At 42.6% G+C, this 57,671-nt stretch carries 55 protein-coding genes and 1 tRNA gene (1 of these 56 running past the window's edge); 12 read left to right on the forward strand and 44 right to left on the reverse strand.

The window, feature by feature from the left end; all coding sequences use genetic code 11:
* The 18 genes from GQS54_RS16155 to GQS54_RS16240 form a co-directional block, all read right to left on the reverse strand.
* Positions 1-825, reverse strand: an 825-nt coding sequence (locus GQS54_RS16155; protein ID WP_205967796.1) for a glycosyltransferase family 2 protein, incomplete at its 3' end; no start/stop codon positions are given.
* A 37-nt stretch (positions 826-862) separates the two neighbouring features.
* A complete protein-coding gene (locus GQS54_RS16160; RefSeq protein WP_166424991.1) occupies positions 863-1,321 on the reverse strand; it encodes an adenylyltransferase/cytidyltransferase family protein in 459 nt (152 codons plus the stop codon).
* Positions 1,322-2,227 carry a LicD family protein gene (locus GQS54_RS16165; protein ID WP_166424992.1) on the reverse strand — a complete coding sequence of 302 codons (906 nt, stop codon included), beginning with the start codon at positions 2,225-2,227 and terminating at the stop codon, positions 1,322-1,324.
* Positions 2,228-2,317: 90 nt separating this feature from the next.
* Positions 2,318-3,043 (reverse strand): SDR family oxidoreductase, encoded by a 726-nt coding sequence (locus GQS54_RS16170; RefSeq protein WP_166424993.1) that lies wholly within the window; start codon positions 3,041-3,043, stop codon positions 2,318-2,320.
* Positions 3,036-4,379: an AMP-binding protein gene (locus tag GQS54_RS16175; protein ID WP_166424994.1), complete on the reverse strand. Its 1,344-nt coding sequence runs from the start codon at positions 4,377-4,379 to the stop codon at positions 3,036-3,038. Before GQS54_RS16175 ends, GQS54_RS16170 begins: the two co-directional genes overlap by 8 nt.
* Positions 4,379-4,639 (reverse strand): acyl carrier protein, encoded by a 261-nt coding sequence (locus GQS54_RS16180; RefSeq protein ID WP_166424995.1) that lies wholly within the window; start codon positions 4,637-4,639, stop codon positions 4,379-4,381. Before GQS54_RS16180 ends, GQS54_RS16175 begins: the two co-directional genes overlap by 1 nt.
* On the reverse strand, positions 4,636-5,247 hold the full coding sequence (pseH, locus tag GQS54_RS16185; RefSeq protein ID WP_166424996.1) for a UDP-4-amino-4,6-dideoxy-N-acetyl-beta-L-altrosamine N-acetyltransferase: 612 nt from the start codon (positions 5,245-5,247) through the stop codon (positions 4,636-4,638). The genes GQS54_RS16180 and pseH overlap by 4 nt, the downstream gene beginning before the upstream one ends.
* Complete coding sequence (gene pseG / locus GQS54_RS16190; RefSeq protein WP_166424997.1) at positions 5,240-6,370, reverse strand: UDP-2,4-diacetamido-2,4,6-trideoxy-beta-L-altropyranose hydrolase; 1,131 nt, start codon at positions 6,368-6,370, stop codon at positions 5,240-5,242. The genes pseH and pseG overlap by 8 nt, the downstream gene beginning before the upstream one ends.
* Positions 6,360-7,427: a pseudaminic acid synthase gene (gene pseI / locus GQS54_RS16195; RefSeq protein ID WP_166424998.1), complete on the reverse strand. Its 1,068-nt coding sequence runs from the start codon at positions 7,425-7,427 to the stop codon at positions 6,360-6,362. Before pseI ends, pseG begins: the two co-directional genes overlap by 11 nt.
* 36 nt (positions 7,428-7,463) lie before the next feature.
* Positions 7,464-8,546: a hypothetical protein gene (locus tag GQS54_RS16200; RefSeq protein ID WP_166424999.1), complete on the reverse strand. Its 1,083-nt coding sequence runs from the start codon at positions 8,544-8,546 to the stop codon at positions 7,464-7,466.
* Between the two features lies 1 nt (position 8,547).
* Positions 8,548-9,249, reverse strand: a complete 702-nt coding sequence (pseF, locus tag GQS54_RS16205; RefSeq protein WP_166425000.1) for a pseudaminic acid cytidylyltransferase — start codon at positions 9,247-9,249, stop codon at positions 8,548-8,550.
* 10 nt (positions 9,250-9,259) lie between these two features.
* The gene (gene pseC / locus GQS54_RS16210) at positions 9,260-10,396 is read right to left on the reverse strand and encodes a UDP-4-amino-4,6-dideoxy-N-acetyl-beta-L-altrosamine transaminase (protein WP_166425046.1); all 1,137 of its coding nucleotides are present in this window, start codon (positions 10,394-10,396) and stop codon (positions 9,260-9,262) included.
* An 8-nt stretch (positions 10,397-10,404) separates the two neighbouring features.
* Entirely contained in the window at positions 10,405-11,403 is a 999-nt protein-coding gene (gene pseB / locus GQS54_RS16215) for a UDP-N-acetylglucosamine 4,6-dehydratase (inverting) (RefSeq protein WP_166425001.1), read from the reverse strand.
* 137 nt (positions 11,404-11,540) lie between these two features.
* A complete protein-coding gene (locus GQS54_RS16220; protein ID WP_166425002.1) occupies positions 11,541-11,849 on the reverse strand; it encodes a hypothetical protein in 309 nt (102 codons plus the stop codon).
* Positions 11,846-12,277, reverse strand: coding sequence for a flagellar export chaperone FliS (gene fliS / locus GQS54_RS16225; RefSeq protein WP_166425003.1), 432 nt, complete (start codon positions 12,275-12,277; stop codon positions 11,846-11,848). Before fliS ends, GQS54_RS16220 begins: the two co-directional genes overlap by 4 nt.
* Positions 12,278-12,298: 21 nt before the next feature.
* Complete coding sequence (gene fliD / locus GQS54_RS16230) at positions 12,299-13,780, reverse strand: flagellar filament capping protein FliD (RefSeq protein WP_166425004.1); 1,482 nt, start codon at positions 13,778-13,780, stop codon at positions 12,299-12,301.
* 22 nt (positions 13,781-13,802) lie between these two features.
* Positions 13,803-14,225: a flagellar protein FlaG gene (locus tag GQS54_RS16235; RefSeq protein WP_166425005.1), complete on the reverse strand. Its 423-nt coding sequence runs from the start codon at positions 14,223-14,225 to the stop codon at positions 13,803-13,805.
* Positions 14,226-15,089: 864 nt separating this feature from the next.
* A complete protein-coding gene (locus GQS54_RS16240; RefSeq protein ID WP_166425006.1) occupies positions 15,090-15,923 on the reverse strand; it encodes a flagellin in 834 nt (277 codons plus the stop codon).
* Between the two features lie 257 nt (positions 15,924-16,180).
* Here GQS54_RS16240 and GQS54_RS16245 point away from each other — a divergent pair, with 257 nt between their 5' ends.
* Positions 16,181-17,122: a hypothetical protein gene (locus GQS54_RS16245; RefSeq protein ID WP_166425047.1), complete on the forward strand. Its 942-nt coding sequence runs from the start codon at positions 16,181-16,183 to the stop codon at positions 17,120-17,122.
* A gap of 36 nt (positions 17,123-17,158) precedes the next feature.
* Here GQS54_RS16245 and flgL read toward each other — a convergent pair whose 3' ends face one another.
* From flgL to GQS54_RS16315, 14 genes are all read right to left on the reverse strand, one after another.
* Entirely contained in the window at positions 17,159-18,385 is a 1,227-nt protein-coding gene (gene flgL / locus GQS54_RS16250; RefSeq protein WP_166425007.1) for a flagellar hook-associated protein FlgL, read from the reverse strand.
* Between the two features lie 22 nt (positions 18,386-18,407).
* Positions 18,408-20,537: a flagellar hook-associated protein FlgK gene (flgK, locus tag GQS54_RS16255; RefSeq protein ID WP_166425008.1), complete on the reverse strand. Its 2,130-nt coding sequence runs from the start codon at positions 20,535-20,537 to the stop codon at positions 18,408-18,410.
* A 37-nt stretch (positions 20,538-20,574) separates the two neighbouring features.
* Complete coding sequence (flgJ, locus tag GQS54_RS16260; protein ID WP_166425009.1) at positions 20,575-21,531, reverse strand: flagellar assembly peptidoglycan hydrolase FlgJ; 957 nt, start codon at positions 21,529-21,531, stop codon at positions 20,575-20,577.
* 28 nt (positions 21,532-21,559) lie between these two features.
* Positions 21,560-22,672 carry a flagellar basal body P-ring protein FlgI gene (locus GQS54_RS16265; protein WP_166425010.1) on the reverse strand — a complete coding sequence of 371 codons (1,113 nt, stop codon included), beginning with the start codon at positions 22,670-22,672 and terminating at the stop codon, positions 21,560-21,562.
* 13 nt (positions 22,673-22,685) lie between these two features.
* Positions 22,686-23,366, reverse strand: a complete 681-nt coding sequence (flgH, locus tag GQS54_RS16270; protein WP_166425011.1) for a flagellar basal body L-ring protein FlgH — start codon at positions 23,364-23,366, stop codon at positions 22,686-22,688.
* An 11-nt stretch (positions 23,367-23,377) separates the two neighbouring features.
* Complete coding sequence (gene flgG / locus GQS54_RS16275; protein ID WP_158770786.1) at positions 23,378-24,166, reverse strand: flagellar basal-body rod protein FlgG; 789 nt, start codon at positions 24,164-24,166, stop codon at positions 23,378-23,380.
* 42 nt (positions 24,167-24,208) lie between these two features.
* The gene (locus GQS54_RS16280; RefSeq protein WP_166425012.1) at positions 24,209-24,952 is read right to left on the reverse strand and encodes a flagellar basal body rod protein FlgF; all 744 of its coding nucleotides are present in this window, start codon (positions 24,950-24,952) and stop codon (positions 24,209-24,211) included.
* Positions 24,953-25,238: 286 nt separating this feature from the next.
* A complete protein-coding gene (locus GQS54_RS16285) occupies positions 25,239-26,324 on the reverse strand; it encodes a hypothetical protein (protein ID WP_166425013.1) in 1,086 nt (361 codons plus the stop codon).
* A 227-nt stretch (positions 26,325-26,551) separates the two neighbouring features.
* On the reverse strand, positions 26,552-27,925 hold the full coding sequence (flgE, locus tag GQS54_RS16290; RefSeq protein WP_166425014.1) for a flagellar hook protein FlgE: 1,374 nt from the start codon (positions 27,923-27,925) through the stop codon (positions 26,552-26,554).
* A 14-nt stretch (positions 27,926-27,939) separates the two neighbouring features.
* The gene (locus GQS54_RS16295) at positions 27,940-28,626 is read right to left on the reverse strand and encodes a flagellar hook assembly protein FlgD (RefSeq protein ID WP_158770789.1); all 687 of its coding nucleotides are present in this window, start codon (positions 28,624-28,626) and stop codon (positions 27,940-27,942) included.
* 35 nt (positions 28,627-28,661) lie between these two features.
* A complete protein-coding gene (gene flgC / locus GQS54_RS16300) occupies positions 28,662-29,081 on the reverse strand; it encodes a flagellar basal body rod protein FlgC (RefSeq protein WP_158770790.1) in 420 nt (139 codons plus the stop codon).
* Positions 29,081-29,482: a flagellar basal body rod protein FlgB gene (flgB, locus tag GQS54_RS16305; RefSeq protein ID WP_166425015.1), complete on the reverse strand. Its 402-nt coding sequence runs from the start codon at positions 29,480-29,482 to the stop codon at positions 29,081-29,083. The genes flgC and flgB overlap by 1 nt, the downstream gene beginning before the upstream one ends.
* Positions 29,483-29,574: 92 nt before the next feature.
* Positions 29,575-30,411 (reverse strand): protein-glutamate O-methyltransferase CheR, encoded by an 837-nt coding sequence (locus GQS54_RS16310; RefSeq protein WP_166425016.1) that lies wholly within the window; start codon positions 30,409-30,411, stop codon positions 29,575-29,577.
* Between the two features lie 17 nt (positions 30,412-30,428).
* Entirely contained in the window at positions 30,429-31,349 is a 921-nt protein-coding gene (locus GQS54_RS16315; RefSeq protein WP_166425017.1) for a chemotaxis protein CheV, read from the reverse strand.
* A 153-nt stretch (positions 31,350-31,502) separates the two neighbouring features.
* On the opposite strand from GQS54_RS16315, the gene flgA reads away from it, so the two are divergent.
* The 3 genes from flgA (at position 31,503) to flgN (ending at position 33,131) form a co-directional block, all read left to right on the forward strand.
* Positions 31,503-32,213, forward strand: coding sequence for a flagellar basal body P-ring formation chaperone FlgA (gene flgA / locus GQS54_RS16320; RefSeq protein WP_166425018.1), 711 nt, complete (start codon positions 31,503-31,505; stop codon positions 32,211-32,213).
* A gap of 118 nt (positions 32,214-32,331) precedes the next feature.
* Positions 32,332-32,658 (forward strand): flagellar biosynthesis anti-sigma factor FlgM, encoded by a 327-nt coding sequence (gene flgM / locus GQS54_RS16325; protein WP_166425019.1) that lies wholly within the window; start codon positions 32,332-32,334, stop codon positions 32,656-32,658.
* A gap of 44 nt (positions 32,659-32,702) precedes the next feature.
* Positions 32,703-33,131 (forward strand): flagellar export chaperone FlgN, encoded by a 429-nt coding sequence (gene flgN, locus GQS54_RS16330; protein WP_166425020.1) that lies wholly within the window; start codon positions 32,703-32,705, stop codon positions 33,129-33,131.
* 283 nt (positions 33,132-33,414) lie between these two features.
* On the opposite strand, the gene GQS54_RS16335 is transcribed toward flgN, so the two are convergent.
* Complete coding sequence (locus tag GQS54_RS16335) at positions 33,415-33,876, reverse strand: LPP20 family lipoprotein (RefSeq protein WP_166425021.1); 462 nt, start codon at positions 33,874-33,876, stop codon at positions 33,415-33,417.
* Positions 33,877-34,155: 279 nt separating this feature from the next.
* Between GQS54_RS16335 and GQS54_RS16340 the strand changes: the two genes are divergently transcribed.
* Positions 34,156-35,316 (forward strand): flagellar assembly protein T N-terminal domain-containing protein, encoded by a 1,161-nt coding sequence (locus GQS54_RS16340; protein WP_166425022.1) that lies wholly within the window; start codon positions 34,156-34,158, stop codon positions 35,314-35,316.
* A 51-nt stretch (positions 35,317-35,367) separates the two neighbouring features.
* Positions 35,368-35,442, forward strand: a tRNA-Arg gene (locus GQS54_RS16345).
* Between the two features lie 308 nt (positions 35,443-35,750).
* Here GQS54_RS16345 and GQS54_RS16350 read toward each other — a convergent pair.
* Positions 35,751-36,563: a hypothetical protein gene (locus GQS54_RS16350; protein ID WP_166425023.1), complete on the reverse strand. Its 813-nt coding sequence runs from the start codon at positions 36,561-36,563 to the stop codon at positions 35,751-35,753.
* Positions 36,564-37,025: 462 nt separating this feature from the next.
* Between GQS54_RS16350 and GQS54_RS16355 the strand changes: the two genes are divergently transcribed.
* Entirely contained in the window at positions 37,026-39,242 is a 2,217-nt protein-coding gene (locus tag GQS54_RS16355) for a TonB-dependent receptor (RefSeq protein ID WP_166425024.1), read from the forward strand.
* Between the two features lie 293 nt (positions 39,243-39,535).
* Complete coding sequence (locus GQS54_RS16360) at positions 39,536-40,312, forward strand: hypothetical protein (protein ID WP_166425025.1); 777 nt, start codon at positions 39,536-39,538, stop codon at positions 40,310-40,312.
* Between the two features lie 83 nt (positions 40,313-40,395).
* Here the strand turns inward: GQS54_RS16360 and GQS54_RS16365 are convergent, their stop codons facing one another.
* Positions 40,396-42,297, reverse strand: a complete 1,902-nt coding sequence (locus GQS54_RS16365; protein WP_166425026.1) for a M1 family metallopeptidase — start codon at positions 42,295-42,297, stop codon at positions 40,396-40,398.
* Positions 42,298-42,459: 162 nt separating this feature from the next.
* Between GQS54_RS16365 and smrA the strand changes: the two genes are divergently transcribed.
* Positions 42,460-43,065, forward strand: coding sequence for a DNA endonuclease SmrA (gene smrA / locus GQS54_RS16370; protein WP_166425027.1), 606 nt, complete (start codon positions 42,460-42,462; stop codon positions 43,063-43,065).
* An 83-nt stretch (positions 43,066-43,148) separates the two neighbouring features.
* Here smrA and GQS54_RS16375 read toward each other — a convergent pair whose 3' ends face one another.
* Together GQS54_RS16375 and purL are read right to left on the reverse strand one after the other, a co-directional pair.
* Complete coding sequence (locus tag GQS54_RS16375) at positions 43,149-43,304, reverse strand: hypothetical protein (protein WP_166425028.1); 156 nt, start codon at positions 43,302-43,304, stop codon at positions 43,149-43,151.
* Positions 43,305-43,667: 363 nt separating this feature from the next.
* On the reverse strand, positions 43,668-47,555 hold the full coding sequence (gene purL / locus GQS54_RS16380; RefSeq protein ID WP_166425029.1) for a phosphoribosylformylglycinamidine synthase: 3,888 nt from the start codon (positions 47,553-47,555) through the stop codon (positions 43,668-43,670).
* Between the two features lie 155 nt (positions 47,556-47,710).
* Between purL and mltF the strand changes: the two genes are divergently transcribed.
* Positions 47,711-49,405: a membrane-bound lytic murein transglycosylase MltF gene (gene mltF, locus GQS54_RS16385; protein WP_240919975.1), complete on the forward strand. Its 1,695-nt coding sequence runs from the start codon at positions 47,711-47,713 to the stop codon at positions 49,403-49,405.
* Positions 49,406-49,632: 227 nt separating this feature from the next.
* The gene (locus tag GQS54_RS16390) at positions 49,633-49,785 is read left to right on the forward strand and encodes a hypothetical protein (RefSeq protein WP_166425030.1); all 153 of its coding nucleotides are present in this window, start codon (positions 49,633-49,635) and stop codon (positions 49,783-49,785) included.
* On the opposite strand, the gene tadA is transcribed toward GQS54_RS16390, so the two are convergent.
* Positions 49,782-50,270 (reverse strand): tRNA adenosine(34) deaminase TadA, encoded by a 489-nt coding sequence (gene tadA, locus GQS54_RS16395; RefSeq protein WP_166425031.1) that lies wholly within the window; start codon positions 50,268-50,270, stop codon positions 49,782-49,784. The two genes, GQS54_RS16390 and tadA, sit on opposite strands and share 4 nt — an antisense overlap.
* A 208-nt stretch (positions 50,271-50,478) precedes the next feature.
* Here tadA and GQS54_RS16400 point away from each other — a divergent pair, with 208 nt between their 5' ends.
* Positions 50,479-50,712, forward strand: coding sequence for a hypothetical protein (locus tag GQS54_RS16400; protein WP_166425032.1), 234 nt, complete (start codon positions 50,479-50,481; stop codon positions 50,710-50,712).
* Positions 50,713-50,834: 122 nt separating this feature from the next.
* Here the strand turns inward: GQS54_RS16400 and GQS54_RS16405 are convergent, their stop codons facing one another.
* From GQS54_RS16405 to GQS54_RS16430, 6 genes are all read right to left on the reverse strand, one after another.
* Positions 50,835-51,968, reverse strand: coding sequence for a 1-acyl-sn-glycerol-3-phosphate acyltransferase (locus GQS54_RS16405; protein ID WP_166425033.1), 1,134 nt, complete (start codon positions 51,966-51,968; stop codon positions 50,835-50,837).
* Between the two features lie 137 nt (positions 51,969-52,105).
* On the reverse strand, positions 52,106-52,639 hold the full coding sequence (locus GQS54_RS16410) for a YaeQ family protein (protein WP_166425034.1): 534 nt from the start codon (positions 52,637-52,639) through the stop codon (positions 52,106-52,108).
* A gap of 285 nt (positions 52,640-52,924) precedes the next feature.
* A complete protein-coding gene (locus GQS54_RS16415) occupies positions 52,925-54,037 on the reverse strand; it encodes an ABC transporter permease (protein ID WP_166425035.1) in 1,113 nt (370 codons plus the stop codon).
* A 3-nt stretch (positions 54,038-54,040) separates the two neighbouring features.
* Positions 54,041-55,165 (reverse strand): ABC transporter permease, encoded by a 1,125-nt coding sequence (locus GQS54_RS16420; RefSeq protein ID WP_205967797.1) that lies wholly within the window; start codon positions 55,163-55,165, stop codon positions 54,041-54,043.
* Positions 55,162-56,910, reverse strand: coding sequence for an ATP-binding cassette domain-containing protein (locus tag GQS54_RS16425; RefSeq protein ID WP_205967798.1), 1,749 nt, complete (start codon positions 56,908-56,910; stop codon positions 55,162-55,164). The genes GQS54_RS16420 and GQS54_RS16425 overlap by 4 nt, the downstream gene beginning before the upstream one ends.
* A protein-coding gene (locus tag GQS54_RS16430) for an efflux RND transporter periplasmic adaptor subunit (RefSeq protein ID WP_166425036.1) crosses the window boundary here: on the reverse strand, positions 56,907-57,671 show its 3' portion. It continues 273 nt past the right edge of the window; only the last 765 of its 1,038 coding nucleotides appear in the window; its start codon lies off the right edge, out of view — the gene reads right to left on this strand; it ends in the stop codon at positions 56,907-56,909. Before GQS54_RS16430 ends, GQS54_RS16425 begins: the two co-directional genes overlap by 4 nt.

Consider the following 57,671-nt stretch of genomic DNA (forward strand, 5'->3'; position numbering starts at 1 on the left):
TAATAAAGAGATTTTTTTAAAAACTTTTTCAACAACCATAGCTAAGTCATCTATTTCATTCAAAGGTACTTCTGTGCAGTGAATAAACTTAAGGTAATATTCAAATTCACGAGGCTCAAGTTGTACACCCAATTTTTTTAGATGTTCATATAATCGATGTTTATAGAGTTTCTCGCGATATGCCTGTTGTGTATATATAATCGAATCATCGTGTTGCCGATAGCGATATAATACTTCACGCAATCCACCTAGCTTATATTTATTGTCAGCTACAATTCTTGAAATAAAATCATATTCTTCTAGATGCGTATATTCTGGATTAAATGCATAGCCTTCAAATACTTTCCTTCTGCAAAGTAATGAAGCAATGAGCATACAGCTCTTACCAAAGACACTCGTTATATGAATATCTTCATGAAACTGTCTGAAATGCCACACCTCATTTTTACTTCCAAATACTTCCGCCCAACAACCCACAATATCAAGGTCAGCTTCTTTTAAGTAATGTAATTGATGTTCTAAACGCCGCTCTGAGCAGATATCGTCTGCGTCCATCCTGGCCAAGAACGAAGATGTTGACCACTCAACTAACTCATTTAAAGTGCTTACTAGTCCCCTATTCTCTCTTGCTCTCCAAGTTATACGAGAGTCCTTTGTAGCCATAGCTTTAATTATTTCTAGTGATTCATCAGTAGAGCCGTCATCAATAATCAATAGCTCCCACTCTAAAAAACTTTGGTTTCGAATAGAATCAATTGCTAACGTCAAATATCTATCGGCATTAAAAACCGGCATTAAAACCTGAATGATAGGATCTGAAGCCATTATAAATTATGTCCGAATAACATGTGGTTTATTATTATCATTCCAATGCCTTTACAATTTCGAGTACCCCATCCAAGCCTTGTTTTATTTTTTTGATAGAAGTGTCGTCAATTTTTGACAATACCTTCTTTAAATTTGTGGTTGAAATACTTGGTGTTCTAGGCAAATACACGACTTCGCAATGTGACATTAGATCGTCAAACTTGCCTTGCCAATCAGCACCGATCCCAAAAATATCGACGCTATACTTTTCAATATCCTTGCGTTTTTGCTGCCAATCATTTTCCGGTATGACTTCATCGACACAACGCAATGCTCCAACAATCTTAGCTCTGTCAGCATAGCTATATAAGCTATTCTTATCTTTAACAGCGTTAAACTCATCAGTCGATACGCCAACTATCAGTCGATCACCTAACGCTCTTAGCCGCTCAAGCATATTGATATGCCCAATATGCAGTAAATCAAACGTGCCATAGGTAATAATCGTTTTCATTTAATCCTCAGCAGTGAACACAGTAGCGGATTTAATTTGATTGAGTGACCAGTCTTGATTAGGGGTCTGCCAATCGCCGTAATGCCCTTCTAAATAGTCTTCAACGTCGTGTGGTAAGTAAACAGTTCCCTCAGAAAACGAATGACCTCGAATGTTAGAAAAATGCCGAGTAGGCATACGAAACCCGCGTGAAGCTAAGCAATAGTCCATATATTCTCCGTCGATATATTTAACGAAAAAATCTATTCCCGGTAAAGTCACGTTCTCTTCTGAAGGTAGAAATTTTAGTGCTCGTATGGCTCCTACTGACACTGCACCGTATTCCCGCTGATTAACGTATTGATGTAACGTCCATGGCACTCCAGTTAGCTCGAGCAATTTTGGTAACAATTGCTCTAGTGTCTCAACTGTATGTTCCAAATATTGTGCATTGACTGAAAAATCTAAATCATCATCCCATGGGATAAGTGCATTATCTCTATACACTCCAAGTAACGTGCCTGCGTCAATATAATGAGGCACATCGTGTGAGTTTAGATTTGCTGAAAGCATTAGCAGCAAATCCACGGCGGTTTGACCTTGCCTATGAGAGTTTTTTAGTTGTATCGGTTTAATCAGCCTAGCCGGTAACACTTCGACGCTTATTTCAGGTACGAGTTGCGCCAACTGTTCTTCAATTTGTTCGAAAAATTCACTGGCAATCATAACCTTATCAGGAGCTAGCGAGGCCAAGTCCAAAGGTGAAACAATCGGAATATTCTGAATTTTTGAACCGTGTTTAGCACTGTCATTGTCAGCGAACGCGACAATATCATATTGCTTGGAAAGCTCAGATAACGCAGAACGACCAGACAAACTTGCGCCAAAGATCACGACTGTGGGTGTTTGTTTGGAGTGATTCTGCATATTTCGCTCTTTCTAAATAGACTGACTATCTTAGGTATACTTTATTATCGGCTAGTACTGAGTCGACTTTAATCGCCCGTATTCTAATCTTTAAGCGGTACTTCCCGCATCGACCGTCATCACAGTCCCAGTGATAGCAGAGCCTTTGTCACTTAATAAAAAGCTGACCATAGCAGCGGCATCTTCAACACTGGCTAATTTACCCAATGGGCTTCTGCGCTTAATCGACGCTAACTTTTCACCCTGTAAATCACCTGTCATGTCAGTTTGCATATAACCGGGTGCAACACAATTTACGGTAATGCCTGCCTTGCCTACTTCTCTGGCTAGCGATTTACTGAAGCCCTCTAAAGCGGCTTTGCTTGCAGCATAAACACTCAGGCCATTAAATCCTGTTTTAGCGATTATCGATGAAATATTGATCACTCGCCCTTTTCGATTAAGCAACATTGAGCGTAGCAAGTACTTACTTAATAACATAGGAGATTGCACATTCAGGCGCATTAAACTATCAATTACACCATTCGGCATGGTGGCTAGTACACCATCATGCCCAACAGCGGCATTATTAACCAAACCGTAGGGGCGACCAAAGGTTTTCACGATGGATTTACACAACGCTGGAATATGTTCTAAATCCGCTAAATCCGCTTCGACGAAGTGGCAAAGCTCAGGCTTTGACGCAACCAATTTTTGTAGTTCAGTACTATAGGTTCGAGAAAGTGCTACCACAGACATGCCAGAGTCGAGTATGTCTCGGCAAATAGCCAAACCTAAGCCTCTACTTGCCCCTGTTACCACAACATATTCAGACATTATCGCTCCTGTTTAGTTTACCTGTTGGGCTTACTACCAAACTGTCAATATGGCGTAATTTTACAGGAATTTCAAAACGTTGCAGTATCAATTTGCACCGCTCGCGCACGCTGTGACTAATACTCGACCAATCATGATGTGAATCGATCACAATATCAGCAACCACTAAACTCCCCAGCACACTATTAGCCTGGCCATACACCTTGGCCTGTAATACGCCGGCAACAGATAAAATTATCGACTCCACTTTTTCAGGGTGTACCTTATTGCCACCTACGTTGATGACCCCACTTGCACGTCCAAGAAAAAGTACTCGTTCACCTTCGATTTGAACTTGATCTTGGGTATCTAAATAGCCCTTTTCATCAATGAGTGCTTCAAGTTGTGCATCCAATTTATGGCTCGGTTTTATGCGTAAATGTTGGTTTTCATCAATTCGTAGTTGCGCACGACCCACGCCTTGCTGTAACCAATCGACGGGAAAGCCCGCTAGCTTGTCTGCTACTACGAAGCCTACTCCGGCTTCCGTGGATGCATAGATGTGACGGATACTGGCGTCAGGATAAAGTGCAGAGAGCTTATCGAGCAAAGGTTGGTCAACCGTCTCACCACCGAGCGTAATACGTTTTAACGGTAGATTTAGGAGCTGATTTGTCATCAGCATTTGACGCCACATGCTTGGGGTAGCGGAAAGTGCGCTGACCTTTTCTCTAGCAAAGTGCTTCATGTTTGTTATTAAGTCCTCAGAGCTCCCATCAACCAACGTTGCACCGCTGGTCAATGCTTGCAGCAATACCTGCAGGCCTGCGTATCGATAGGGTTGATACAAGTTTGCCCAACATAGGGCTGAAAGCGTTGGTGAAGCCTTAGTACTGAGTGTTAACGAAGCAAGGGAGTGACTAAACCATTTAGGTTGCCCTGATGTTCCCGATGAGGCCAACCACCATCGTGTGACGATTGTGTGAGTAAAAGCATGATCGACACGAAAGCTCGATTTCTGGGCAATCTCTGCGTCTTCTTGACTCAGCTTAATATGTTGTTCAGATGCTGGGTATATATTTATCGAAAGGCGCTGATAACTAGGATCAATACTTTTTACCAACGACGCTGAGCATAAATAAAGATCAGAGCAAAAGCCATCAAATGCAAGCAACCCAACACTAAAAGAAGCACTGTCAGTGTATATCAATGCTAAGGGTTTATTTTTGAGGTGCTGATATTCCTCTCGCCACTGCTGAGCTAATTCAAGTAGCCACTCAACTGAAAATGACTGACTTGCTGACTCAATGACAGGAGTAACTGCCCTATTGATTAGAAGTGACGCTAAGTTGCTCATTAATCGCGCTTTTGCTCTAATCCTTGTGCATAAACTGCGACAAACTCAGCAAATGTTGCAGGGTAGACTGTAATCGCCAGTTCCGTAAAAGGGTCAATGCCTAATTCTTCTTCTAGTTGAGCCACTAACATTGCGTACCCTAAAGAATCAAGCCCTGACTGCAGCAGTAACGTATCAGGCTCTATCGTTTCAATGAGTTGGCAATCACTCAACTGAGCAACATCACTCATTGCGCGTTTAACTGTCTGTTCAATATTCACATTTGTTCCTTACTCAAAAATGTCACTTGCTGACATCCTCTTTGAATGGGTTTGGGTAACGTGGTTAGCACTTTATCTCTGTGCTGTCGCCATTTGTGCATAGCATAGTGAAAAAAGTGAATGTCGAACTGTTCCAGTTCTGATTGCTCATTTCGTATTCGCATTCCACCACTTTCTATTTTTATTAGTGTGTAATTAAATAGTTTGTGCAGTTTTAAAGCCGCCGTATTGAACGACAATACTTGCGCATCTAGCCCTATGCAGTTTGTATTTTGTGCAGCATACTCGAGCGCGGCCCATTCGAGTATTAATCCGCTGCCTGGTGCACAGTTTACTTCACCTAAGTAACACCCCCACTGTATTACTTGTTGTTGAGTTTCACTAAAATTCAATACACCAATGGGACGCGCATGTTGACAATATATCCAACATTCCCGGTTAGGGTCGTGCAGTAATGCGTCGAACCAGTCTTTATGCTCTTCCCACGTAATCAACTTATCGTAATGCATGTTGGCTCGCACTCTATCACTATTTCGCCAGTGCCAAACAATGGATAAATGTGATGCATTAATGGGTATAAAACAATGCTCACTAGCAGTGCTACTCATCGCTTGCTGTCCGAGTAGGCTGATTAACTGACTCTGGATATAGCCCTGCATAAATGTGGGTAAACCCGTTTTGCTGACGAGCCGATAGTGCGTTGCTATGCATTTTTTTCAGTTGTTCAGGTTGGTGCCACAAAGCCATTGTTTTTTGTACTATTTGTGAGAGTAATTGCTCTTTTACATTAGTGTCCAGTTCATCGCCACCCATTGCTTGAAGGGTGCTTTGATCACTCACAAGACACCACCCTTTTTTACTCGCTTGAGCACTAGCGAATTGTTGATTCTTTGCCGTAACGACTAATATTGACGGTGCGGCACAATGCAGCAATTCAAATTGACTGGCCCCCGCAGCCGAAACAACTAAACGCGCCTCTTGAAATAAACTGGCTACCTGTTGGCAGTCATGAAAATGTTCAATCGACAGGTGGCTTTGTTTTATGGCGTCATTAAGCGAGTCTAAATATTGATACCCACTTCCTGTTATTATGGTAATTGGGAGTCGAATAAAGGAATCATTAAAATGCTTCAACAATGGCTGAGTAAGTTGGTTTGGGTCGCTGCCACCGAACATAATGATCAATCGGTTTCGCTTATCAAAGGTCAGCGGTGCTACCTGATAGAATTCTTGCCTAAGCACACGAAAGGTACCCCCAGTGCAACGCTGTGCGTTGGGTGAAAGCGCCTTATACGCTAATTCCTGTGCCCCGCTCGCCCAATTAATAATCATTGCCAACTGGCTGTCTTCAATGTCAGCTTCTAGTAATTGACCATCATCAAACATAGCGAGTTTGCAGGCACCTAAATAAAGTGATTTTCGATAACTAAAATCAAATTGATATCCGTCTAGTATTAACCAATCTGCTTTCTCTTTAACGCACAACTGCTGTAGCTCGTGGTGCTCATCATATAACGAAATACCCGCTACGGGGTGTATTTCCCCCACCCAATCGCTGCGGGATTGGCAATGTAGCAAACTATTCTGACTCACAGCAAATAACACTCGCACGCCTTGCGCTTCGAGCCCTTGAGCCAGAGCTAAGCAACGCATTAGGTGCCCCAACCCGAGCTCCGATCCCGCATCTACCCGAAATATAATACATTGCGGTTTGAGCGCGTTAGCGAACATGAGACCAGTTTAGCGCAGTGCCTTTTACGATATTTTGCGTGGCGTGTTTGCCCTGAACACCATCCCAGTGCTTAGGAGCAAGCCCGAACGCGGGACGAACCACTCGCAGATTTAACGTAGTAAATTGCTCACCTGCTTTAATATCTTCACAAGCATAGATAGAACGCCGATATTGCTTGGACTTTTGCTCAACATCGCTGCCACCATATTTAACTTCACCAAGTGCTTGCCATGCCCGTTCGGTTTCGTCCACCAGCATTTTAAATTCACTTGGCTCTAACGAGAATGCTGCATCTACGCCACCTGCTTGCCTGTCGAGTACGAAGTGTTTTTCAATCACGCTGGCACCCAACGCCACCGAAGCAACCGACACCCCGACACCGGCGGTGTGATCCGACAGTCCTACTTCGCAGCCGAAAGCGTCACGAAGATGAGGAATGGTGTGCAAGTTTGTATTTAACGCTTTTGCGGGATAGGTGCTTGTGCACTTAAGCAAAACAATGTCGTTGCAACCCGCAGCCATTGCTGTGGATATCGCCATTTCAATTTCACTTAATGATGCCATGCCAGTGGACATGATCATCGGCTTGCCCTTAGAAGCGGTTTTGGTAATAAGCGGTATATCCGTCAGTTCAAAAGAAGCAATCTTGTAGCACGGCACATCTAGCTCACTTAGAAAATCTACCGCGTTAGCATCAAAGGGGGAACTAAAGGCCAACATACCTAATGCTTTAGCCCTATCGAATAACACGCTGTGCCATTCATACGGCGTGGCTGCTTTCTCGTATAGGCCGTGTAGCGATGCGCCATGCCATAAACTGTCTTTTTCTTGGATAATGAAATCTGCAGATTTTACATCAAGCGTCATACTATCAGCGGTAAACGTCTGCAGTTTTATCGCATGGGCTCCGGCCTTCGCGGCAGCGTCAACCATCTCCAATGCTAACCCTAGCTGCTGATTATGATTGCCGCTCAGCTCTGCAATGATAAAAGGGGGGTGCTGATGCCCAATCGGCCTATCTCCAATGAAAATCGTGGTATGTTTATTTATTGGCATAAAAACGTTCTTAGCATGAATATATTTACTTTTAGGTTATCGACTTTGTTCAGCAAAAATTGACTCAATGTCATCCGCCAATTCTTCAGGGGAGTCACAACAACACACTGGCTGCCCTGCACTTTGCGTAAACGGACAATGCACTGGGCAACGTTCTGTTTGGTCCGTCGCGTAGTCTGGCATACTTATTAGAGGAGATTCACTGGCACTGATTAACAGTGTCAAGCAGCCGACTGCATTACCATACCATTGAGACTCCCCAGGCTTAGTAACGACTACATCAGCGTGTGCTACTTTGCTTAGAGTTTGCAACAGAGGCAACTTGGTATTCGCGTTAGACCAAACAGCAAACCCTTTGTCTTCTAATATTGTTTTAAGCTGAGTTATATATGGATAGGCATATCCGTCGTGTGCATCAGCTAAACATAAGACTATTTGTTTCGGCACTGTTTTTTCAGGCTGCAATTTTGTATCAGCATTATCCGGGAATTGGGATACAGCCTCTTGAATACGCTCAACCGGTAGATGCACATCAATATTAATGTCTTTAAAACCGCAGCATTCTTTTAAATAAAACTCTGTAAAGCCTGCATCAAACTGTTGTTGAGTATTCCACCATTGACTATGTAAACGTGTCATTCCGTGAAAGGTGCTTTGCATGTACCGTTCAGTCGATTGAACAAACTCTGGTTGTAGACTTTGATCCTGAAATTGACTGAGTAACGTTTGCACTGAAATATTTAACATATTACCCGCTACATTTTCGCCAGCGTCATGCAGAAAGCGCGCTAAAAAACAGGGCATAAACGCAGTATCAAGATTGACTATTTGCGTGTATTCCATGGGGATTATCTGTTCCGCTAATCCCAAAAAAGCTTCTATCGCCACTAACAAATCATTTGGCCAAGCATGCGCCGATAAGCTGAGTGTTGTTATTTTTGGGTCAACCAGATGGATGATATCTACGCCATCACCAAAGGTTAGAAAATCAATGTTACTTTCAGGGAATTTATGCTGAAAATGACGTAGCGCTGCCACCCCAATGGTCGCGGTGTCTTTCACGCTCAACATACGGATAAGCAGTATTCGCTCCAAATTTAGTGATGTCGTTTGCTCCATACTATTCCCCTCTTTTGGATTGCATAAACGCTTTATACATTAGCTCAGCTCGCTCCCAATCCTCAAGTGTGTCAATGTCTTGCACCAAATGGCGAGGTAACACAATCGGAATACTGGTTTCACTGAATGTGGGGATCCCTTTTAAAAATGCGTTACTTGTACCCCAATAAAACTGCCCTGCATCATGAAAAGCCTCCTCTAAATCTTGCGATCGCTTAGGGATGTCTTGTGGACTAAAAGGAAATACACCGCCATTTTGCATTTTAAGCGCCCGTTGAATAGGAAATGGAAAGCTGGTGACGGAAAAGGCGTAGTGCTTAGCATCATCAGCTCTTAGCTTTTCAAATCCGTCCTTTAGAGCCGACGCTTGTATAAACGGAGCTGTAGCGTAAATACAGCACGTATGGCTTGGATTCATTCCTAGCTGCTGCATTTGAGTGATTGCATGGCGAACCACAGGAACGGTACCGGTAAAATCATCAGACAAATTGCTTGGTCTTAGAAAAGGGATTTCTGCGCCATACTCTTTTGCGGTTTCGGCTATTTGCTTGCTGTCAGTTGAAATAATAATCTTATCGAACAACCCGCATTCTTTCGCCGCTTCAATGGAATAGGCAATTAATGGTTTGCCACAGAATATTTTACTGTTCTTACCAGGGATACGTTTGCTGCCCCCTCTAGCGGGTATAATGGCTAGGTTCATGTAGCAAAATTCACTGCAATACCTTATGCAGTGTTTCGATTACGTACTGCTGCTCAGACTCTGTCATCGTCGGAAAGAGTGGCAAAGTAATGGCACTTTGATAAAAGCGCTCTGCATGTGGAAAATCGCCTTTCTTAAAGCCTTCCCGTTGATAATAAGGCTGCAAATGTATTGGAATATAATGCACATTCACCCCAATGTCGCGTTCTCGAAGAAGGTCGAAAATTTCTCGCCTGTCATGTTCAACGAGTTCAATCATAAATAAATGCCAAGCACTATCAGCTAAACTTGAACGCAAAGGTAGGATAATGGGTAATCCAGTTAATGCATCCAAGTAACGTTCGGCCTTTTCACGTCTCAAGTGAATAAAATCATCTAATTTACATAGCTGAGAAATGCCAAGCGCTGCGTGAATATCACTTAAACGATAGTTATAACCCAATTCATGCTGTTCGTAATACCAAGCGCCCTGACCGCTAACTATTAACTTACTATCTTCCCGCGTAATACCGTGTTTCGCAAATAAAGTGAGGCGTTCGAGTAGCGTTTCGTTATTTGTTGTTACCGCTCCGCCTTCAGCTGTAGTAATTGATTTTACTGGGTGGAAACTAAGTACGGTCATATCGCTATATTGGCAACTACCAATAGGACGATTTTGGTATTTGCCTCCGAATGCATGAGCAGCATCTTCGATAAGCGTAATATCATACTCGTCGGTAATATCAGCTATCGCCTGCATATCGCAACTTGCCCCAGCAAAATGCACAACTATCAGCGCTTTAGGCAATTTATTGCTCTGCGTTATTTTACGCTTCAAGGCATCAATTGAGAGGTTTCGAGTTTTAGAGTCAATATCAACAAAATCAATATCCGCACCACAAAAATGAGCACAATTAGCTGACGCAACAAATGAATTAGGCACAGTCCAAACCACGTCGTCTGGCCCAACGCCAGCAGCTAAACATGCAATATGTAATCCAGACGTACCACTATTAACCGCAATCGAGTGACTCGCGCCAGTATATTCACATAACGCTTTTTCAAACGCAGGGACTGATTGCCCTTGAGTGAGAAACTGATTTTTAAGTACATTAACGACAGCGTCTATATCATCTTGATCGATTGTGTGGCGACCATAAGGCAACATGGTCACAATTAATTCGTCGCTTTTTCTAATGTGCGCAGCTCATCTACCGTCAAAAAATGAGGGTTGGTACCCGAATGGTACTCAAACTTATCTGCTACGGGGTGGCCTACTTCTCCAAGCTTATTGCGTTTGTAATCCATATTTTTTTCGAAAAATAATATCGCCGGCGTAATCACGTAATGATCATCAAACTCTAGAGAGTGGTGCGCCATTTCTTCTGGGACCATGACTTCGTGCAATTTTTCGCCAGGGCGAATACCAACCAACTCATGCTCACGCGTACCGCTCATTGACTCAACCAAATCAAGAATGTCTACGGAAGGGATTTTAGGCACAAAGATTTCGCCGCCCTGCATTCGTTGAAAGTTTTTAACAACAAATTCAACACCTTCATCAAGCGTTATCCAAAACCGTGTCATTTCTGCGTGAGTAACCGGGAGCTTACGTTTTCCTTGATCAAGTAAAGAACGATAAAATGGCACCACTGAGCCACGAGACCCCACGACGTTACCGTAACGTACGACTGAAAAGCGCGGTCCCGTTGCGCCTGAAATATTATTCGCGGCGACAAATAATTTATCCGATGCCAGCTTTGTTGCCCCATAAAGATTGACTGGATTGGCTGCTTTGTCAGTAGAAAGTGCTATAACGCGACTGACATTTGTCGCAATTGCGGCATCAATGACATTCTGCGCGCCATAGATATTCGTTTTAATGCACTCATTCGGATTGTACTCAGCGGCAGGAACCTGTTTAAGAGCAGCAGCATGCACCACGTAATCGACATCACGCATTGCGGATATCATACGGTCCTTGTCACGCACATCGCCAATAAAATAACGCATACATTTTTCATCAAAGACTTGCTGCATCTCGAACTGCTTAAGTTCATCTCGAGAATAAATAATGATTTTTCTAGGGTTATAGTTTTTGAGGATATAAGAAACAAAACGATTACCAAACGAGCCTGTACCACCAGTAATTAAAATCGATTTATTGTTAAACATTTTGTTATTCCATCACTGTGATTGCAGGCTCATATTGATACTATTCTAGTGTATATCGCTATGAATAATATAGACTTTTAAGAAAATTTAATTATTCATATATAACGTAAGATTAACACGTGGATACGCCACTATGGTTAAATATATTTTTTAACCGCTTTACGACCGCGAACTAAACCACTTAATTGCTTTAAAGATGCCTTAAACATTTGCTCTGCGTAGCCAACTAATGCGTTATTGACTTCAATTTCGGCCTTACAGAACAGCGTTTTACGAACGTCATCAAGTGTTAAAATATAGGTATTAATACAGTTATCTCTACGAACAGAAAGTGTATAGAAAGACTTTTCATCAGGGTCTGCTGAAGCTAATAACTCAGACAGCTCCTGATTGATAGTTTCAAGTTCAGGCGGGGTATATTCGTGTGTCAGTGTGATGTTTTTCAAACTGCAGCTTGGCGTTTTTGCCGTTGCGCTTCGTAAGCTTCTAATTTCGCAGCTTCAGGTATTTGCGACCAGGCCGTTTTAATTGGTAGCATTAAATTAATTACTTCATCCATAATCGACACACTATTTTGCACTGTCGCATCAGTTAACCTTTGCACCATGTAATCATAAAGAGCAAAAAGATTATCTGCCACTTCTGCATTATTGGTTAAATCGAGCGTATCCCGTAAGTTGATTAATATGGAGGTACATCGGCCGATATGTTGCCCCTTTTCGGCAAACTCTTTCCGCTCTATGCAACCTTTTGCATAGGCCATTCGATCAAGTGCACCTTGCATCAACATTAGGGTTAATTTATGAGGGTCAGCTTGTGCAACTTCTTGCTTCAAGTTACCTTTTTTATATGCGTTAATGCCTTTTAAAGCCATTTAAATTCTCCCATTACTGCTTTAAATTGAACCTAATGACGCCATAAGCGCTGACCCGGTTTGATTTAGTTTTGTTACGGTTTGATCAAGATTGAGATACTTGTCACGCAGTATTTGCTCGCTAGATGCCAATCTTAACTCAAATTGCACTCTTTCGTCTGAAAGTTGATCCTTTTGATCCTTCACAGAGCGTTCTCTAGATGTCAATAAGCCACTAGATTTCGTATATTGCTCAACATATTCTTCTAACCGAACAGCCACACCTTCTTCACTATCCGTAAACAACGCAGCTATATCATCAAAGTTATCCTCAAGCGCTTCTTTTAAACGATCTTCACCACTTCCAAAACCATATTTATTTGAAGAACCAATTTCTAGCTCGCCATCTTCATTAAACTCAATGCCTAATTGGAATAAAGTACCTAAACCAGAAGATGATACTTTTGAACCAATAATATTAGATAAACCATTTTGAATTCCACGGATCATGGCATCTCCGGCAAGGGCACCATCGTCCTCTAAATCAGATAAACCATACTTTGTTAAATTGGTGATTTCAGTATTTAACGCGTTAAAGTTTTCAACGAACGCTCTAATTTTTTCTTCGACAGCCTCGGTATCAAAGCCTATCTTCAAAGACGAGGTAAGAGGCGTAACACCGTCATCCCCAAGTTCAGACAATTGAGATACGGAAAATGACACATTCTCAATTACGTTTTCAAACTCTGTACTACTACTTTCAACCGCAATGCCATCAATTGTGGCTTTGGAATTTTGAGCATTTAAAACCGGCGATAAATAGTTGACTGTTTCTGTTGAATTAGTCGTTGCAAGTCGATTAAGGTCCGCAAGATCATTATCATTCACAATAACCAGGTCATTCCCTTCACCTTCGACTGAAGATGTAAATACTAACTTCGCACCACCTGATTCTGTACCCGTATCAATAATGCTAGAGCGAACCCCAAAATTGTCATCGGAATTATTGATAGCGCTACTTAACTGTTGTAACGTCATTCCTGCCGTCACATCAATTGAAAAACTATCACTGGTTGCGCCAATTTTAAATGTCAAACTGCCTGATGCAGGATCGGTTGGTAATGATTGAGTGTAAACGGAGTCACTGGTGCTCGCGAAGCCGCCGTCCTCGGCGTTATCCGTTTCTATACGACTCCCACTGGCTAATTGGGTAACCGCTATTGCATAAGTCGCTTCTACAGCACTATTTGATGCTTCAGCGGTAAAAGGTTCGACATCTTCACTGGGATTTTTAACGGTAGGCTCACGGCCTTTTAGATCTGCGTCACTGCTCAGTTCTTCTACACTATCCAAAAAATCTTTCATTTTAGATTTAAGTGAGCCAATGCTGGATATTTCAGCGTCGTAAGACTCTTCTTGCGTATCTAATCGTTGTTGTTTAGGCGCGCGCTCTGCTTCCAAAAGCTGACTAACCAGAGCCTCAAGATCTAAACCTGAACCTACTCCAAGCGATTGAATTGACATAGCTACCTCATATATTTATATTTTAAGCTTGTTTATTAACAAACATACCTACGGCCGAACTAACGTCTGTTTGTAATTCTTTAATCCGTTTTGAAAAATTAAGAACTTCTTCCGTGGGTATCTGCCGAATTACATCGCCGCTTTGTGAATCAGTGACTTTAACCACCTGCCTACCGCTACCTTCGTCAACGGAAAAATTCAGTTGACGATTTTTAGTCTGAACAAATTCATTTACATCAGCGATCGCACTATCAATCACTTTGTCCGAAAGCTCGAAATCGATCTGCTCTTGAATATCTTTATCGGCTAAAAGAGCAATGTCTTTAACTTCTTCGACGGATTGCTTTTTAAACAGATTTAGATCTTCTTTTGCTTCATTATTTAACTGCTTCAAGTCAGAATTCAAAGCAAAATTTTGGCCAACTTGTGATATTCCAATATCCATAACTCACCTCGTAAACAATGCAGAGAACAAAGATGCATCAACATCAAATATCCCCTGTCTTTATGTTACTAATAACGGATTACTAATCGTAAGTATAATCCACTTTTCAGTATCGTAAACTTAACTAATTTAGCGTATAAACTATACGTCGTTTGTGCAGCTTAAATTCACAGTATCCTTTCCCTTTCGGGAATTTAAAAAGCACAAAATACAATTCACCTTAACTATAGTATCGGCCATATCTCTAGTATCTTTAGCATTTAATCGAAAAATAATCATTGGAAGAAATTAATACTGCCAGAATAAATTCTCTGTAGATGAACAGCTATTTATTAGACATCTGCTAGTTAAGTAAGCAACCTAAATGCAATGATCGCGTATGAGTTGCAAATGCTGCCTCGAAGCATAGAAATCTGATCGTTCTGGACGCGCAGGTGATAGCTCTGTTTTATAGAATTAGAAAAAAAGGGTCGCTGGCCAATCATGCCAAGATAAAGAATACACGAGGGATGGATGACGTTTGATCATGAAGATGTGTGGACTTGAAAGCCGTAGCAGTTACGAGGTAATTTACGCGATCATGAGGTTGTAGAAAGTTGTTTGCTTATTGAAACGAAAATAAATACACGTATAAATTATTAGTAGTTATTCCATCTTCGAAAGAAAGATACGGATCATTAATAAACTATCTATCTTATTTTGAAAGTAAAAAACTAAATGAAAAAAGCCGAAGGATAACCTTCGGCTTAAAATGGCGAGAGAGTGAGTAGACTCTCAACTGATTGGATCTTCTCAACCTGGCGTTTTATCTCCTGGTTTCAAAGCCCTAACAGAAGGGTCTAGAAACCTAGTTTAACTATTCAATTAACCGAGTAGAGATAGAGCGGCCTGAGGACGCTGATTTGCCTGACTCAATACCGTCAAACTCGCTTGTTGAATAATCTGGTTACGAGTCAATTCAGCTGTTTCGGTCGCAAAATCAGTATCACGTATTTGTGAACGTGCAGCTGATACGTTTTCAGAGATATTCGACAGGTTACGGATTGTCGATTGGAATCGATTCTGTAAGGCACCTAAATCTGCACGTACTGCTCCTATAGTTGAAATAGCCTTAGTAATCGTTGTTAGCGCTCCTGAAGCACCGGCAATATTCTCAACCGAAAGCTCTTGAATACCTAGAGAAGAAGCAGCAAAGCCACCACCTACATTATCAGCCTGCAAGTTAACGGAGATGTTTTGTCCGCCGTTTGCACCCACTAAGAATTTAGCAGAAAACGAACCATTTAGAAGAGTAGCATCACCAAACTGTGAGTCAGTTGCAATACGGCTTATTTCTGTAACAAGTGCTTTCACTTCTTTTTGCAGAGCGGCACGGTCAGCAGACGAGTTAATCCCGTTTTGTGATTGAACAGCTAGCGTACGAATACGTTGTAGCGAAGACGTAACCTCACCCAACGCACCTTCAGCAGTCTGAACTAGCGATATTGCATCATTTGCGTTTCTAGCGGCTTGGTCTAAACCTTGAATCTGAGTAGTTAAACGTTCAGAAATTTGTAGACCTGCTGCATCATCAGCTGCTCGATTTATTCTAAAACCTGACGAAAGACGCTCGAACGACGTATTTAAACTAGTCGACGAATTAAATAATTGACGCTGTGCGTTCAAAGACGACACATTAGTATTTACAAATAAACCCATGGTTTCTCTCCTACATTTTCAGTTCAGTTTTCGCTGTTAACCGAAAATAAAAAATTGGTGGTTAAATAACTCTAAAAGTAATAATGAGATTTTAAAAATCATAATTACTATCTCTCTCATAAATGTTATCGACTGTAGCTAGGCTCTCTTTAATTAAAATTTAATAAATTTTACTTTTATGGCAAAGAACCATGGCTTTACTTTTGCTAACCTTCTGAGTTCCAATGAGTTTATTAAATAGTGGTTGGTCAAATAAAATGCAAATTATTGATGTAAAGCGCGTAACACAGGGTAGTAAACACCATGCATTTACTGATTTATGCGATTTTAACGGGATACTTTACTGCTCTTTTCGCGTCGCAGATAACCATGTCAGTGATGACGGACAAATAAACGTCGTAACGTTATCAGAAAGTGCAGAGGTACTTTATACCCAGCGTATAATTATGCCGGATACTGATCTGCGGGATCCTAAATTAAGTGTTACCCCAACGGGGGAGCTGCTTTTACTTGCTTATGCTCGGCGCACAAGCAAAACCAAACTTCACGGTGAGCTCGGTAATCAATATCCCGTGATATGGCTATCTCAAGATGGGCTAAGTTGGTCTAGCCCTAAAAATATAGGCGAAAAGCATTGGTGGTTGTGGCGTTTACGATGGCATGACGGTAAAGCTTATGGTATCGCATACAATCGTTCTAAAAACGCAGTGCATCTTTATTCAGGCGACCCTAAACGCAGTTTTCATCGACATAGAAGTCAAATATTTAGTTTACAAAAGCACAATAAAGGATACCCCAATGAAAGCGATATGTGTTTCGCTGAGAATGGTACGGCACACGTTATTCTGCGCAGAGATAGTGATACTTATAGCGCGCAACTAGGGAGCAGTAAGCCGCCCTATAGCAATTGGCAGTGGCGAGATTTGGGTTTTTATCTTGGAGGGCCTAATATGTTGCGGTTAAACAATGATTCAGCACTGCTTGCAGGAAGAGTTATTTATAAAACGAAGTTGGTAACGGCCATACTAAATATCGACCTAAAAAGTGCCAAAGTATCACTGCTTACTATATTACCTTCAGCAGGTGACAACAGTTATCCAGCGATGGTAAAAAGGGGAAATCGGCTATTTATTAGTTATTATTCATCTCACCAAGACCAACAAGCACATATATATTTGGCAGAGTTGACATTGCCTTAAACCAATACAAATAGACAGGCGGTTAAAATATAATCTTTAGCTGATGTAATCAAACAAAGACAGCCCCGTCACTCGAGAAAACGTAGCCTGAGCTGCCTGCAGTGCAGCTTCTTGTTTACTCAGCTCTGATACCGCTTCAGCATAATCCACTTCTTCTATTTCGGCCCGGGCTGATTTGTGGGTTATCTCCAAATCTAAATTAGCCTCAAGTACCGATTGAGCCGTATTCATTTTACTCCCAAGCATTGATATAGAATCAAGAATACTCGTTAAGCTATTGTCCACACCAACCAATGCATCTCTAATTCCCTCTTCGTAGTCTTTATCGGAGATATTTTCATCACTTAAATTAGTATAAAAATCATTAAGGGTTTCTGTGATGTTCTTTTTCTCAGGCTTTTGCAGTATGAAGTTGACGCTGTCGCCTACACTACCGTCAATAGTAAAATCCTGCCCTTCGAAATTGAAAGGTGTGCCACTTGCAAATATTTCAGTACCGACAACATTACCAGTACCCAAATTAGTGATACTTACTTCAGTGGCGCTAATGATATCAATCTGATATTCGTTATTTGCGGCTGTGACTGGATCATAATTTTGCTCATGAAACTGATCGAACTCAGATTGAGCAGTGATAATCGAAGACGCTGATGTGACGCCACTAGTTGATGTAATATCTCCTGTTAGACGCGCATAAACATCTTCAAAAACGGTTTGACCTGACGTATTCATCGCCAAAGAGAATGTATTCGACACCCTGATTTCATTTATTCCTTGGTCACCTTCAAAAGCGTATTTATTCCCTGAAGCGCCGGCGGTATAACTAAAAGCAGGAGTAGCAGATTGGTAGCCTGCAAAAATATATTCGCCACTCGCATTTTGACTGTTCATTGCGTCAAATATTTGGTCACGTATCTGTCCAATTTCAATACCGATGGCACTTCGGTTTTCGGCACTTAGCACTCCATTGCCGGCTTGAATCATTAATTGCCGCGCTCTTTGAATATTATCTGTCACATTGCCAAGTATCGTTTCTTCTTGCGCGATACTGCTTGTTAGCAAATTATTGTTTTTATTATATTGTGCAATTAAATCAATTTCTTCGGTTAAACGAATAACCTGTGCCGTCCCGACAGGATCATCCGACGGGCGTAGTAGCTTTTTTCCAGTCGATAATTGTTGCTGAACATCAGACAACTCATCTTGATTTTTCAGCACCGCACGGATGCTTCTATCATATAATTGACCAGTAGAAATACGCATTATTTCACTCTCACTTGTTTCACTATCTCACCATACTCAAAATGGTATCGAACATTTCTTGCGCAGTATTCAACAAACGTGCTGAAGCAGAATAAGACTGTTGAAAGCGCACTAAATTAGCGGCTTCTTCATCTAAACTAACCCCTGACACCGAATCAAACCAATCTTTAGATTGCAACTTTAGCGCTTCTCCTGCTTTTACGGCTATGTTGGCATTAGCTGCTTTTTGACCTATATCGCTAACTGTATCGGCGTAAGCTTCGTGAAAACTAACGGGATCGCCCGACCCAGCATTATTCAACTGCATGCCATTCTCGTTTTGCAAATTAGCCATGATTAACCCGTTACGGTTATCGTTAAGTCCGTTGGTATTATAACCAATAGAGAACGAGTCGCCGGCTTTCGGTTCACCTTGCAGACTAAAATCATAACCTGGATAGTTATCCAGCGCGCTGAATGCTGCTGGCCAACCAGCCGTTTCAGAGGCCTGCGTTAGTAAGTTATCTAATGACGCCGCACCACTAACCGTAGTAATTAATGTGCCCGCGCTATCGTACACCTCGAACTCATTTGATGAGTTAAATAAAATGCTTGATGGCGCACCTACGCCTCCACCGGGTGCATCTCCAGGGGCATGAATACCACCAGCACCATCAAAACCAGATGAACGAGAATCGAACGGCGTAGTATCGACAAAAGTATTCGTGACTTGGGTTGAGATTAACTCCGCACCACCTAAATTATCATCCGCAGCATCTATTCTAATTGGACTGGCAAGCGCTAAGTCTTCAGGGCGTGTTGTCACCAACTCGATTTTATCAGCAGCACTCTTGGTCGGCTGTATTAAAAACTGATCTTCTGCGGAGTAACCAGATCCTTTTGAAAACTCTAGCTCTAAACCACCTAATACTTCACTGTACACACCACTTTGGGCAACTAGACCAGGGTAACTATCTGTTTTTGGGACACCATTCACATCGAGAACTATAGAACCATCAATATTGAGCAATGTCACAGTCACATCGACTGTTGGGGGAACACTAGCGGTGATGGCATCAATCGTAACCTGGTAATCAGCACTGGTTATTGCGTTTGCGCCGCCTTGGGAAATACGACCGTTAACAACGGAAGTTGTATCAGCGTTACCAGGATAATTAAGACCAATACTGACAGGCCGTGTAAAAATCTCACCACCCAACTGTTGATCATAATCCATGCCTGCACGATTTTGCGTATTGACAGCTTCTGTAACCGCCAGTGCTATTTGTCCAAGTTCTCGACGACTTGGTTCAAGAACCTCATCACGGTAACGAAACAGACCACCAATCGTTCCACCCAATTCAGTTTCCGTAAGGTTCAGCGATGTTGGTTTACCATTGCTGGTGAGCTGCAGGGATTTGTAGTTGAGATCTGCGCTATTATTAACCTCTAAAACACTAAAAGTACCATCTTGCATGACGAGTGACTCACCCGAGGTTAGGTTCACCATAACCGAACCATCACCATTAGAGCTATTGCGTGTTTCAATTGATACCAAACTACTTAACTCTAAAATAGCGGAGTCACGCTGGTTCATTAACGCGCCTGGAGTATCATGCCGATTATTTGCCTGAACGATGCGAATAGAATCATTGAACGATGCGATGGATTCAACCAGTGAATTAACTTTATTTAGGGATGCTTCAAATTCAAAATTAATTTCACGTTCTTTATCAGTTAAAAACGTTGATATGGTGCCCATTTGTCCAATCATGGATTCAGCATCACCTAACACCAGTTGGCGCGCTGACATATTGGTCGGATCATCGTTCGCTGTTTGCATTGAAGCAAAAAAGCGGCTCATGCTAGTCGATACACTGTTAGCTTCACCGGCAAAAACATTGTCCAAAATGGCAGTTTTTTCCCAATATGCTTCATGCTCTGCAAGCATGGTAGTATCACGACGTAGCTGATTTTGAGCAAAAGTATTAACGACTCGGTCAGTAGTATATTGACCGACTCCACCCATTAGCTCCGCAACAAAATTAGTTCTTTCTCGCACATATCCATCAGTATTAACATTGGCAATATTATTACCTGTCGTACTGAGTAACTGGTTGCTTGCTTCAACACCAGAGCGGGCAATGGATAATAAATCCGAAGTCCTAATCATATTTTACACTCCCTACTCTGATGCTGTTCATGGCTGTTCATGGTTGATAATTGCTTAATGAATCACTGTTCAAGACAGAAATGATTTTTTGAGCATAGGCTGGATCAGTCGCGTATCCAGCCTGTTGTAATTCTTCAAAGTAACGTTTAGGGTCACTCGTATTTTGCAGTGCTTGTTGATAACGAGGGTTGTCTTTCACGAATGACACGTAATCTTGCATCGCATCGTCAAACGAACCATATGCTCTAAATTCAGCTTTCTTAGGTGTAGCTAAACCTTGTTCAAATTCTAAAGTGTTAACCCTAGCCGTGTCGCCTTGCCATGCTTTACCAGCTTTTATGCCAAATAAATTATGCGTATTGCCTTTATCGGTATGCATCATATATTGGCCCCAACCTGTCTCTACGGCAGCTTGAGCCAGCAATGCTTTAGGTTCTATATCAAGCTCTTGTGCAACCCGTTGGGCGACTGGATATAAGGCATCCATGAAATTTTGTTGGTCGCTAAATGCCGCATCTTTGAAACCAGCGCCTGTAGAAGAAGCCTCCGGCAACACGGCTTGTTGAGCCTGTTTGATACTTTGAACACTATGACGATTGATGTCTGATAAGTTGCCGTCATTACGAATAACACTGGCAGGCGTAAAACCATCTCCGCCCTTACTAAGCTGCTGCATAATAATATCGGCTAGTCCAATACTGCCATTGTTTGACATATCACTGGCTAGTTGTTGGTCATGCATATCGCGATAAAACTTGACCTGTTCTGAATTAAATGGGCTGTCTTTATCTGCCATAACATCTTGTGCCTTACGCATGGACTTCAGCATCATTTGCACAAAAATAGCTTCAAACTGTTTCGCAGCCTCTTCTAAAGCAGCGTCATCGCCGTTTTGAGCAGCTCGGCGCAACTTGTCCAATCCTTGAATGTCATTCGCATTGCGCGACATTTCAAATTGACCTTGAAACTTAATGCTATTGTCTATGCTGTCCATCGGCTACACCCTAGTATTATTAAACACACTAGATAACCACTAGCTCGCCTTGTAAGGCACCGGCCTCACTAAGCGCTTCTAATATTGCCATTAAATCACCAGGTGCGGCACCCACCTCGTTCACCGCTCGGACCAATTGGTCAAGGGTAACGCCTGGATCAAATTTAAACATGCGAGTGTCATCCAAATTCACGTCAATAATTGACTGATCCGTCACTACAGTTTCACCTTGTGCTAAAGGATTAGGCTGAGTAACTTGTTGATTTTCACTAATGGTGACTGTCAATCCGCCGTGGGTTATGGCGGCGGGTAATAAACGTACATCTTGACCAATCACTATCGTGCCTGTTCGGCTGTTGATAACAATCCGCGCCGGTGCTTTAGCTGGTACAAATTCAAAGTTTTCTAGCGTTGCTAAAAACCCCACTCGCTGTCCCACATCTCGAGGCGCTGACACACGCACCGATGCGGCATCAATAGGAGTGGCAATAATGTATCCTTTATCCGGATCCGCGCCTAAACGCTGATTAATCGTATCCGCTAGAATTTTGGCGGTAGAAAAATCTGGATAATTTAAATTAATAGTTAAAAAGTCGTTCTGCATAAAACCACTAGGGACGGCTTTCTCGATGATTGCACCATTGGCTATGCGTCCTACCGTTGGCGTATTGGCGACTATCTTCGAGCCATCAGCGCCTTCTGCGCCAAAGCCACTGACCACCATGCTGCCTTGAGCAACCGCGTATACTTTGCCGTCTAAGCCTTTCAAAAAAGTTTGCAGTAATGTACCACCTCGTAAACTGGCTGCTTCCCCTACTGAGCTAACAGTGACGTCGATTTTTTGTCCCGGCTTTAAAAACGGTGGCAGTTCAGCGTGTACCGCTACTGCGGCAACATTTTTAATCTTAGGTTTTAAGGTGCTATCCAAACTGATACCGAAGTTTGACAACATAGTGCGAAAACTTTGTTCTGTGAACGGACTCTGTTCGCCAGTGCCGGGTAAACCAACAACCAAACCGTAACCCACTAATTGGTTACTACGTACGCCTTGGATGCTGGCTAAGTCTTTAATTCGTTGAGCCTTTCCGATAGGCGCCACTAATAAACTCGCCACCATAAAAGTTAAAATAAATAATTTCATATGCTACTCCTGCCTAAAATGGCCAGTACTCGGAGGAAAAGAAACTGGTTAGCCAACCTTCTTTTTGCGCTGAAGCGAATGTACCTGTGCCACTATATTGAATCCGTGCGTTGGCTATTTTTGTTGAAACTATCTCATTCGTTGGACTAACGTCAGCGGGGCGAACAACACCGGTTAAACGTATATACTCGTTGCCGTTATTTAGCGTTAACCATTTTTCGCCTCGTACCAATAAGTTTTGATTTGAGAAAACTTTCATCACAGTGACTGAAATGCTACCGCTTAAATTATTACTCTGATTAGCAGATGCATCGCCGGTAAACTCGTTTGAGCTGTCGACACCCAGTTGCAATGACTGGGAACCAAGATTCACAGCATTCCCGCCAAGGCCAATAATGGGACTGACATCCAAGGCCGACTCTTTCGAAGTAGTGGTACCTGCGGATTTCGTTGCCCGGGTATTTTCTTCCAGATTCACAGTGATGATGTCGCCCACACGACGGGCTTTCACATCTGAATACAAGCTATTGGCCATATCAGCCTGAAAAATGGAGCCGTCTTCGGCAATCTTTTGCCGCGGCAACTCAGCCGTGATAGGTGCATAGTAAGGGTCGTTCGGCATAACATCCGGCTCAGGCGTGCTCTGGCAGGCGCTGAGTAATCCACTTAATCCAATGACGTATAAGGCTTTCATAATAATAACCACTAAAGTTGTTGAATAACCTGACCAAGCATTGAATCCACAGCCGAAATAACTTTTGAGTTCATTTCGTATAGGCGTTGGCTTTCAATCAAGTTCACCAGTTCTTCGGTAACATTAACATTTGACGTTTCCAGTGCTCCTTGCACTACAGTCCCCAACCCTTCAAGGCCTGGTACACCTTGAATGGGCGCACCACTAACGGCAGTTTCAACGTATAAGTTTTGACCTATAGGCTGTAAGCCAGTCATATTCACGAAATCAGACAGGCTTATTTGCCCCAAGACTTGTGGATCAGCTTGACCACGAATTGAAGCTGAAACCTCACCGTCTTGAGATATGGTAATTTGCTGAGCATCCTCGGGAACGGTAATATTTGGTTGTAGCAAGAACCCGGCTCCAGGGGTTACAATCTGCCCTTGATCATTTAGGGTGAATTGCCCATTTCGTGTATACGCTGTACTACCATCAGGTTGCAATATCTCGAAAAAACCCCTGCCCTGAATTGACATATCCAGAGCATTTTCAGTCGTCAGCATATTGCCTTGGGTATGGGCTTTTTGCGTCGCAACCACTTTACTACCAGCGCCTAACATCAGACCAGAGGGTAACTCGGTGTCTGCCGAAGAACGTCCTCCTGGTTGATTAATATTCTGATAGAGCAAGTCTTCGAAGATCGCCCGGTCTTTCTTAAAACCAACCGTGCTGGCATTCGCCAAGTTGTTTGAAATAACAGCTACATCAGTTTGCGCTGCATCGAGTCCGGTTTTACTGATCCATAATGCTGGGTGCATAGGTCATCTCCCCTTATAAAATTTGTCGTCAGCCAAAAGGCTTTAAATAATGCGCAGCAATTGATTCGCTTTGGAATCTAAATCACCGGCTTGTTTCATAAATTTAACTTGCATTTCGTAATGTCGTTGCAGTGCGATCATATCCACCATTTCCTCTACAGGATTAACGTTACTGCCTTCAAGCATGCCGTTGCGGATACTCACCGTAGGATCAAATTGCGCTATCTCGCCATCTTTTTGACGAAATAAACCGTCGTTGCCACGTTCAATATTGGTAAGTTGTGGATTCACCAGCTTTAATCTGCCGACCTCTTCAAGCACTGTTGCCGGTGCGCCTTGCGGCCTTACTGAAATTGTACCGTCGCCAGCAATATTGATATTCGATAAAGGAATGGGCAAAAATACTGGACCGTTTTCGCCGATAATGGTGTTGCCAGAAGAGTCTTGTAATTGCCCATCAGCACTGATCTGCAAACTGCCGTTACGGCTATAAGCCTCACCGCCATTAGTATCTAGTACTGAAAACCAACCTTCACCTTGAATGGCCACATCCAACTCTCGCTCGGTTTGGATCATAGCTCCACCTTCAAAATTATTGGCAGGGTTCTCGGTCATGGAAAATACGCGGGTTGCCAACCCTTCGCCAAACGCAGGCATACTGCGAGCTTGCTCTAGTTGCGCCCTAAAACCCGTGGTTTGAGTATTGGCCAAATTGTTTGCACGCACAGCCGTACCAAGAAGATCTTGCTTAGCGCCGCTGGCGGCAATGTACAGTAATTTATCCATGACAACTTCTTGACGAAAAGTAAACTTAACTAGAACTGTGCAAATTAAGTGCCATTCATTGAGAGATGTATTTATTTAGGTCAATATCGGATTATTTGGAAGAGGAAAGAACTAAAGCATCATAAGAAAAATAAAAAATCACCTATAAGCATTTGAATATTATATATAATACTTAAAGTTAGCTCTCAAGCTGATACATTATCTTTAGGACGGGGGCTAATAGTAAAAATTAAAATTTTGAACACAACATAACCAACTTCATAACCTCGGACAATTATTGCCACTGCTAAACAGAAGCGACTAATGGGATCCACTGTTGTCGCCAAGTATGGTTTTGCCATATATGAGTTCGTGCTTCAGATATGGACTGTTTATATAATTCAGCTCCGTTTATGGGTTCTCCGTGAGTTGAAGTTACAGCCTTTCCAAACGTATTTTGTATATAAGGTGCATCTGCTAGAACATGTGTACCAAGAGCTAACGGAATAACTACTCGTTCATGGAGCCCTAACTCAAAACCAGGGGAATTATGCGCCACAAAACGTGCTTCGTGAATTCGAGTGAGTAAAGCAGAAAATGGTATAGCTGACTCATAATTATGGGCAGAAAACTCAGTACGATAATTTTCACTATTATTTCCAATAACAGTTAATACAATCCGACTTTCTTGACACTTAAGCAAAAACTCTTTTCGCGCTTTTGCTCTTAAGTAAAAATCTGTTAATACAGCTATTCGCCGTATATTTTCATCTAATGCAACAGAGGAGGGCTTATCTCCCAATGGTAATACACTTAAGTATTGCAAGAAGCGAGTCATATTAGAAGATTGTTCCACCAAAGGGCCAATTTGATGCCAAACAGGCTGTAACCTTTTTTTAGCTACATCCACATTAAGAAACGAAACCGGATAAATAATTTCGTTATTTTTTTCGCTATAATTCACCGGAGTATGGCTTGTTAAATCTGATTCACTAACTGCATGAGGAAAATAAATAGCTTTAATATTGCATAGTTCACAAAAAGCGACATGTTCTTTGTCTACGCATAACACGGTTACATCCAAGCCTATAAATCGTGTAATAAGATGCAATGGATGATCAACTAAAAATACAAATACCTTACAAGTCTTAGTACACGCCGAAATCGACATTCCATCAATAACAACATCAAGTCCAACCCCATTGAAACTTAAAATAAAATCATAAGTTAATAGTGGGTCAAGATTTAACTCGGTTTTTTTCCGCGTGGTCTGGCTCGCAACATTAAGTTCGTGGACACGTATTCCCAAAAGCTTAAGGTCGCTCATCATGCCATGCAAAAAATGCGTCACTACACCATATTGATTCGAACCAGTGAGAAATAGAGCTTTCAAATAATTCCCTTAAGGAGGTTTAATGAATGATAATTATAGGATCCCATTGAGTTATCAGTAGTTATGATAAACTGATTTTTTAGAGATAATCATTATCATCCATTTCGCATATAAACATACATGTAAATTTAAACATACATGTAAATTGAATTGAGAAAAAATTGAGTATCGTTTGAAAACGACCAGTGCACATAACAAAGCTGCAGTGGTCGCTGTAATTAACTCATTTAACGAATATTTAAAATTGTTTGGTTGAGCTGGTTATTTACTTCCAAGGCTCTGGAGTTTGCTTGGAAGTTACGTTGAGCGATAATCAAATCGATGAGTTCGGTGGTTAAATTCACGTTAGCTTGCTCCAAGGCTGACGAGTTAATATCGCCAAAGGTACCTGTTGTTGCCTCTCCGGCAAGTGCCTCACCCGATAAGATACTTTCTTGCCACTGGGTGTTACTTTGTTGGGTTAGGCCTTGGTCATTAGCGAAACGAACTAAAGCAACACGAATAATGGGTTCAGATGTACCGTTTGAGTACGTCGCACGTACAAGGCCATCTGCGCCAATGTCGATGCCCGTTAACCGACCAACAGCTAAACCGTCTTGCTCAAGGGATGTCACCTCAAAAGCGGATGCAAATTGGGTTGGCTCACCTGATGTAGCTGAAGATGCGTCAAAGGCAAAATCGGTCTTAATAGTTTGAGACGCTTCCGACCCATTCGACAATATCGTGCCCCCTAGAGCTACTGACGTTACTTCACCAATCGAACTTGGCGAACCATTTGCGTTTTGGATTCCGTTAAAGTCACCACCAGCACTAAACGTCATTCGAAATCCTGATACAGGGGAAGTTGATTCACCTACAACGTTTGGCCCTGTTGTGGGAGGGGTACCTACGGTGTCACCTTCAGTATTTAAGGGAAGGTCGTCCATATAAGTCGCCACTACCCACTCATTTGTCTGATCTTGATCCTTCATAAAATAATAGGTCATAACGTGACTGTCACCTAGAGAATCAAATACCGTGACAGACGTGGCAGCATTGTAAGTCAAAGGGTCTTCAGGGTCGAACGCGTCCAAGTCAACCGGGTCGTCACCAGCAGGCAAGTTCATCTTTAACGATACTTCAGAAGTGGGCTGCGGCGAGCCAGAAGAATCAGGAATTTGAACTGGTTGCGTCGTACTCAATGCAACTGAAGATGAAGTACCGTCGTTGTTAACAGGGAAGCCAAGCAAATTATCGCCATTTGAATTAACAACGAAATTGTTTGCGTCAAGTTTAAACATACCCGCACGAGTGTACGAATATTCACGTGACTCAATTTCCGGTACTGTGGCAAAAAAACCATTCCCTGTTACCGCAAGATCCAAAGAGTTATTGGTAAACTGCAAACTACCTTGTGAAAACTGTTGTGCTACTTCTTGCGTAATAACGCCGTCACCGACTTTCGTTTTGCCACCCGCTAGCAACGATGACGCATAAACATCACCAAACTCTGCTCGAGACTCTTTAAAGCCTACGGTATTTACGTTCGCTATATTATTAGCGGTTGTATCTAAGTCTCGTTGCGCAGCAGATACGCCACTCAATGCAATATTAAAAGACATGTTTTGCTCTCCTGTTAACCACCAAGTTGAATGACGTCGTCGAGTTTGACACTCACATCACCATCAAGATTTAAAATGACACCTTGGCCGCTGCCAGCTAGGCTGACGCTATCAACATGCCGATTGACTGCTGTTACTAATTGTTGAGGTTCGCCGGACACATTACCTTGCGCTTTTACAACATAATTTCCAGCTGCCATAATATTTCCGGCGCTATCTTTGCCATCCCAATTAAACTGAATATTGCCAGCAGGTTGCGTACCAATATCGATAGTTTTCACTATGCTGCCAGATTCATTTTCAATGGTAATTTTTGTGTTTAGTGTTGTAGCATCATTAATCACTACACCAGAAACGCCCTGCCCTTCGCTGGACATATGCGCGACGTCACCTTGTAGTAGAACCTGCTGTCCTATCAAACTAGAAGCCTGAAGCGCTTGATTCGACGTCATTGATGTGGCGAATGTCTCAAACTTCTCATTTAACTGACTAATCCCGTCAGCCATAGTGAAGCTGGTCATCTGCGCAACCATCTGATCGTTATCTACGGGCTTACTTGGATCTTGATTAGCAAGTTGCTCGGTGAGTAATGAGAAAAAGTCTTCTTGCGATAACTTTTGATTACTCTCATCCGCGACCGGTACCGTTTCTGGTTGCCAGTAAAGATCACTATTCAAGCCATTTTTAATTAATGTATCCACGTCTGTACCTCGAAATTATCTGGATAGTAAAGCGACTAGCTTTGGCCTAACCGCAATACGGTTCTAAACAAACGTTTAGTTGTATCAGCGACTTGAACATTCGTTTCGTATGCTTTTGATGCAGACATCATATCGGCCATTTCTTCAACGATATTCACGTTTGGTTTATAGATATAGCCATTTTCATCAGCCATCGGATGACCGGGACTATATTCAATTTGTAATGGTGCCTGGCTTTCGACTATGCCTAAAACTTGTACACCCGTACCCGCATTTTGATCTTGAGAGGCGCGTTGCATTTCAGCGGCAAAAACGGGATGGCGCGCTTTATACGTTTGATCGTAACTGCTACTGACTGAGTTCGCGTTTGCCACGTTACTGGCGGTAGTATTTAAGCGCACACTCTGTGCACTCATGCCGGTGCTGGCAATGTCCATTACGTTAAATAAACTCATTAGCTTTGACCTCCGCTGATGGCTTTCTTCATGCCTTTAATTTTACCGCTAAGAAACTCTACGCTTGCCTGATAACGTAAACCGTTATCTAAAAAAGCATTACGTTCGACTTGTACATCAACGGAATTACCATCACCAGTATCGGGCTGATTAGAAATACGAAATTCTAACTCCCCCGAGCCCTGCATATGGCCTTTAATATGATTTTCGTGAGTACGAGTAAGATTTTGGCTGCGTCCGCTTTGCGCACTGCGCATAGCATCTTGAAAGTTAATGTCTCTTGCTTTATAGCCAGGCGTATTTGCATTCGCAAGATTGCCGGCCAGCACTTCCATACGATCTTCACGTACTTGCACTGCTTTGTGGGAGAATCCCGTTAACTTATCTAAACTAATTGCCATTTGCTTTACTCCTCATTCGCAAGGGGTAAAGCAATAGCTATGCCAAAGAAGATTTGACGTTTTGGAGGATACTAGCTAACCAATTGAAATATTTATACTTTCTTTGAATAGAATAAACCACTTCCACTACGATTCATGGTGAATTCGGTGGTAATTCCTGATAAGGATTCAGACGCGCCAACAAAAAGTGCGCCTTGTGGTTGCAGGCAAGCGGCAAGTTTTTGCAGTATTGAGGCTTTGGAGGTTGCCGAAAAATAAATAAGCACATTTCGACAGAAGACCACGTCATAACGTGTTGGATTGGTATAAGGCATCAGCAGGTTTATCGGTTTAAAGCTGACCATATTACGTATATTCTGTTTAATCACACTACAACTTCCACCGGCTGAAGCGTCAAAAAAGCGCGCTCGACGCTCGCTAGATAACCCCCGAGACATAGACAAATTATCGTACTGTCCCGTTTGCGCCAAATCTAGCATCTCACTAGAGATATCAGTTGCTATTATTTCTACTCCGCCAGAAAGAGCACCAGGGTTACGCGTTTGATATTCAAACACACTCATCGCAATAGAGTACGCTTCTTGCCCTGACGAACAAGCCGCGCTCCAAATTTTAATTTTTTTACCTGACTTAGCTAATTGAGGAAGCAACGTTTGTTGAAGAATTTCAAAAGGGTAACTATCTCTAAACCATAATGTTTCATTGGTTGTCATAGCATTAACAACTGCATTTATGAGCGTGACGTCGTGGTTAGCAAGTGTTCGTTTAATCAAATCAGATAACGATTCTTGGTTAAATTTACTAAGTAAAGGCGATAGCCGGCTACGTACTAAGTACTGTTTGTTTTCCCCTAATACGATGCCGCATCGATGCTCAAGAAAACGACAAAAATGTGCGTATTCAAGATCATCAAGTGTATTACTAGACAATAGACTTTCCTTCACGATTATTTGTTATCGAACCATTTTTGTACGGAAGTCACCAGTTCATCGGGGTGAAACTTAGCGATAAAATCGTCAGCCCCAACCTTTTGAACCATTGCTTGATTGAACACTCCACTTAATGAGGTATGCAGTACTACGTGTAGATTCTTTAACGTGGGATCATTCTTAATCTCAGCGGTCAGAGTATAGCCGTCCATTTCAGGCATTTCGATGTCAGACACCAGTATTCCGACTTTATCTGTAATATCACCTGTTTCTTGTGCTAGCTCTCTAAGACGATTGAGTGCCTCTAAACCATTTTTGGCCATTTCAATTTTGAGCCCCAAGGTGGAAAGCGCTTTATTAACTTGATTTCTGGCCACTGCAGAATCGTCCGCAATAAATATAATTTTTTTCCGCTTGTTTTCGACCGTAATACTCGACACACTTTCACTAACATCAGTGCTGATAGGAGATATTTCGTTGAGGATTTTTTCTACGTCTAGAATCTCAATTAACTCTTTTTCAAATTCAGTGACCGCGGTTAAATAACTGGCCCGACCGCTACCTTTTGGGGGGGGCATGATCGCTTCCCAGTTGGTGTTTACAATCCGCTCCACTGCTCCGACTAAAAAGCCCTGAACAGAACTATTGTATTCAGCAATAACAACAAAAGCGGTAGTCAAATCAAGTATGGGCTTACCACCTGTAGCCATGCTCATATCAATCACCGAAATTGTTTGCCCACGAATATGGGCTATTCCGCGCACATAAGAATTCAATTTAGGAATAGACGTTAATTTTGGACACTGAAGTACTTCTCGTACTTTAAACACATTGATACCGAATTTTTGCCGACCATTTAATCTAAATAACAACAATTCAAGACGATTCTGACCAACCAACTGAGTACGCTGGTTGACTGAATTCATAATATCGGACATGTAAAACTCCGTGAAAGTGAAAGTCGGCTTAATAGTTGCTTTGTGCTTATATATCTCGGCAAGTACTTCGCATTTTATGTTAAACCGTCTATTTTTTGACGCTATGCACAATTTGTACTTGCTTAAGCATAGACAAATTGGGCACAAGTGAAAATGAATAATATCGCGATTTACAAAGCGTTTGCCTCGATCATCTTGCTTACTCTAACCAGTTTCGCAGGATCCGCGAGCACAAATACGCATCAAGAGCGCGCCGCCCAACTGATAGATGGCGCACAGCAGTTTGTAGCATCCCAGCTTACAACATCGGCACAAATACGCCTTAACATTAGTACAGCAGAGATAGATAAGCGGGTGAATTTACCTGTTTGTCCAGAAAATATCACTTACACGGCGAGTAACGAGTCACTGCAACAAAGCAATATTGCGGTAAAAGCCCTGTGTAAACCGTCTAATTGGTATATGTATTTAATGATTAGCGTTAAACAAATGCAGCCCGTTGTGGTTATTTCAAATGCAGTCAGTCCAGGCACAATTCTAAACACTGGCAATATTAAATTAATTGATATGAATCGCGCTTTACTTAGACGAACCACGTTTTCAAATGTAGAAGATGTATTAGGCGCGCGCATCAAACGTCGTGTGCGGCCAGGCCAACCTATTACACCGAATAATTTATGTTTTGTATGTAAGGGTGATACAATTATTATAAATGCTTCAAACACTATGATGCAGGTCAAAGCATCGGGTGTGGCAATGCAAGACGGAAACATCGGCGATACTATTATCGTCACTAACAGTCGTTCAAAAAAACAAATTAATGCTAGGGTAGCCAGTACAAATGAAGTCATCGTCGGTATCTAAACCCATGACTAATGTACTTGGGTCAAATAGTAAAAAAATAGTGTAGATAACACTAAAGATGTGTCCTCGGTTGCCGATACAGTAAGTGAGGTAAGATTAACAAGGTTAGGTAGTCACTATGTCTATTAACAACATTAACAACAACGGTCAAAAGCAAGTTATTGATAATCAAAAGATTAATCAGCAACAAGCACTAAACCAACAATCAAATGAAGCGACCAGTAAAACCACTTCATCTCAGCCTCTGCGCCAAGATTCAGTGTCTTTGACACAATCAGCTCAACAGCTAGCCCAAGTTCAGAAGAAGAGTACTGAAGCTCCAGTTAATCAAGAAAAAGTTGACCGCTTAAAGAAAGAGATACAAAGTGGTGAATATAGCGTGAACCCACAGAATTTGGCTAAAAATATTGCGGCACAAGAGTCAGAAATATTTGGTAGAAACTAGTATCGGCAGCATAATGATTGCCTACTTAACCTCAGGCAAAATGAATGTCAGAATTAATAAAAGCGATAACAAAACAATTTGATCATCTCGAAGACCTCATTCAGGCACTTGACTCAGAGCTGCATTTAATCAGCAGTCGAGATGCCGAAGCATTAATCAATCTGCTCAAAAACAAAGAAAATCTTCTAACAACCGTTCAGCAACAAGACGATGCAATCAGCATCGCTTTTAATGCGAGTAGCGAAGAAGAACGTACCACTGAAGAAGTACTAGCCTTGTTCGACCGAGCAAAGAAGTTAGTATCTGAATGCCAATACCGCACAAAAATCAATCAAGTTGCCGTTGAACAAGGGCAACTCAGACTCGAACATCTACGCACATTGTTACTTGAATCCCGCGCCAAAGAATCTATGACTTATGATAAAAGTGGTAAGGCGCGCGGGGGGAAAAGCGGCCGTGGTATCAGTGCTTAACATTTTTTAAGCCCCTATTTTTAAGCCCCTAATGAACAAGTATATTCTCTTATTAAGAGTCATTATTAAACTATATGTGGAATATAGAGGATAGGTTTACTTGCTTATGCTACCCAAGGGAAAACGGTAATATCATCGTAGCTGAAGAATACGCTAACGTCATCTGAGTCACCCAACTCGGCAATACAGGCAAACAGAGCATAAGCGGCAAGAAGTTGCCGTAAAACGTGTTAATTAATCAATTAAAATAAAAACGGTGAAAGGGTAATTAGCCTGCTTACGACTAATAATAATGTACATCTTTTACCCTTCTAGGCCGTGCTGTCGACAAATAGATATCGTAAACACGTTTAAAATCTAACTCTAACTCAGTGGCGTACAAATCATCACCTACAGGGTAGCTTTTTATGACCCGCGCTCCACGTATCACACCTTGTACTGAACTAGAAAGGCGTTCATCAGACAATAAAAAATTGGATAACGTTTGGCTACCGTCAACTTTTTGGCCATATACCTGCTCTGTTAGTTCCCTATAGGCATCCAGCTTAGATGCCTTTATCGCCATCAACATTTTAGTTGAATCAGTGCTGCCACTCTGGGCTTTTATGGGCGCATACCCGATGGCAGATAAAACAGGATAACTCTCAGGCTCTACGACTTCCCATTCGACCTGTTTATCGAATACAGACGAGCATCCACTAAGTAATATACTCAAGCCTATTAAGGTAAAACATAATCTGTTCATAATCGTTCCAGTGCTACCGAGCTTAGCCACATAGGCATAAACACCGATCTTTGGTTTTAATTCTATATGTCGTTTGAAGCAAGAATTGCACCCTTATTTCATACAACCTATGTTTATGTAATTTAAATATTGTAGTTTTGTCGAGCTAGGTATGAAAAATGCTTATTTGATTGCATAACAAAAATCTGACATCTATTGTTTGATACCATATTTCACTTGCTGAATTTATAAATGCTATCAAGTTAATAATAATCGATTAACCTAAACGAGCTAAAAAGTATGCTAAAGCTGGGCCAGACCCTAATATCCCTCATTGCACTTGGATTACCGCTACTCTCAATGCCAGTTAACGCTGCTTGGTTCGAAGCTACCGGCCAAGCAGTAATCATAGACGGCAATAAAGCCCTAGCAAAGAAACAAGCAACGCAAGAGGCCATTAAACAAGCACTGATGTTTGCTGGCGCCTCGATCACGAGTATTCAAGCGGTATCAAACGGCTTGCTGCAGAATGACCGCTTTGAGATCCGCAGTGGTGGTGAAGTCAATGATTTAGAGTTAGTCAATGAGTCGTATCACGATAACTACGTGACCGTGGTTATTCGCGCAGATATATTTGCGCAAGAAAGTCAGTGTAAGGCGGCACAATACAAAAAGCGTGTGGTAAGTGCTTGGTTTCCTATTCGTGATAGACAGCAAGCCATTGCAGGTGGACTAGGCGAATTTGGCCAAATCATAAGTGAACATTTCGAGCAGCAGTTTAATGAATCGAGTCGCTTTGCACGCATCAAGCAACGTCAACCTTACTATATTTATCCGAACGGCCCCAATATCGAAGCAGACATTATTTCTCTTGCCAGAAAAAGTGATAATCAATACGTTCTCATAGGTGAAATAAGCGAACTATCCATTGAACGCTCATCACGGAATTCATTTTTATTTTGGCAGGACGCCCCCTTGTCACGTAATTTTCATCTAGAACTATTTCTGTTTGACGGCAACAACGCCACTTTACTTAAACAAACGCGAATGGCTGTAAATAGTCTGTGGGAGTTCGAACTACATCAACAAGTAAGTCCTACAAGTCAACAATTATGGCAATCGCAATTTGGACAGGCCGTGACAAGCGCATTAGTAGAACAATCAGCCGTAATGGATGAAGCCCTAAACTGCTTACCTACCTACGCGCGTGTATTACAAGTGAATAGCGAGCAGTTAACGGTTAATATCGGCCAACAGGACGGGGTTCAAGTCGGCGATACGTTGACGTTATTCAAACACGCACAATTTTATGATTCAGTGGGAAATTTGCATCAACAATTGAAGCTTCATCCAAATAACGTCAAGGTGACCCATGTATATAGCGACACAGCGGTGGTTGGCTCAACCACATCGGTCCCATTGGTTAACATTCAAGCAAACGATTTCGTAGCTCGGCAGTAAGCCTTTCATTATGAGTGATGCTGGGCAATAATACGCGCGCTGATAAACGTAGTCCCCGTAGTTTAATGGATAAAACGAGCCCCTCCTAAGGGCTAGATCTTGGTTCGATTCCAGGTGGGGATACCAAATTGCATTATGATTGAAAAATTTTGCAAATCTAAAACCATTCAACACTAATTAATACAAGCCACCCAGACAATCCAATTGTCTGTCATCTTTAGCCAAGAAAAATTAAACACGCTATATTAATGTCTGTTGTTTCACTAAAGCACTCAGTGCAACGGAGTTTTAACATCGCAAGTAAAAATACGGCATTTGTATATTAGGCAGCAGTCCAAATACAGCTTAACTACACAAATAGATAATTTTTTGACTTCAAGCACCGTCTGCCTTATGAATATTAATCAGGTAATACGCAATACTGTCTCTAATAATTAATTTAAAGAAGGAATGCGGCGCAAGCGTCGAATAAAAATCAACGCTAACAACATTATCCAAAGCGAATTCGGCGTAGGCACATACTTTACCTGCTCTACAGCAACCCTTGATAACTCGAATCTTACTGAAGAATCAAAGTTAGTGGTTAGATTAGAATCAAGGTCGGTAACTTTCTCGTAATATCCGAAACCTCCCGCCCCCGTTTTTCCATTATTGGGTGAACCATCATTAGTCCAAATATATTCTTGTCGCCAGTCTGGCTGATCTTCGTAAGAACCAGAAACCGGTCCTATATCCGTGAGAAAGTCGTTAATACTATCTGAATAATTGAACGAGAGCGCCTCTTGGTGATAAAGATCCCCATCGGCCAACATTTCTTGGTAAATTTCAGTATCTGTAAGTGAAATACTATCAGCAACTGGTCTCCCAGATGAAAGGACTCCACTGTAATGATCTATATACTCGTCTATCAGATAAGACGAGTGTGTTTCATTGAAGTCATTTTCACTTAACAATGAATAGTTACTGCCACCTAGCATCAAAAATGATTGCAACGCGCCAGGATTATTATCATTGTGATAATTCCAGTAAGCATCACCTTGTGGGCCTCCACGTGATACTTTTGTAATATCCATTATCATATGGCCTATAATTTTAGTTCCGATAACGGCTGCAGGATCCCATAACATATCACCGCGATTTTCAACCTCTGTTATTTCGCCTTCAAATGAAAACCTCATTAAAGCAGCAGAAGCGGAAAATGTAGCAAGCTGAGAAGTAGTAAAAATAGCTAATAATAATTTAGACATTACAGGTTCCTTGAACACCCTAATTGCTCAAATTTTATGCGGTAAACCTCACTTTGAACAGCACTTATTCTTAAGTAGCCTTACCAATTTAATATGACGTTGTGCTTTTCTATAATGAGTAAGACTTTTTATATCAATCGTTATTACCCTCAGCACCATTACACACCCTACATGAGATCGTGATAATTTGCGTTGTCTCTCCTAACATTTTAAATACAGCACTCATAACAAAAACATCGCAGAAGTTAGCGGATTAACTACAAAATAACGATCACTCAATATCTTTCAGCGCCGCAGTATATTTTAACGATATATTCCACTAACACGGTAAGAGCTAGTGCATTCAAACACCATTAAGTTATTGATAATTATTTGCATTACTCTTTTCTTTTACATATTATCTGGCCGCTTTTAACACACTAGATACACCCACAACAAAAAAGTAACGGATCGGAAACTGAAATGAAAAGAACGCTGCTCGCCACTGCAATTGCTTTAACAATGTTTAATGCCGTCGCACAAGAACATTCTAATAACAAAGCCATCGAAACCGTCACTATCTATGGAAATCAACAAAAGGCGCAAGAAGCGACCGGCGCGGCTCAATATATTGGCGAACAAGAGTTAGAAAAATTCAAATATAGTGATATTCAGCGCATTATTAGACAAGCCCCTGGGGTATCTTTGCAAATAGAGGACGGTTACGGATTACGCCCGAATATTAGTATTCGTGGAGTCGCAACCGAGCGAAGCGGCCGTATTACCCTTTTAGAAGACAACGTGCTTATCGCACCTGCGCCTTACTCTGCCCCGTCAGCTTATTATTTTCCCACTGCTGGCCGAATGAGTGCCTTTGAAGTGGTGAAAGGTCCTGCTGCAATTACCCAAGGCCCTTACACCATTGGTGGTGCAATCAATATGATTTCAACGCCTATACCCAGCACGCAAGGTGGACAAGTCACTTTAGAAGCAGGCCAAGATGCAACTTATCGCGCCCACGCAACCGTTGGCGGTCAAAATGATAATGGCTTCGGTTATTTACTTGAAGCACATCAATGGCAGTCAGACGGTTTTCAAGACATTGACCGCAGCAACAATGACACAGGTTTAGACGTTACCGACCTCACTATGAAGTTGGCCTATGCACCAAAAGATTCTCGGCATAGTGTTGAGCTAAAATTACAGTACACAGACCAAGATTCAGAACAAAGCTACTTGGGTTTAACGGATGCTGATTTCGCTAACAATGCCCAGCGTCGTTATGGCTTATCCTCTTTAGATAACATCAGCACTGAACACACTCAAGTGATGTTGAATTACGCATTTCAAATCAACAAAGACTTAAACTTCACGGCTGTCGCTTACAACAACACGCACGAACGTGATTGGTTTAAAACTGAAGGCATTGATTTAGATGGCAGTGACAACGCCCAAGATTTTTCGAGCACTAGTTGGTCAGATGTGGTCAATGCAATTAATACCAACGAGGCCATAGATGACATTAGTGTTAGTCAGTTACAAGGTATTTTGAACGGCACTATTGATACAGCAGAAGGCAGTATTCAGCTTCGTTCGAACAATCGAGAATATTATTCTCGGGGGGTTCAATTTGGCTTAAATTTGGATAAACAATTAGGCGAAGCGAAACACCACATTGAAGTTGGCATTCGTCTTCACCAAGATCAAGAAGACAGACTACAACGCAACAGTACCTACCAACAACTTAATGGCCAACTTGTATTGAGCGACTTAGGTGAACTGGGCAATGCAGGAAATCGCGTGCAAGACGCCGATGCACTGGCTATTCATGTTTATGACCGTATAACGCTAGGCGACTGGGTATTTACCCCAGGATTACGTTTTGAAGATATCAGCCAAAGCCGCACTCGTTATACCAATGGTGCAGATAGGGTTTTTCGTGATGATAGGGAAAACGACACAACCATTCTGCTACCTGGCTTAGGCGTATTATATAAAGTCGACACTAACTTAAATTTAATTGCAGGCGCACATAAAGGCTTCACTGCACCAAGCAACTCACCTGGTGCAAAAGAAGAAGAAGCCGTTAACTACGAACTTGGTTTTCGCTATAACAACAACGTGCTGAACGCCGAGTTAGTTTATTTCCTTAGTGATTACGACAACATTGTCGGAGTGTGTACAGCATCGTCTGGCAGTAACTGTGAAATAGGCGATGCATTCAATGGTGATGCAGCAACCGTACAAGGCATTGAGTTCTTACTCAAAACCGAATTGGGTCAATTCAATGGTATTCGCGTTCCGTTCAACCTAACTTATAGCTATATAGACAGTGAATTCGATACGGATATTTCGGGTACTGACTTTTTTGGGGACGTGACCGCAGGTGATAGCATTCCTTACATCCCAGAAAACCAAGGGCAAGTCACCATAGGGTTAGAAGGCGAAAAATGGGCCACTTACCTCAATGCCGTTTTTGTAGACGGTGTTTGTACACGTGCGTCTTGTGATGCGTTTGAAGTCACAGACAGCTCATTTATTGTTGATTTATCAGGTTCGTATAATGTGAATGACAACTTACGTCTGTTTGCTCGAATAGAGAACCTAACCGATCAGGAAAATATTGTTAGTCGTCAACCTTATGGTGCTCGCCCGAACAAATCACGCACAGCATCTGTTGGCGTTAGTTACAGCTTCTAGCTATATTTTTTCGCTATTACTGCTCGCTCTGCAACAGCTTTAATAATGTTGTAGGGCGACAATTCGACCTTTCTCAAATAAATCATCAGGTCATTCAACCTGCAGAATGTTCAAGCGCATAGTTAAATAGGTGTTAACTTACATCGATGATCCCCGCAAAACTGTTGCTAATTGTGTAACGGCGCCTAAATTATCGTTAAATCAAGGTCATATTAAATACTGACTTGGTAATTTTCCCTTAATCAACGTTATAATCGGCGTGTTATAATTAGCTAGAGGATGTATACAAGGTTATGTCGAACGATAATATTAAAGATGAAATGCCTTCCATGGTTTTGGACAAAGATGATCTCGACTCTTATCGTCGTACCCGCGGTACCACATCCACCAAAGAATCAACTTCATCTACCAAACCTACACCGCCGCCCGAGCGTAAGACTAAAAACTCCGGCCCATCGTGGGTAGCATTAATATTTATCATTCTGCTATTGGGCGCAGGTATCGGCTATACGGCGTACACGATTGAACAACAAAAATTAGTGATTGTAGAGGCGCAAAAACGTATTGCTGATTTAGAAAATAGACTTTCCGCTACCGGAGAGGAAATGGATCAGTCTGCCGTAGCCTTGCAAGTTAAAGTCGGCGAGCTAAGTGCCAAAACCCAAGACTTGTGGGAGCAAATGGACAAACTTTGGGCATCAGCGTGGCGTAGAAATCAATCTGAAATTAAAGATCTCGAAGTCAGTATGAAGTCGCAAAAATCAGCATTAGAGCAAAGTATTCAAGCCGTTAAGGGTGAAACCGATGTTAACGCTACAACTGTGGGTTTGTTGCAGGAGCAATTAGACAGCACTAACAAAACTACTAATAGATTAAGCCAGCTACTAAGCAAGGTTGAGCAAACTGGAATAGACTCAGAACAGCAACTCGCCAGCCTACGAGAAAAACTTATGTCTACTGCATTGGCAAGCAATGGCTTAACTGGTCGTTTATTTGAGTTAGAAAAATGGCGAAAAGCCGCTGAGCAGCAACTTAAAGCAAATGCTCAATCTAATATAACAACGCCTTAATCCCTCACGTACCAATGAAATATAGACAGTAAAAAGGAGACCTTTGGTCTCCTTTTTACTGTGCTAAGTAAGGTAAAAAATCGCTATTCTACAAAGCCTTCATTGGCTTTAACCGTTAATGGGTGATAACCAGGTTTAGCTTCAGCGAATGCTTTTTTCGCTAGTGCTTTGCCTTTCGGTGTCTGCGACAACGCTTTATAAATTGGTTTTACCAACTTGTTACGCCCTATGCTAACCAGATAACTGTGAACTCGAGGTAATGCAGGTTCATACCAATTTTCGACAGCCATTAACAACCAGCTATGCGCAATTTCATTATTTTTGCTTTGCGTTAAATTAAAAGCTTGATCCAGCTCATGTAATTGCGCTTGAGATAATGTTTCTGGCATGTTGTTAAGGAAGTACAACCATTGATGCACGACCCAGCTATGGGCATCGATATCCTGTGCTTTTATCTCGCCGTTTAGCCATTGATTACGCGCATCGTCAACCACTTTAAACGCGTTCGAATGCGCTATCGGAGCTCCTTCGGGAATACCAGGTTCGAATATCCACTGATGTATACGTTCTACCGATAATTGATCTGGATAATCTTTTAGTAACGTATCGTTTAAATAAGCCAAAAATTGATCGGTAGTGATACTTTGAAAAGCAAAATGCTCGAAGTAATTCAGCAAAAATTTATCAAAATTAGCACGACCAACTTTCTGCTCTAACTCACGTAAAAATAATGCCCCTTTTTCATAAGGTATATTACTAAAGACCACATCAGGATCTCGACCACGAAGATCGATTGCTAAAATTTGATCGTCCTCAGGCAGGCTATCAATGTCGGCTTGCAAGTCTTGGCGGCCTAGAACAGCTTCCATGTTAAATCTGTCGTCGCCGTAAACCATCTGCATAATGCGATAAGTAAGATAGGTGGTAAACCCCTCATTCAACCATAGGTCGCGCCATGTAGCATTCGTTACCGTGTTACCTGACCATGAATGCGCAAGCTCATGCGCAATAAGCGAGACTAGACTTTTATCCCCAGCGATAACGGTCGGTGTAATAAATGACAAGCGAGGATTTTCCATTCCACCAAAGGGAAATGACGGTGGTAAAATCAACAAATCATAACGATCCCAGCGATAAGGTCCGTAGGTTTTTTCGGTCATTTCGAGCATCGATTCAGTATCAGCAAATTCATCTGCAGCATCATCAAGTAACGCGGGCTCAGCATATACACCGGTTCGTTTACCCATAGCCTTGAATTTCAAATCGCCCACGGCTAACGCAATTAAGTAAGCCGGGATAGGCTGAGGCATTGCAAATTCATAAACCCCATCCCGAGCCGTATCAGGATCATTAGCGGCGCTCATTACTGCGAGCAAATCTTTAGGAGTATGAATGGTAGCACTATAAGTCACACGTACTTGGGGCGAGTCCTGCAAAGGTATAAAACTGCGCGCATGGATTGCTTGTGACTGAGTGAACAAAAAGGGATGCTTTTTACCCGCAGTTTGTGCTGGTGTTAACCATTGAACACCCGATGCCTCTGGTGACGTATGATAGGAAACCGTCACCTTATTAACACCTTCAGGCACAGTTATCGAAAGTGGTGCACCTAAAAAAGAGTCTACTTTGCCTAACGTATAAGGTATCGGCATGCCATTGGCTGTTACACTATTAATGGTTAAATCTCGCGTGTCGAGAATAAGGGTATTAGCCCCTTTTTGCATGCGCTTAACCGTTAATTCCACATCCCCGGAAATAATTTTCTTATCAAAATTAACATCCAAATCTAATGCTAAATGACTGACGCTAATTTTTTCTGGATTAGAAAATGAATGGTAATCTTTACCTGATTCGATGCTAACGGCAGCATTGGCGATACTGCTTAACTGGCTATGAGATCCCGTTTTACTGGTGGTTCCTTGCCCCTGACAACCACTCAATGCAAATATGGCTGAAATGGTGGTGGCTAAAATTGCTGACTTCATTGTTATTCCTAATGGTTTGTCCACCGTAAATTGTGGCACATTCACCACTGGAACAGAACCTATAGCAATAAGTGTTGTTTGCAACATTTTGTAAATTGAAATTTAGCGCTGTGCCCTTATATTATTATTTTCAATCACACTAACAATTTGGCGGTGACGAGTATGTTATTGGACGAAAATAATGTTGATGATGACTTTTTGTCCGCTATGAGCGATGTCACTCCCCTCTCCCCTAGTGACAAAGTCACTATAACCCAAGCAGATAAAACCCTGGCACAGCAACTTAAACGCCAAGCATTAACGCGACACATTGACCAAGCCAATAATTATTTATCTACTGAAGTGACACGATTCGTTAAGCCAGACGATCTGCTTAGCTTTAAACAGGATGGAGTACAAGCAGGCGTGTTCAAAAACCTGCGCTTAGGTAAATACGCAATCGAAGGCGTACTCAATTTACAACAGACGAGTTTCGACAAAGCACGCCAACGATTGTTTGACGCTATTCATAGCAACCAACAAAAAGGTGTTCGCTGCCTATTAATCAAACATGGCCGCGGTGCGCAAAGCAAACCTATTGCGGCTTATTTGAAAAGCCTGGTAAATCAGTGGCTAGAGCAAATGCCAGAAGTGATCGCGTTTCATAGTGCACAAATTCATCACGGCGGAAATGCATCGTTATATGTATTACTGAAAAAAAGCGACCAGCACAAAGCACATAATAAAGAATTACATCGAAAAAATAGTTTGGTTAAAACCAGATTTTAAATAATAAACTCGTGCGAATGGCAGTCTAGTGCTCATGTATAAAAGTATATTACCACCACGGAAATCAACTTGGGATTCGCCGGCTAGCCTAACGCATTATTTTGATTCGCTGAAGGTTGAACATTATACGCTGGAACAGTTTGAGAGTTTGCAGAGGTGCTGAAAATAGCAGCCAAAATGAGAACAACCACAGTCGCTAATACGCCTGCCAAACCAAAACCTTTAGATGAACGATTCATATCACGTCTCTTATTATTTTATGAGTACTTGCTTCCTGCGAGGAACTCTTAACATCCTTTTTACAATCAGAATTGTAAACTTCTGTCAAGAAACGAGCGAATAATAAGCAGTTTTAACTAAGGATACAAGGTTTTATTTAGTAAAATCAAAGAATTGAACGAGAAAAAAATTTCTAAACGTCGGGAACTTTTTGTTTGTTTTTTGAACGCAAATTAATATAGTTTGTTATTTTTCAGATGGAAGAGTGTAAGTCGTTAATACATAGACAAAATTTCAAAAAAGCCCCAAAAATGGGGCTTTTTTTGTAGCGCAAATTAATTACCGAACAATTATTTACACTACACTATCTTGCTACAAGTAGATCAGCCAAGATAAACCCGAGCATTTCTAAACATACGCATCCACGGGCCATCTTCTTGCCAATCATTTGGGTGCCACGAGTTAGCGACAGTTCTAAATACGCGTTCTGGATGCGGCATCATTATTGTGGCACGGCCATCTAATGAGGTTAACCCTGATATCCCCGCTGGCGAACCATTAGGGTTAGCAGGGTATTGCTGCGTCACGTTACCGTAGTTATCTACATACTGCAGGGCTATGGTGTTACTGTTTAGCGCATTTTGTAGGCCAGTATCTTGGGCAAACTCAGCTCGGCCTTCACCATGGGATACCGCAATCGGCATTTTTGAGCCCTGCATACCTTGGAAGAAAACAGATGGAGACTCTTTGACTTCAAGCATAGCGACTCGCGCTTCAAAGCGTTCAGATTGATTAGTCACGAAATGCGGCCAATGTTCGGCTCCCGGAATAAGTGATTTTAGATTCGATAACATCTGGCAACCGTTACAAACCCCAAGACTAAATGTCTCATTGCGTTGGAAAAACGCTGAGAATTCGTCGCGAGCCATAGTATTGAATAAAATCGATTTAGCCCATCCTTCACCCGCTCCTAGCACATCACCGTATGAGAAACCGCCACATGCAACCAAGCCTTGAAATTGTGTTAAAGACACTCGCCCGGATAAAATATCGCTCATGTGAACATCAATAGAGTCGAAACCAGCTCGGTCAAATGCAGCAGCCATTTCAACATGAGAATTCACACCCTGCTCACGTAAAATAGCCATTTTTGGCGCAATACCCTTGGCTATATAAGGTGCAGCAACATCTTCACGAACGTCAAAGCTTAATGACGCGTGTAAACCTGGATTGTTCAAATCGTTCTTAGTGGCGAGTTCTTGTTCGGCACATTCAGGGTTATCTCGTAAACTTTGCATATGGTGTGTGGTTTGTGCCCATGCATTACGATACGCGCCACGGCTATTCTGTAGCACTGCTTTGCCGTCTCGTAAGAAAACAATTTGATCATCTGCTGACAGCGTACCAATAACATGGCTGACTTGCGTTAAGCCGTGTTTTGCCAATACCCCTTCGACTTGGCTTTGCTTGTCTGCATCAAACTGAATCACGGCGCCTAATTCTTCATTAAATAAGACACTGGCATTATCCCCAGCTAATTTATCAAGATTGATATTAAGACCCGTATTCCCTGCAAATGCCATTTCCACCAGCGTAGTGAACAGACCACCATCAGACCGGTCATGATAAGCATGTAATGCCTTATCGTGGACTAATTGTTGAATAGCCAAAAAGAAGCCTTTGAGTAATTCAGGTGAATCCACATCTGGGGTCTTATCACCAAGTTGCTGATAAACCTGCGCCAAGCACGAAGCTCCCATACGATTTTGACCGGCACCTAAATCAATAAGCATCAAGCGTGTATCACCCTCGCAGGTTAATTCTGGCGTAAGAGTTTTACGCACGTCTCGTACCGCGCCAAATGCCGTAATGACCAATGACATGGGAGATGTCACTGCTTTGTCGCCTTGCTCATCTTGCCACTGGGTTTTCATAGACATTGAGTCTTTACCCACAGGAATGGTCAAGCCCAATGCTGGACATAACTCTTCACCTACAGCTTTGACTGCCTCATACAAACCTGCATCTTCACCCGGATGACCCGCTGCGGCCATCCAGTTTGCTGAAAGCTTAATTCGCTTTAAATCACCAATATCGGCTGGGGCAATATTGGTTAATGCTTCACCAACAGCTAAGCGCGCTGAGGCAGCAAAATTCAATAATGCTGCCGGAGTCCGCTCACCTAAAGACATCGCTTCGCCCTGATAGGTGTCAAACGCAGCAGCAGTAACTGCCACATCCGCTACAGGGATTTGCCATGGACCTACCATCTGGTCACGATTAACTAAACCGGTCACCGAGCGGTCACCAATAGTAATTAAGAACGTTTTCTCTGCTACCGCAGGTAAATATAGCAAGCGCATTGCTGCTTCATTTAAATCAATTTCACAGACATCAAAGGCACTACCCGTAACGCTTTTAGATTGTACATCACGGTGCATCTTCGGTGCTTTACCAAGCAATACATCCAGCGGCATATCAATAGGCTTATTATTGAAATGAGTATCATCAAGGGTTAAATGACGCGCTTCAGTAGCTTCGCCGACCACCGCAAAGGGAGCACGCTCACGAGTACAGATATCAGTAAATATAGCTAAATTTTCTGGTGCCACTGACATCACATAACGCTCTTGTGACTCGTTACACCATACTTCTAGCGGAGTCATACCGGCTTCATCGTTAGGCACATTACGCAAAGAAAAATTAGCCCCTCTGCCACCATCATTGACTAATTCGGGAAACGCATTTGATAATCCGCCTGCGCCCACATCATGAATAAATTGTATAGGGTTGTTTTCACCCAGTTGCCAACATTTATCAATTACTTCTTGGCAGCGTCGCTCCATTTCTGGGTTGCCGCGTTGCACTGACGCAAAATCGAGATCTTCGTTAGACTCACCTGAGGCCATAGACGAAGCAGCTCCGCCACCTAGACCAATGTTCATGGCAGGCCCACCTAATGCGATTAGCTTAGCACCAACGGTAATTTCACCTTTAAGAGTGTGCTGCTTGCGAATATTCCCTAGACCACCGGCCAACATAATTGGCTTGTGGTAACCACGCACTTCAACGCCGTTAAAGCTATTAACTTGTTGTTCGTACGTTCGAAAATAACCAAGAATATTCGGGCGGCCAAACTCGTTGTTAAACGCAGCGCCACCCAATGGTCCTTCCAGCATAATGTCGAATGCAGTTACAATACGCTCGGGCTTACCGTAGTCGTTTTCCCATGGTTGCACGAACCCAGGAATACGCAAATTCGAAACAGAGAATCCAACTAATCCAGCTTTCGGTTTTGAACCACGGCCAGTAGCGCCTTCATCACGAATTTCTCCACCGGAGCCTGTCGCCGCGCCGCTAAATGGTGCGATGGCAGTAGGGTGATTATGGGTTTCGACCTTCATCAAAATATCGATGTCTTCGTGATGATAACGGTATTGATTACTATCAGCCTGAGGAAAAAATCGACCCGCAAAGCTCCCTTCCATAACGGCAGCGTTATCTGAATAAGCTGAATGCACGTAGTCTGGGCATTTTTCGTAGGTATTTTTGATCATTTTAAACAATGACTTTGGCTGGTCTTGTCCGTCAATGGTCCAATCTGCATTAAATATTTTGTGCCGACAATGCTCTGAGTTCGCCTGCGCAAACATATACAGTTCGATGTCATTCGGATTACGTCCCAGTGTTTGGAAACTGGTGACCAAGTAATCAACCTCGTCTTCGGCCAATGCCAAGCCTAGTCGTAGATTTGCGCTGACTAATTCTTCTCTACCGCCGCTTAATATATCAATTGAAGTAAGCGGTTTTGGCAACTCATGCTTGAACAACACGCTCGCATCTTGCAAGTCCCCGACAACACTTTGTGTCATGCGGTCGTACAATACATTTTTTAATTGAACAAGTTGGTCGGTGCTTAATATGTCGGCATCGACGTAAAATGCACAACCACGCTCTAAACGCTGTACGGTGTGCAGCCCGCAATTATGCGCAATATCTGTTGCTTTGGATGACCAAGGCGAAATAGTGCCAGCACGTGGGATAACGAGTAACAGCATGCCCTTGTGTTGTTTCTCTTCAATTTTAGGGCCGTAAGTCAGCAGCTTATCTAAAACATGTTGATCATTGTCGTTCAATGGTGCGCTTACTTGTGCAAAATGCACAAATTCGGCAAACAAGGAGTGAACGGGTAGATTAAGAGCTGCGATAGATTGCAGAAGTTTTGTTGTACGAAATTCAGAGAGGGCAGGAGCGCCGCGCAGGACAAGCATAAAGGTAATCACCAAGTTGCAGGGCTCGCCCACTTTCGTGATGGCAAACCGATTTTCGGGAAATTTTTAAGCGCAGGATTATATACTGATTTTAGCCCAATTGATAAGCACTTAACCGCTTGGGGGGCGACTTTTATTAAATGATAAATATCTGGATGAATTCATCACTTTTGGTCACAATATCCAGCTATAGGCTTTTTAAGGGGTGTCGTATTTCTTTTCGTTATTATTTTTTGCTTTCATTGTCATTGCTGCTCAGTGCGTGTGATGAGCCAAAAAAGCAAGATAGCTTGCAGCACGTGCTAGACACGGGTGTATTGCGTGTGGGTACGATTTATGGCCTTACCACTTACTATAACGGCCCAAACGGCCCTGAAGGTTTTGAATACGAGCTGGCAGCAGGATTTGCTGACTACTTAGGTGTCAAGCTGGAAATATTTCCTTATTACACCGTAAATGAGTTGTTCCCTCAGCTAGATAATGCCCACTTAGATGTAATAGCTGCCGGTATTAACGTTAGTTCTGAACGCTATGCACAATTTCGTTTTGGCCCCGCGTATCAAAATGTTAGCCAAAAGCTGGTCTTTAAACAAGGTGATGTCAGGCCTAGAGAACTGTCTGATCTCACGGGTGATTTTATGGTAGTAGCCGGCAGTGGTCACAGTGAAACCTTACGCAACTTTAAAGCTCAAAATCCAGATTTAAGCTGGCAAGAAACGAATGACAAGGATTCTGAAGAGTTACTCGAGGCAGTGTTAGCTGATGAATTAGATTACACAGTCGTGGATTCAAATATTTTAGCCTTAATGCGCCGCAGATATCCTGAGCTCAGTATTGGATTCTCTTTAAGTCAGTCACAAGGTATTGCTTGGGCCACAAGCCAAAAAAGTGACGACGCCTTGCGTGCAGCCCTCATTGAATATTTTGGCCAAATTCATCAAAGTGGCGCATTGGCAGCCCTAGAAGATAAACATTTTGGTCACGTTCGCCAATTCAATTATGTGGATACGCGAGATTTCATTCGTTCAGCATCCAGTAAACTTCCTCAGTATCAAACTCTATTTGAACGGTATTCTAATGATCTTGATTGGCGTTTATTAGCGGCCCTTAGTTATCAAGAGAGTCACTGGGATCCTAAAGCAAGATCGGTCACCGGTGTACGTGGTTTGATGATGCTCACATTAAATACAGCGAAAGACTTAGGTGTTACCTCGCGTCTTGATCCCGAACAAAGTATTCGAGGAGGTTCTGAGTACCTCGCGACATTGTTAACTCGTATTCCAGACCGTATACCGTCCCCAGATAGATTGTGGTTTGCACTGGCATCTTACAATGTTGGATTAGGTCACCTAGAAGATGCTCGCGTATTAACGGAGCGACAAGGTGGCAATCCAGATATGTGGGTAGATGTAAAAAAACGTTTACCCCAGCTACGCCAAAAAAGGTACTACAAAACCACTCGCTACGGCTATGCCAGAGGCCACGAGGCTGTAATTTACGTGGATAATATTCGCCGCTACTACGACACTTTAGTTTGGTTAAATGAGCAGCAGCCTGAATTATTGCCTGCGGAAGCTGATGTGGAAGATGAAGATCCAGCTGCAAATCGAAATATTTCTGACACAGAATTCGATGCCCAGACGCCTGAGATTTCTAAAGACAATTCCTCTCTAAAAGCGCCTATACCATCAACACAATACGCAGATAAAAAAGCCGATGTCGAAATGCTCAAAGATAAAGAGGAAACAGATAAATCTCACAATGAGAAGTCCGCTGCGTCTACCCCGCCAGAAATAGAGGTTCAAACTACCACTGACGTCACTCCCGACCAGACAGATAAAATCAAGTGATGTACTGGCCGCAGAATACTGATAGTAAACTTTAATTTACGCTTGTAACCATAGCGTCATCTGCTTGTCATTTTTCATTCATATCAAATTGGTAGATTATATTTTTGGGAACATAAGTTCACTTACTGATGTCTTTTTTAATCGACAAGGTAGAGCTAATCAAAGTGTAGATAACACGCTATACACCCTAAATATCAGTAACGCTAACCAAAGAAGAGGGAAAGAATATGAAGAAAAGAGCCACCATTAACAATCGCAGCCGTGTATGTAACGCTAGCCGTCGACGTCAGTTACTTAAACGAGTACACAGTAAAGTAGTGAACCGTCGTCAGCAATTTCAAATCACTGAATTAACCGACGAGTGGGCCACAGCCAGCTAAGTTTTTTCACGCTTGCTGGCTTTTATCTGCGCCCTACGTCGACGAAAGAATGCTGAAATAGTCTCACCACATTCATCCCCCAAAACGCCCCCTAAGACTTCGACCTGGTGATTTAAGCGTTCGTCCCTCAGTACATCCATAATACTACCCGCGGCGCCCGTTTTAGCATCATAGGCACCAAAAACTAAGCGTTGAATACGGCTATGCACCAGTAAACCAGCGCACATAGTGCACGGTTCTAACGTTACATAAAGCGTCGTATTAATTAATCGATAGTTTTTTATCGCAGTACCTGCTTGCCGAATAGCCTGCATTTCAGCATGAGCGGATGGATCGTTAAGCATAATAGATTGATTCCAACCTTCGCCCACGATTTGCTGATCTCTAACCAACACCGCTCCAACAGGAATTTCCCCTACTAGGGCAGCTTTATTTGCCAAACTCAATGCATGACGCATCCAAAGTTGATCTTGTTGCAAACTCATCTTACTCTTTAAACAGGTTGTAAATGGACAGCTAAATTGGTGAAATTCATTAATAAGTTCGTCAAATTAACCAAGCTAGCCTGATGTAAAAAACTAAAAATCATGCTAACACACTGATTAAAATAGAATTTAAATTTTGGTCAGTGAATTGCTTAATAGTATATAAATACCGATATTATTTTAACACATCGATTTGAGGAATAGACATATGAACATCACTGCCGTTGCTATCGTTGCTATCGTCTGCTGGGCTATTGTAGAGTTAACCAATGGGTCAAAAACTAAGAAAAAGAACAAAGTTACACTGCAACAGGACGCTGAACTCGCACAACAGGTCGCCGATTTAAAAGAGCGCATTGAAACCTTAGAGAAAATCGTCACCGATGAAAAGTATGATTTGCATCGTCAGTTTGATGACCTTAAGAAAGACAAAGTCGCATAAATTACACGTAAATGATTTGATAAAGGGCGTTAAAGCCCTTTTTATCGAGGATTAAATCCCAACAAAGGCCTATGAATTAACGCTGAGCAAAATTAGAAATAAATAATATCTGTTGGTAACCGTCATTCACCAACAATTTTGATGGGAACCGCATACATCGACAATACCTTTTTCTTTATTTCTGGTAATTCATCACATAATCGAGAGGCCAGATGCATTTTGGCTGCATCTATTTGCTGTTGACTAAAAAGATCATCTTTTACGCTTTCTTTCCCTTCTAACATTTGCACGGCGGCATCGGCACTTGGGAAACGACGATAATTATGCTTAATTTGCCCATCAATTTGTTCTGCCACCCCTTTAGCATTTTCAAACTCACTATCTAATATTTGCCCAAATGATACGTGTACACGACCTTTATAACCCACCATGCCATCGACTATGCTACGAATATCTTCACTATCAGCCTTGTCGTAACTACCTTCGACCTCTGTAGTGTACAGTTCTTTCGCCTTACTCAAATCACAGGGGTCAAACTCGTACGAGATAGATACAGGTACAATACGCAGGCTACGAATATAATCACTAAATGGCTGCTCTTTGGGCTTATTTAAACTGAGCATCGAAACAATTGCAGGGTTTGTTGCGTCAATCCCATCTTTAGCCCTACCTTCTCTTTGTGCAATCCAGATATGCTGTGCGTCATTTTTTAAAGTATGAAAGATATATTCACTGAGAAGTTTGGCATCGGCTAGTTTTTCGCGTCGGTCTTTAGCACTGCGGTGTACAATAAAACACTTATTTAAGCGGATAAGATCCGCTACCCAATCTTGCTTTAATAGGTTATCTCCTACCGCTATACGCACCGTGTCTTGACCACTAAGATGCAACGACCAATTCACAAAAGCAGGATCAAGGGCAATATCTCTATGATTACTAACGAACATACATGGCTGGCTTAAATCGAGCTTATCAAGTCCCGACACGGTAAAACTATCAGTCGTTTGCTCTATCATGCGTTCCATATAGGGCTCAACTAATACTTGAAAGTCCCGTAAGCTCTTTATCCTGCCACGCTGCCTAGATAAATAGAGTCTAGTCACGCCACGTAGAAACGGATAACAAAACCTCGGCCAAGTAGAGAAACGAAAAGCGACTAAGCTGTCCATAAGTTGACGATTTTGAATCAGCCGCCCTAATACTTGCGGCAAATCACAATCATTAAATGGACGAATTGAGTCAAACTTTGCATTCATGAAGAAAAACTACTTACGGAAAATAATTGGGCCAGCATTTTGCCTGTGAACAGGTTAATCAGCAAACCTAATTTAGTTATAAATATCAGTAAAGACACTGCTCGTACCTGTATACCACTCTTACAACAGACCACAGTTTACGCTTGTAGTTCGCGGCAAATTAATTCCACTTCGCCACCTTCAGCTGTAATGTAAGTTGAATCTCCCGTTATCGTAAATGACATATCGCTCGTTCGTGAAACTAATTTAGCCAATGTCTGAATATCATTCCACGCAAATTGAAACACCTGCACAGGTAACATGGCAAATGCAGCCTGACTTTGTCGCCACCAAGTGTCTGATTTACTATTAAAACTATACACTTTGGTAGCTTTTGCCATGCGACTGGCTTTTTTGATCCTGTCTTGGGCGGGTTCACCCACATCAATCCACAAATGTAACTGGTCGTCTAAGCCACGTAACCAGATGTCAGGTTCTTCCACAGAGCTAAGCCCCTTGGTAAAGCTCAGTAATTCATCAGCATTTAAACAATAAGCCAAAACCCGGGTCATCATGCGCTCCAGTGTTTCAGACGGATGCTGAGCAACTGTTAGATTAAGTGCGGTGTAATAGTCACGGTTAAGATCAGACAAAGAAATTTTAAATTTATAAATAGTTGGCTTAATCGCCATAACACACACTCAAGGCAAAATAAAAAGAAGAGATAAAAAACCAATAAACATCAGGTTATTTATACGCTATAGAAACAGCCTGCAAAAGCCCTTTAATGATAGAGGCTTTGTGGGAATACCATGAATCAGCCCATGTCGAATCATTATTCAGTTATGTTACTTCAATTAACAGAATGACCAAACAAGTAAAATTAGAATTCTTTTATTAACGTCTGACACACGCAAGGCTTATCGACCTTCCCTACAGTCCCGACCTAATACCTGGAATACATATATGTACAGCCTTTAGTACATACGATTTCGAAATAGCCAGCCCGCCAGAGACAATGTTGCAATGCCAATAATGGCCATGGGCCAATACTGATTGAGCAGCAATGAAAAACTACTCCCTTCCAACGTGACGCCCCTTACTATCACCAAAAAATAACGCAACGGATCCAGATACGTTAGCCACTGTACAAACTGCGGCATATTGGCAATGGGAGTGGCGAATCCGGATAGGACAATCGCAGGTACCATAAACAGAAAAGCCCCCATCACCGCTTGCTGTTGCGTAACGGATATAGCAGAGATCATCAACCCAACACCTACTGCAGAAAGTAGGAACAACAAAATACCCAGGTACAGCGCGCCGAGACTGCCACGCAAAGGAATATCAAATAAAGTCACCATAACGACAATTATCAGCGTAGCCTCCAGTATGCCAATGATCATACCGGGAATGGCTTTACCGATGAGGATCTGTATTGGACGCAACGGAGTCACCAGTAATTGGTCGAAGGTGCCTGCCTCTCGCTCCCTAGCCACTGAAAGCGCTGTGACTAAAAGGGTCACCAATAAGGTCAGTAGACCAACAATACCGGGCACAATAAACCAATTTGACTGTAAATTTTCGTTATACCAAGCCCGTGTTTGTAAGATCGCTACAGAACCACTTTTATTCTGGGATGCCAACCAGCTAAGGTTATAATCCAATATGATTCTATTTACGTAGTTCATGGCCATCATGGCGGTGTTGGAATTTCGGCCATCTAGTATCACCTGTACAGGTGCACTTGTGCCTTGTAAAAGTTTGCTACTGAAACGCTGATCAATATGCAAGACGAGCAGTACGTCTCGACTATCGATTAGCGGTGCAAGCTCACGATCATGAGTAATGTACGCGACAATCTCAAAATTAGGAGAGCCGTCAATGCGACTCACTAGTTCTCTAGATGCCTCCCCAAGATCTTCATTATAAACTGCCACCGGTACATTATTGAGGTCGTAGGATGCAGCAAAACCGAATACCAGTAGCTGGATAATGGGCGGACCAATAATGACAAATCGACTACGTTTATCACGTAATAGAGCAAGAAACTCTTTGACGGCTAACGCCCAAATTAGTCTGAAATACATAGCCTACTCCAGACGCTTATGGAACTTGCGCCACACCAGTGAAAAATAAAACAATGACATGATAAGCAATGCACCAATGTTAGGCAGCACGACCGACCACACATCACCAGCAAGAAAAAGGGTTTGCAAAATAGCGACGAAATAACGCGCTGGCACTAAATACGTGATGAACTGTATCCAGCTAGGCATAGAATGAATATCAAACAGAAAACCCGACAAGATAAAGGCAGGCAAAAACGTGACGATTATAGCCAGCAGGCCTGCTACAAACTGATTTTTTGAGACGATGGAAATTAACAAGCCAATAGCCAGCGCCACCAGCATAAATAGCGCCGAGCTTATCATCAGCAGCCAAAACGAACCATGCAGAGGGACATGGAACTGCCATACAGCAATTGCCACACTGAACAGCATCCCCCCCATTCCCAGTACAAAGTAAGGAATAAGCTTACCTGCCAGTATTTCACTGCGTCGCAGCGGTGTCACCATCATTGCTTCCATTGTGCCTCGCTCCCATTCTCGCGCTACCACCATAGCCGTGAGCAACGAACCAATTAGCGTCATAACAATGGCGATCAAACCTGGTACCAGAAACAGGCGGCTAGACAAAGCTGTATTGAACCACACTCGCTGCTCTAGGGTCACTGGCATAGTCAGTGATTGGCCTCGACTCTCAGCATAATGGGTTAGCCAAGCAAACCATGTTCCCTCAATATACCTTTGGGTAATATTAGCCTGATTTGAATCAACTCCATTAACGATGACGCCAATGGGTGCTGCGCTATTAGATAACAGCTGAGCTGAAAAATTACTGCGTAGCCAGACAATACCGTCAATTTGGTGTTCCTTTAGTGCCTGCTGCGCGGTTTGAATAACACTAAAGTGCTGTGGACTAAAAAATTCGGAGCGCTCGAAAGCCCCTGCTAGTGACTGTGTTTCCCTATCTGGTTGTTCGATAACAATTCCCAATGGAATATGCTTCGCATCTAACGATACGCCGTAGCCAAACAAGAACAGCAGCACGACCGGCATTACAAAGGCAATAGCGATACTAGATGGATCACGCAGAATTTGTAGGCTTTCTTTGCGGATCAACCCCACGAGGCGCATATGAGCGAGCGAATTCAAGGGGCTGTATCCAGAGTTTGTTGACGCTTTTCAATTAGCTGTATAAAGGCGTCTTCCATTGTTGGATCAGGATTTTTCGCCGTGCGCGCGCGCAACTTCATTGACAGCGGCGTACCTGAGGCCAACACTTCGCCATCCGCCATGATTACAAGCCGGTCACAATAATTGGCTTCTTCCATAAAATGCGTAGTCACTAGCACTGTCACCCCAGCCTCGGCCAGTGCATTGGTGCGCGCCCAAAACCCACGTCGGGCCAGCGGGTCAACACCTGAAGTGGGTTCGTCTAAAAAGAGAATATCCGGTTCGTGCATTAGCGCAGCGGCAAAAGACAGACGCTGTTTATAGCCTAATGGTAAATCCCCAGCATTAGCATCTTGAAACGACTTCAATGCAAATGTGGTTAACGCCCATTCTAGACGTGTCTTTTGTTCTTTCCCTCTAAGACCATAGGCGCTGGAGAAAAAACGTAAATTTTGTATCACCGATAAATTGCTATAAAGTGAGAACTTCTGCGCCATATAACCAATACGCCCACGTGCCGAGGCTGCAGCTCTGCGCAGATCATAACCAGCGACCGCCAATTCCCCACTGCTAGCAGGCAACAGTCCGCAAAGCATACGAAATGTAGTAGATTTTCCTGCACCGTTGGCGCCTAGCAAACCAAATATTTCCCCTCGTCGCACGCTGAAACTGACATTATTCACCGCGATAAAATCATCAAAGCGACGTTGCAGATTCTTAACCGAGATCACCTCGTCATTCTTTTCAAGATCTATTGTTAATTGTGACGAAAATTCCGTTACGGGGTTAGTCTGGCGAATTTTGAGGCGGGCGATAAACGCATCTTCAAAACGTGGCGAGACCGTTGTGATGTGAATATCTTTTTGACCCGGTAGCAATACTTCAACCCTGGGTTGCTCGATTGTTTCCATTACCAGACGCACCGCTTCACCCTCTATCAGGGCATCCAGCACACCGGGCGCTCGGCTCAACATTTCCTGCAACCGACGATGACCCAAATCCTTAGCAGTGACCAAAAAGGTACGCCCCTCTACTGAGTGGCTAAATTTCGCTGGTTTTCCCTGATCAAGTAGCTTGCCCTGATGAAGCAGTAATACTTCATCACAGCGTTCTGCTTCATCTAGATAAGCGGTGCTCAACAGCACTGTCATGCCCGCTTCTTGCACCTGAAGATAAATGATTTGCCAAAGCTCACGACGCGACACGGGGTCAACCCCAACGGTGGGCTCATCCAATAATAACAATTGGGGAGAATGAACTAACGTGCAAGCTAGGCCGAGCTTCTGTTTCATTCCACCGGAAAGTTGCCCAGCCAAACGCTGTGCAAATGGCGCCAGGCCTGTCATTTTCATCAGCTGTGCATAACGGGCTGGTCGCTCTATTCTCGATAGTCCTTGTAGGTCGGCGTAAAGGTCAAGGTTTTCCTGCACACTAAGATCTTCATAAAGGCCAAAACGCTGGGGCATATAACTAATACTTGATTGAACTGTCAGCGGCTCGGCAATCGCATCGATACCTAATACATGTATGTTCCCCGTATCTGGCAGCAATAAACCGGCAGCAAGACGCAGCAATGTCGTTTTTCCTGCACCGTCAGGACCGATTAACCCCGTCACTCTACCCGGCTGAATACTGAAACTGACTTTATCCAACGCCGACAACTGCCGTCCTTCACTGGAAAATGTTTTACTAACGGCTGAAAATTTAAGCGCGATAGCACTCACCGCTGCGATCCACAATGATTGGATGTGGTTGCGTCCAGATTTTGATTGAGTGCAATGGTAATCGTAGCAGGCATACCCAAACGCAGTTCTCCTTGCGCGTTACAAACATATATTCTAACCGAGTAAACTAAGCGAGTACGCAACTCTTCGGTCTGTACGCTTTTCGGTGTGAATTCAGCGGTAGAAGAAATATAACCAACCCAGCCTTGGTAGGTTTTTTCAGGGTAACTATCGGTATGGATAAGTGCCTTCGCGCCCAAAGGCACTTGGCCCAACATCGTTTCCGACAAATAAGCTCGTACCCAAACGGGATCGACGAAGGCAAGTGTCAGCACAGGCGTTGCTGGAAATGCCATATCGCCGGGCTCTAAAATACGGTTGCGGATGACACCGTCTGCCGGTGCATATAGGTTGGTATCTTCTAAACGTTGCTCAGCCAAGACCAACCCAGCTTCTCGTGCAGCCAATTCAGCTCGAGCCACGGCAATATCTTCTTTACGAGGGCCAGCCTGCAATAACGCTAGTGCCTGCGTCGATACTTCCATTTGCGCCTCGGCTACATCAGCCAGAGATTGGGCATTCTCCACATCCTCTGCTGACGCCAAATTCTTTTCAAGTAGCCGTACAATGCGTTTATAACTATCTCTGGTTGACTTTACTTTGGCACTAGCTGCCTTCAACTCGGCCTTGCCCTGACTAATTTCTTCGGTCCGACTGCCTGCCTCTAGTTTAGCCACCGTTTGTTGTTGAGCGAGTAAATT

Source organism: Paraglaciecola sp. 20A4 (assembly GCF_011378905.1).
GTDB lineage: Bacteria > Pseudomonadota > Gammaproteobacteria > Enterobacterales > Alteromonadaceae > Paraglaciecola.

Coding starts and splice junctions, on each gene's coding strand:
- GQS54_RS16340 (WP_166425022.1), top strand. CDS start 34,156: ATGCTAAAGCTGGGCCAGACCCTAATATCCCTCATTGCACTTGGATTA.
- flgH (WP_166425011.1), bottom strand. CDS start 23,366: ATGAAAGCCTTATACGTCATTGGATTAAGTGGATTACTCAGCGCCTGC.
- GQS54_RS16245 (WP_166425047.1), top strand. CDS start 16,181: ATGCAAATTATTGATGTAAAGCGCGTAACACAGGGTAGTAAACACCAT.
- flgG (WP_158770786.1), bottom strand. CDS start 24,166: ATGCACCCAGCATTATGGATCAGTAAAACCGGACTCGATGCAGCGCAA.
- GQS54_RS16365 (WP_166425026.1), bottom strand. CDS start 42,297: ATGAAGTCAGCAATTTTAGCCACCACCATTTCAGCCATATTTGCATTG.
- pseG (WP_166424997.1), bottom strand. CDS start 6,370: ATGTTCGCTAACGCGCTCAAACCGCAATGTATTATATTTCGGGTAGAT.
- pseI (WP_166424998.1), bottom strand. CDS start 7,427: ATGCCAATAAATAAACATACCACGATTTTCATTGGAGATAGGCCGATT.
- GQS54_RS16410 (WP_166425034.1), bottom strand. CDS start 52,639: ATGGCGATTAAGCCAACTATTTATAAATTTAAAATTTCTTTGTCTGAT.
- flgA (WP_166425018.1), top strand. CDS start 31,503: ATGAATAATATCGCGATTTACAAAGCGTTTGCCTCGATCATCTTGCTT.
- mltF (WP_240919975.1), top strand. CDS start 47,711: ATGAATTCATCACTTTTGGTCACAATATCCAGCTATAGGCTTTTTAAG.
- GQS54_RS16400 (WP_166425032.1), top strand. CDS start 50,479: ATGAACATCACTGCCGTTGCTATCGTTGCTATCGTCTGCTGGGCTATT.
- flgC (WP_158770790.1), bottom strand. CDS start 29,081: ATGAGTTTATTTAACGTAATGGACATTGCCAGCACCGGCATGAGTGCA.
- GQS54_RS16335 (WP_166425021.1), bottom strand. CDS start 33,876: ATGAACAGATTATGTTTTACCTTAATAGGCTTGAGTATATTACTTAGT.
- GQS54_RS16200 (WP_166424999.1), bottom strand. CDS start 8,546: ATGGAGCAAACGACATCACTAAATTTGGAGCGAATACTGCTTATCCGT.
- pseH (WP_166424996.1), bottom strand. CDS start 5,247: ATGAGTAGCACTGCTAGTGAGCATTGTTTTATACCCATTAATGCATCA.
- smrA (WP_166425027.1), top strand. CDS start 42,460: ATGTTATTGGACGAAAATAATGTTGATGATGACTTTTTGTCCGCTATG.
- flgK (WP_166425008.1), bottom strand. CDS start 20,537: ATGATTAGGACTTCGGATTTATTATCCATTGCCCGCTCTGGTGTTGAA.
- GQS54_RS16315 (WP_166425017.1), bottom strand. CDS start 31,349: ATGTCCGATATTATGAATTCAGTCAACCAGCGTACTCAGTTGGTTGGT.
- flgM (WP_166425019.1), top strand. CDS start 32,332: ATGTCTATTAACAACATTAACAACAACGGTCAAAAGCAAGTTATTGAT.
- flgN (WP_166425020.1), top strand. CDS start 32,703: ATGTCAGAATTAATAAAAGCGATAACAAAACAATTTGATCATCTCGAA.
- flgL (WP_166425007.1), bottom strand. CDS start 18,385: ATGCGTATTTCTACTGGTCAATTATATGATAGAAGCATCCGTGCGGTG.
- pseB (WP_166425001.1), bottom strand. CDS start 11,403: ATGTTTAACAATAAATCGATTTTAATTACTGGTGGTACAGGCTCGTTT.
- GQS54_RS16360 (WP_166425025.1), top strand. CDS start 39,536: ATGTCGAACGATAATATTAAAGATGAAATGCCTTCCATGGTTTTGGAC.
- GQS54_RS16355 (WP_166425024.1), top strand. CDS start 37,026: ATGAAAAGAACGCTGCTCGCCACTGCAATTGCTTTAACAATGTTTAAT.
- GQS54_RS16415 (WP_166425035.1), bottom strand. CDS start 54,037: ATGTATTTCAGACTAATTTGGGCGTTAGCCGTCAAAGAGTTTCTTGCT.
- flgJ (WP_166425009.1), bottom strand. CDS start 21,531: ATGGACAGCATAGACAATAGCATTAAGTTTCAAGGTCAATTTGAAATG.
- GQS54_RS16405 (WP_166425033.1), bottom strand. CDS start 51,968: ATGAATGCAAAGTTTGACTCAATTCGTCCATTTAATGATTGTGATTTG.
- pseC (WP_166425046.1), bottom strand. CDS start 10,396: ATGTTGCCTTATGGTCGCCACACAATCGATCAAGATGATATAGACGCT.
- GQS54_RS16165 (WP_166424992.1), bottom strand. CDS start 2,227: ATGCAGAATCACTCCAAACAAACACCCACAGTCGTGATCTTTGGCGCA.
- GQS54_RS16280 (WP_166425012.1), bottom strand. CDS start 24,952: ATGGATAAATTACTGTACATTGCCGCCAGCGGCGCTAAGCAAGATCTT.
- flgE (WP_166425014.1), bottom strand. CDS start 27,925: ATGTCTTTTAATATTGCATTGAGTGGCGTATCTGCTGCGCAACGAGAC.
- GQS54_RS16350 (WP_166425023.1), bottom strand. CDS start 36,563: ATGTCTAAATTATTATTAGCTATTTTTACTACTTCTCAGCTTGCTACA.
- GQS54_RS16170 (WP_166424993.1), bottom strand. CDS start 3,043: ATGTCTGAATATGTTGTGGTAACAGGGGCAAGTAGAGGCTTAGGTTTG.
- fliD (WP_166425004.1), bottom strand. CDS start 13,780: ATGTCAATTCAATCGCTTGGAGTAGGTTCAGGTTTAGATCTTGAGGCT.
- purL (WP_166425029.1), bottom strand. CDS start 47,555: ATGCTTGTCCTGCGCGGCGCTCCTGCCCTCTCTGAATTTCGTACAACA.
- pseF (WP_166425000.1), bottom strand. CDS start 9,249: ATGAACCTAGCCATTATACCCGCTAGAGGGGGCAGCAAACGTATCCCT.
- flgB (WP_166425015.1), bottom strand. CDS start 29,482: ATGGCAATTAGTTTAGATAAGTTAACGGGATTCTCCCACAAAGCAGTG.
- GQS54_RS16390 (WP_166425030.1), top strand. CDS start 49,633: ATGAAGAAAAGAGCCACCATTAACAATCGCAGCCGTGTATGTAACGCT.
- GQS54_RS16265 (WP_166425010.1), bottom strand. CDS start 22,672: ATGAAATTATTTATTTTAACTTTTATGGTGGCGAGTTTATTAGTGGCG.
- GQS54_RS16175 (WP_166424994.1), bottom strand. CDS start 4,379: ATGAGCAACTTAGCGTCACTTCTAATCAATAGGGCAGTTACTCCTGTC.
- GQS54_RS16375 (WP_166425028.1), bottom strand. CDS start 43,304: ATGAATCGTTCATCTAAAGGTTTTGGTTTGGCAGGCGTATTAGCGACT.
- GQS54_RS16160 (WP_166424991.1), bottom strand. CDS start 1,321: ATGAAAACGATTATTACCTATGGCACGTTTGATTTACTGCATATTGGG.
- GQS54_RS16240 (WP_166425006.1), bottom strand. CDS start 15,923: ATGGGTTTATTTGTAAATACTAATGTGTCGTCTTTGAACGCACAGCGT.
- fliS (WP_166425003.1), bottom strand. CDS start 12,277: ATGGCTTTAAAAGGCATTAACGCATATAAAAAAGGTAACTTGAAGCAA.
- GQS54_RS16235 (WP_166425005.1), bottom strand. CDS start 14,225: ATGGATATTGGAATATCACAAGTTGGCCAAAATTTTGCTTTGAATTCT.
- tadA (WP_166425031.1), bottom strand. CDS start 50,270: ATGAGTTTGCAACAAGATCAACTTTGGATGCGTCATGCATTGAGTTTG.